The organism is Pseudomonas sp. NFIX49 (genome assembly GCF_900115915.1).
In the GTDB taxonomy this organism is placed as follows: Bacteria; Pseudomonadota; Gammaproteobacteria; order Pseudomonadales; family Pseudomonadaceae; genus Aquipseudomonas; species Aquipseudomonas pharyngis.
Genome location: NZ_FOYE01000005.1, coordinates 1 through 55,187, shown reverse-complemented (window position 1 = coordinate 55,187; position 55,187 = coordinate 1). Strand labels below are relative to the sequence as shown.

The 55,187-nt window shown below is 62.8% G+C and carries 57 protein-coding genes and 1 pseudogene (1 of these 58 running past the window's edge); 29 read left to right on the top strand and 29 right to left on the bottom strand.

Annotated elements, in window-relative coordinates:
- The 5 genes from BMZ46_RS15135 to BMZ46_RS29340 form a co-directional block, all read right to left on the bottom strand.
- Positions 1-1,334, bottom strand: the 5' portion of a protein-coding gene (locus BMZ46_RS15135) for a M16 family metallopeptidase (RefSeq protein ID WP_039767918.1). Its footprint begins 10 nt before the window's first position; the window shows 1,334 of its 1,344 coding nt (coding positions 1-1,334); the start codon lies at positions 1,332-1,334; the stop codon falls past the left edge of the window.
- 116 nt (positions 1,335-1,450) lie between these two features.
- Complete coding sequence (gene rsmD, locus BMZ46_RS15130) at positions 1,451-2,056, bottom strand: 16S rRNA (guanine(966)-N(2))-methyltransferase RsmD (RefSeq protein ID WP_039767919.1); 606 nt, start codon at positions 2,054-2,056, stop codon at positions 1,451-1,453.
- Positions 2,056-3,543 carry a M16 family metallopeptidase gene (locus BMZ46_RS15125; protein WP_039767920.1) on the bottom strand — a complete coding sequence of 496 codons (1,488 nt, stop codon included), beginning with the start codon at positions 3,541-3,543 and terminating at the stop codon, positions 2,056-2,058. The genes rsmD and BMZ46_RS15125 overlap by 1 nt, the downstream gene beginning before the upstream one ends.
- Positions 3,536-4,891 carry a M16 family metallopeptidase gene (locus BMZ46_RS15120; RefSeq protein WP_064600101.1) on the bottom strand — a complete coding sequence of 452 codons (1,356 nt, stop codon included), beginning with the start codon at positions 4,889-4,891 and terminating at the stop codon, positions 3,536-3,538. Before BMZ46_RS15120 ends, BMZ46_RS15125 begins: the two co-directional genes overlap by 8 nt.
- Positions 4,892-5,042: 151 nt before the next feature.
- Positions 5,043-5,237, bottom strand: coding sequence for a hypothetical protein (locus BMZ46_RS29340; protein WP_039767922.1), 195 nt, complete (start codon positions 5,235-5,237; stop codon positions 5,043-5,045).
- Between BMZ46_RS29340 and ftsY the strand changes: the two genes are divergently transcribed.
- From ftsY to rpoH, 4 genes are all read left to right on the top strand, one after another.
- A complete protein-coding gene (gene ftsY / locus BMZ46_RS15110; protein ID WP_074690148.1) occupies positions 5,236-6,744 on the top strand; it encodes a signal recognition particle-docking protein FtsY in 1,509 nt (502 codons plus the stop codon). The two genes, BMZ46_RS29340 and ftsY, sit on opposite strands and share 2 nt — an antisense overlap.
- Positions 6,741-7,412, top strand: coding sequence for a cell division ATP-binding protein FtsE (ftsE, locus tag BMZ46_RS15105; protein WP_007953396.1), 672 nt, complete (start codon positions 6,741-6,743; stop codon positions 7,410-7,412). Before ftsY ends, ftsE begins: the two co-directional genes overlap by 4 nt.
- Positions 7,409-8,434 carry a permease-like cell division protein FtsX gene (gene ftsX / locus BMZ46_RS15100; protein ID WP_007953395.1) on the top strand — a complete coding sequence of 342 codons (1,026 nt, stop codon included), beginning with the start codon at positions 7,409-7,411 and terminating at the stop codon, positions 8,432-8,434. Before ftsE ends, ftsX begins: the two co-directional genes overlap by 4 nt.
- A gap of 115 nt (positions 8,435-8,549) precedes the next feature.
- A complete protein-coding gene (gene rpoH, locus BMZ46_RS15095) occupies positions 8,550-9,404 on the top strand; it encodes an RNA polymerase sigma factor RpoH (protein ID WP_007953393.1) in 855 nt (284 codons plus the stop codon).
- A 71-nt stretch (positions 9,405-9,475) separates the two neighbouring features.
- On the opposite strand, the gene mtgA is transcribed toward rpoH, so the two are convergent.
- Positions 9,476-10,198, bottom strand: a complete 723-nt coding sequence (mtgA, locus tag BMZ46_RS15090) for a monofunctional biosynthetic peptidoglycan transglycosylase (protein ID WP_074690150.1) — start codon at positions 10,196-10,198, stop codon at positions 9,476-9,478.
- Between the two features lie 74 nt (positions 10,199-10,272).
- Here mtgA and BMZ46_RS15085 point away from each other — a divergent pair, with 74 nt between their 5' ends.
- The 4 genes from BMZ46_RS15085 to trmB all read left to right on the top strand — a co-directional run bounded on the left by BMZ46_RS15085 (position 10,273) and on the right by trmB (position 12,516).
- On the top strand, positions 10,273-10,653 hold the full coding sequence (locus BMZ46_RS15085) for a DUF423 domain-containing protein (RefSeq protein ID WP_039767925.1): 381 nt from the start codon (positions 10,273-10,275) through the stop codon (positions 10,651-10,653).
- Between the two features lie 72 nt (positions 10,654-10,725).
- On the top strand, positions 10,726-10,926 hold the full coding sequence (thiS, locus tag BMZ46_RS15080) for a sulfur carrier protein ThiS (RefSeq protein ID WP_007953386.1): 201 nt from the start codon (positions 10,726-10,728) through the stop codon (positions 10,924-10,926).
- A 60-nt stretch (positions 10,927-10,986) separates the two neighbouring features.
- Positions 10,987-11,781: a thiazole synthase gene (locus BMZ46_RS15075; RefSeq protein WP_007953385.1), complete on the top strand. Its 795-nt coding sequence runs from the start codon at positions 10,987-10,989 to the stop codon at positions 11,779-11,781.
- A gap of 9 nt (positions 11,782-11,790) precedes the next feature.
- A complete protein-coding gene (trmB, locus tag BMZ46_RS15070; protein ID WP_039767926.1) occupies positions 11,791-12,516 on the top strand; it encodes a tRNA (guanosine(46)-N7)-methyltransferase TrmB in 726 nt (241 codons plus the stop codon).
- Positions 12,517-12,660: 144 nt separating this feature from the next.
- Here trmB and BMZ46_RS15060 read toward each other — a convergent pair whose 3' ends face one another.
- The 10 genes from BMZ46_RS15060 to BMZ46_RS15015 all read right to left on the bottom strand — a co-directional run bounded on the left by BMZ46_RS15060 (position 12,661) and on the right by BMZ46_RS15015 (position 19,666).
- Positions 12,661-12,984: a DUF3392 domain-containing protein gene (locus tag BMZ46_RS15060; protein ID WP_074690154.1), complete on the bottom strand. Its 324-nt coding sequence runs from the start codon at positions 12,982-12,984 to the stop codon at positions 12,661-12,663.
- Between the two features lie 41 nt (positions 12,985-13,025).
- Positions 13,026-14,231, bottom strand: a complete 1,206-nt coding sequence (gene hemW, locus BMZ46_RS15055) for a radical SAM family heme chaperone HemW (protein ID WP_074690156.1) — start codon at positions 14,229-14,231, stop codon at positions 13,026-13,028.
- Positions 14,228-14,824, bottom strand: coding sequence for an RdgB/HAM1 family non-canonical purine NTP pyrophosphatase (gene rdgB / locus BMZ46_RS15050; protein WP_011336379.1), 597 nt, complete (start codon positions 14,822-14,824; stop codon positions 14,228-14,230). The genes hemW and rdgB overlap by 4 nt, the downstream gene beginning before the upstream one ends.
- Positions 14,821-15,255: a DUF4426 domain-containing protein gene (locus BMZ46_RS15045; protein WP_011336378.1), complete on the bottom strand. Its 435-nt coding sequence runs from the start codon at positions 15,253-15,255 to the stop codon at positions 14,821-14,823. Before BMZ46_RS15045 ends, rdgB begins: the two co-directional genes overlap by 4 nt.
- Before the next feature lie 26 nt (positions 15,256-15,281).
- Entirely contained in the window at positions 15,282-15,902 is a 621-nt protein-coding gene (gene metW / locus BMZ46_RS15040; protein WP_011336377.1) for a methionine biosynthesis protein MetW, read from the bottom strand.
- A gap of 7 nt (positions 15,903-15,909) precedes the next feature.
- Positions 15,910-17,049: a homoserine O-succinyltransferase MetX gene (locus tag BMZ46_RS15035; protein ID WP_074690158.1), complete on the bottom strand. Its 1,140-nt coding sequence runs from the start codon at positions 17,047-17,049 to the stop codon at positions 15,910-15,912.
- A 203-nt stretch (positions 17,050-17,252) separates the two neighbouring features.
- Positions 17,253-17,540, bottom strand: coding sequence for a DUF167 domain-containing protein (locus BMZ46_RS15030; protein WP_039767931.1), 288 nt, complete (start codon positions 17,538-17,540; stop codon positions 17,253-17,255).
- Positions 17,537-18,127 (bottom strand): YggT family protein, encoded by a 591-nt coding sequence (locus BMZ46_RS15025; protein ID WP_011336374.1) that lies wholly within the window; start codon positions 18,125-18,127, stop codon positions 17,537-17,539. The genes BMZ46_RS15030 and BMZ46_RS15025 overlap by 4 nt, the downstream gene beginning before the upstream one ends.
- Positions 18,128-18,137: 10 nt before the next feature.
- Complete coding sequence (gene proC / locus BMZ46_RS15020) at positions 18,138-18,956, bottom strand: pyrroline-5-carboxylate reductase (protein WP_074690160.1); 819 nt, start codon at positions 18,954-18,956, stop codon at positions 18,138-18,140.
- Positions 18,957-18,979: 23 nt separating this feature from the next.
- Entirely contained in the window at positions 18,980-19,666 is a 687-nt protein-coding gene (locus BMZ46_RS15015; protein ID WP_074690162.1) for a YggS family pyridoxal phosphate-dependent enzyme, read from the bottom strand.
- A 56-nt stretch (positions 19,667-19,722) separates the two neighbouring features.
- Between BMZ46_RS15015 and BMZ46_RS15010 the strand changes: the two genes are divergently transcribed.
- Entirely contained in the window at positions 19,723-20,757 is a 1,035-nt protein-coding gene (locus BMZ46_RS15010; protein ID WP_039767934.1) for a type IV pilus twitching motility protein PilT, read from the top strand.
- Positions 20,758-20,847: 90 nt separating this feature from the next.
- On the opposite strand, the gene BMZ46_RS15005 is transcribed toward BMZ46_RS15010, so the two are convergent.
- A complete protein-coding gene (locus BMZ46_RS15005) occupies positions 20,848-21,465 on the bottom strand; it encodes a C40 family peptidase (RefSeq protein WP_039767935.1) in 618 nt (205 codons plus the stop codon).
- Positions 21,466-21,714: 249 nt separating this feature from the next.
- Between BMZ46_RS15005 and BMZ46_RS15000 the strand changes: the two genes are divergently transcribed.
- Positions 21,715-22,149: an NINE protein gene (locus tag BMZ46_RS15000; protein WP_074690164.1), complete on the top strand. Its 435-nt coding sequence runs from the start codon at positions 21,715-21,717 to the stop codon at positions 22,147-22,149.
- 36 nt (positions 22,150-22,185) lie between these two features.
- On the opposite strand, the gene BMZ46_RS14995 is transcribed toward BMZ46_RS15000, so the two are convergent.
- The 7 genes from BMZ46_RS14995 to gshB all read right to left on the bottom strand — a co-directional run bounded on the left by BMZ46_RS14995 (position 22,186) and on the right by gshB (position 28,117).
- Positions 22,186-23,457 (bottom strand): dihydroorotase, encoded by a 1,272-nt coding sequence (locus BMZ46_RS14995; RefSeq protein ID WP_039767936.1) that lies wholly within the window; start codon positions 23,455-23,457, stop codon positions 22,186-22,188.
- Entirely contained in the window at positions 23,454-24,458 is a 1,005-nt protein-coding gene (locus BMZ46_RS14990) for an aspartate carbamoyltransferase catalytic subunit (RefSeq protein ID WP_007913665.1), read from the bottom strand. Before BMZ46_RS14990 ends, BMZ46_RS14995 begins: the two co-directional genes overlap by 4 nt.
- 27 nt (positions 24,459-24,485) lie before the next feature.
- Positions 24,486-24,989 (bottom strand): bifunctional pyr operon transcriptional regulator/uracil phosphoribosyltransferase PyrR, encoded by a 504-nt coding sequence (pyrR, locus tag BMZ46_RS14985; protein ID WP_039767937.1) that lies wholly within the window; start codon positions 24,987-24,989, stop codon positions 24,486-24,488.
- An 81-nt stretch (positions 24,990-25,070) separates the two neighbouring features.
- Positions 25,071-25,508 carry a Holliday junction resolvase RuvX gene (gene ruvX / locus BMZ46_RS14980; protein WP_007953334.1) on the bottom strand — a complete coding sequence of 146 codons (438 nt, stop codon included), beginning with the start codon at positions 25,506-25,508 and terminating at the stop codon, positions 25,071-25,073.
- Positions 25,508-26,080: a YqgE/AlgH family protein gene (locus BMZ46_RS14975; RefSeq protein ID WP_039767938.1), complete on the bottom strand. Its 573-nt coding sequence runs from the start codon at positions 26,078-26,080 to the stop codon at positions 25,508-25,510. Before BMZ46_RS14975 ends, ruvX begins: the two co-directional genes overlap by 1 nt.
- Before the next feature lie 59 nt (positions 26,081-26,139).
- Positions 26,140-27,039 (bottom strand): energy transducer TonB, encoded by a 900-nt coding sequence (locus tag BMZ46_RS14970; RefSeq protein ID WP_074690166.1) that lies wholly within the window; start codon positions 27,037-27,039, stop codon positions 26,140-26,142.
- 106 nt (positions 27,040-27,145) lie between these two features.
- Positions 27,146-28,117, bottom strand: a complete 972-nt coding sequence (gene gshB / locus BMZ46_RS14965) for a glutathione synthase (protein ID WP_039767940.1) — start codon at positions 28,115-28,117, stop codon at positions 27,146-27,148.
- Positions 28,118-28,342: 225 nt separating this feature from the next.
- On the opposite strand from gshB, the gene pilG reads away from it, so the two are divergent.
- The 15 genes from pilG (at position 28,343) to madM (ending at position 45,556) form a co-directional block, all read left to right on the top strand.
- Positions 28,343-28,747, top strand: a complete 405-nt coding sequence (gene pilG, locus BMZ46_RS14960) for a twitching motility response regulator PilG (RefSeq protein ID WP_007953330.1) — start codon at positions 28,343-28,345, stop codon at positions 28,745-28,747.
- Between the two features lie 60 nt (positions 28,748-28,807).
- A complete protein-coding gene (gene pilH, locus BMZ46_RS14955) occupies positions 28,808-29,173 on the top strand; it encodes a twitching motility response regulator PilH (RefSeq protein WP_011336365.1) in 366 nt (121 codons plus the stop codon).
- A 10-nt stretch (positions 29,174-29,183) separates the two neighbouring features.
- Complete coding sequence (locus BMZ46_RS14950) at positions 29,184-29,723, top strand: chemotaxis protein CheW (protein WP_074690168.1); 540 nt, start codon at positions 29,184-29,186, stop codon at positions 29,721-29,723.
- A 13-nt stretch (positions 29,724-29,736) separates the two neighbouring features.
- Complete coding sequence (locus tag BMZ46_RS14945) at positions 29,737-31,797, top strand: methyl-accepting chemotaxis protein (protein WP_039767943.1); 2,061 nt, start codon at positions 29,737-29,739, stop codon at positions 31,795-31,797.
- Between the two features lie 35 nt (positions 31,798-31,832).
- Positions 31,833-37,748 carry an Hpt domain-containing protein gene (locus tag BMZ46_RS14940; RefSeq protein WP_074690170.1) on the top strand — a complete coding sequence of 1,972 codons (5,916 nt, stop codon included), beginning with the start codon at positions 31,833-31,835 and terminating at the stop codon, positions 37,746-37,748.
- Positions 37,741-38,211 carry a chemotaxis protein CheW gene (locus tag BMZ46_RS14935; protein WP_039767945.1) on the top strand — a complete coding sequence of 157 codons (471 nt, stop codon included), beginning with the start codon at positions 37,741-37,743 and terminating at the stop codon, positions 38,209-38,211. The genes BMZ46_RS14940 and BMZ46_RS14935 overlap by 8 nt, the downstream gene beginning before the upstream one ends.
- A 99-nt stretch (positions 38,212-38,310) precedes the next feature.
- Positions 38,311-39,981, top strand: coding sequence for a malonate decarboxylase subunit alpha (gene mdcA, locus BMZ46_RS14930; protein WP_074690172.1), 1,671 nt, complete (start codon positions 38,311-38,313; stop codon positions 39,979-39,981).
- Positions 39,981-40,853, top strand: a complete 873-nt coding sequence (locus BMZ46_RS14925) for a triphosphoribosyl-dephospho-CoA synthase (protein ID WP_074690174.1) — start codon at positions 39,981-39,983, stop codon at positions 40,851-40,853. Before mdcA ends, BMZ46_RS14925 begins: the two co-directional genes overlap by 1 nt.
- Positions 40,853-41,152 carry a malonate decarboxylase subunit delta gene (locus tag BMZ46_RS14920; RefSeq protein ID WP_039767948.1) on the top strand — a complete coding sequence of 100 codons (300 nt, stop codon included), beginning with the start codon at positions 40,853-40,855 and terminating at the stop codon, positions 41,150-41,152. Before BMZ46_RS14925 ends, BMZ46_RS14920 begins: the two co-directional genes overlap by 1 nt.
- Positions 41,145-41,996 (top strand): biotin-independent malonate decarboxylase subunit beta, encoded by an 852-nt coding sequence (locus BMZ46_RS14915; protein ID WP_074690176.1) that lies wholly within the window; start codon positions 41,145-41,147, stop codon positions 41,994-41,996. The genes BMZ46_RS14920 and BMZ46_RS14915 overlap by 8 nt, the downstream gene beginning before the upstream one ends.
- Positions 41,993-42,778: a biotin-independent malonate decarboxylase subunit gamma gene (gene mdcE / locus BMZ46_RS14910; protein WP_074690178.1), complete on the top strand. Its 786-nt coding sequence runs from the start codon at positions 41,993-41,995 to the stop codon at positions 42,776-42,778. Before BMZ46_RS14915 ends, mdcE begins: the two co-directional genes overlap by 4 nt.
- Entirely contained in the window at positions 42,772-43,392 is a 621-nt protein-coding gene (locus BMZ46_RS14905) for a malonate decarboxylase holo-ACP synthase (RefSeq protein WP_074690180.1), read from the top strand. Before mdcE ends, BMZ46_RS14905 begins: the two co-directional genes overlap by 7 nt.
- Complete coding sequence (gene mdcH, locus BMZ46_RS14900; protein ID WP_074690182.1) at positions 43,389-44,309, top strand: malonate decarboxylase subunit epsilon; 921 nt, start codon at positions 43,389-43,391, stop codon at positions 44,307-44,309. The genes BMZ46_RS14905 and mdcH overlap by 4 nt, the downstream gene beginning before the upstream one ends.
- Before the next feature lie 64 nt (positions 44,310-44,373).
- Positions 44,374-44,790 carry a malonate transporter subunit MadL gene (madL, locus tag BMZ46_RS14895; protein ID WP_008063455.1) on the top strand — a complete coding sequence of 139 codons (417 nt, stop codon included), beginning with the start codon at positions 44,374-44,376 and terminating at the stop codon, positions 44,788-44,790.
- A gap of 1 nt (position 44,791) precedes the next feature.
- Positions 44,792-45,556: a malonate transporter subunit MadM gene (madM, locus tag BMZ46_RS14890; protein ID WP_007953314.1), complete on the top strand. Its 765-nt coding sequence runs from the start codon at positions 44,792-44,794 to the stop codon at positions 45,554-45,556.
- A 140-nt stretch (positions 45,557-45,696) separates the two neighbouring features.
- Here madM and BMZ46_RS14885 read toward each other — a convergent pair whose 3' ends face one another.
- Entirely contained in the window at positions 45,697-46,614 is a 918-nt protein-coding gene (locus BMZ46_RS14885; protein ID WP_074690186.1) for a LysR family transcriptional regulator, read from the bottom strand.
- Between the two features lie 141 nt (positions 46,615-46,755).
- On the opposite strand from BMZ46_RS14885, the gene BMZ46_RS14880 reads away from it, so the two are divergent.
- The gene (locus BMZ46_RS14880; protein WP_011336351.1) at positions 46,756-47,373 is read left to right on the top strand and encodes a PAQR family membrane homeostasis protein TrhA; all 618 of its coding nucleotides are present in this window, start codon (positions 46,756-46,758) and stop codon (positions 47,371-47,373) included.
- Here BMZ46_RS14880 and BMZ46_RS14875 read toward each other — a convergent pair.
- Positions 47,370-48,281, bottom strand: coding sequence for a LysR family transcriptional regulator (locus BMZ46_RS14875; RefSeq protein WP_074690222.1), 912 nt, complete (start codon positions 48,279-48,281; stop codon positions 47,370-47,372). The genes BMZ46_RS14880 and BMZ46_RS14875 overlap by 4 nt on opposite strands.
- A 108-nt stretch (positions 48,282-48,389) precedes the next feature.
- On the opposite strand from BMZ46_RS14875, the gene BMZ46_RS14870 reads away from it, so the two are divergent.
- Entirely contained in the window at positions 48,390-49,631 is a 1,242-nt protein-coding gene (locus BMZ46_RS14870) for a D-amino acid dehydrogenase (RefSeq protein WP_039767955.1), read from the top strand.
- A 41-nt stretch (positions 49,632-49,672) separates the two neighbouring features.
- Positions 49,673-50,575 (top strand): transporter substrate-binding domain-containing protein, encoded by a 903-nt coding sequence (locus BMZ46_RS14865; RefSeq protein ID WP_039767956.1) that lies wholly within the window; start codon positions 49,673-49,675, stop codon positions 50,573-50,575.
- Positions 50,576-50,579: 4 nt separating this feature from the next.
- On the opposite strand, the gene BMZ46_RS14860 is transcribed toward BMZ46_RS14865, so the two are convergent.
- The gene (locus BMZ46_RS14860) at positions 50,580-51,299 is read right to left on the bottom strand and encodes a 16S rRNA (uracil(1498)-N(3))-methyltransferase (protein WP_074690188.1); all 720 of its coding nucleotides are present in this window, start codon (positions 51,297-51,299) and stop codon (positions 50,580-50,582) included.
- 145 nt (positions 51,300-51,444) lie between these two features.
- Positions 51,445-52,851: an adenosylmethionine--8-amino-7-oxononanoate transaminase gene (locus BMZ46_RS14855; RefSeq protein ID WP_074690190.1), complete on the bottom strand. Its 1,407-nt coding sequence runs from the start codon at positions 52,849-52,851 to the stop codon at positions 51,445-51,447.
- 223 nt (positions 52,852-53,074) lie between these two features.
- On the opposite strand from BMZ46_RS14855, the gene BMZ46_RS14850 reads away from it, so the two are divergent.
- Complete coding sequence (locus BMZ46_RS14850) at positions 53,075-54,853, top strand: flavin monoamine oxidase family protein (protein WP_039767959.1); 1,779 nt, start codon at positions 53,075-53,077, stop codon at positions 54,851-54,853.
- Between the two features lie 13 nt (positions 54,854-54,866).
- Here the strand turns inward: BMZ46_RS14850 and BMZ46_RS14845 are convergent.
- Positions 54,867-55,187: pseudogene (locus tag BMZ46_RS14845) on the bottom strand (integrase core domain-containing protein); the annotation flags it as partial.

Genomic DNA, 55,187 nt, shown 5'->3' with positions numbered 1-55,187 from the left:
TTTTTCTCCGCAAGCACGTGGGCTGTGCTGAGGCGTTCGCGGATCAGGTACTTTTCAGCGACCTGGCGGAGGTCCTCGGGGGTCACTTTCTTGAGCTCGGCGATCTCCTGATCGAGCAATTGCCACGACAGGCCAGCGCTCTCGAGGGCGGCCAGATGTATGGCAGTGTTCATGATCGAATCCCGGGCAAAAACTCTCTGGGCGATCAGTTGGGTCCGTGCGCGTTCCAGTTCTTCGGGAGAGGGGGGCGTGGTGCGCAGTTCTTCGAGCAGATCCCAGACGCGTATTTGTGCGGTTTCCGGGCTTGTGGGTTGTGAGCTGTCGAGGCGGGTGCTCAATGTCAGAAGAGTATCGCCGCGACTGTAAAGGTCGTAGCTGGCGCTGACATGGCTGAATACATGTTCCTTGTGTTGCAGGTGTTTTTGCAGGCGAGCGCTCTGGGAGCCTGCCAGCAACATTTCCATCAGGCGCAGCGCATGCGCAGTCCGGTATGTATCTGCCGTAGCCAGGCTGGGAACGTTGAACGCCATGATCAACTGCGAGGCGGGCACCGGTTGGTTGAGGATGAGGCGGCGTTCGCCTGGCTGCGGCAATTCGCGCGGTTTTACGGTTTGGGTGGGGGGGCGACTGGCGAGGCCGCCGAAGTAGCGTTGAGCCAGAGGTTGAACGTAATCGAGGGTGACGTCGCCGACGACGACCAGCGTGGCATTGCCAGGGGCATAGCGTGACTCATACCAGTCGCGCAACTGAGCGGTGTTCAAGGTGCGCAGGTCGTTCATCCAGCCGATGACGGGGGTCCGATAGCTGCTGGAGGGATAGGCCAGGCTTTCCAGACGCTCCATTGCAGTGTCCAGGGGACTGTCTTCCACACTCAAGCGGCGCTCTTCTTGAATGACATTTATCTCGGAAGCGAAATCTTCAGGTTTGAGGTGAGCAGTCGACATCAGGTCGGCCATCAGTTCGAATGCGACCCCAAGATAAGGCTTGGGCAAAGTCTGGTGGTAGGCAGTGACGTCTTTGCCGGTAAAGGCATTTTCCGATGCCCCCAGGGATTCCAGTATGGCGGATGCCTCGCCCGGACAGGTCTTGCTGCTGCCCTTGTAAAGCATGTGTTCCAGCGCGTGTGACAGTCCGGTCTGGCCCGGTGCTTCGTCAGCCGATCCGACCTTGAACCACAGTTGGGAAGTGACCAGCGGGGCCCGGTGATCCTCGCGGACGATGACCTTCAGGCCGTTGTCCAGCAGAAACTCATGGGTGGTCGGTGGTGGGGCGGCCAGCGCCAACAGCGGGGCCAGGGCCAGGCAAGGCAGCATCCTGCTGCACAAAGTGTCCATAAATGATGGGTCCTCAATGGATTACTGAAATGGCGTAATCCACTGTGGAGATTTTGCGCGGGCGGCGTGCGGTAGTTATCTACCGCGCGCCAGATTCGGCGTTCGCCAGACGATTGTCAGAGAGAGGGCAGGCCCCGTTGCCATAACGCGTAGTACACCCGCCCGGATTTTTGCTCGCGGTGCAGGCGCCAGTTGCCCGGCAGGCCGAGGGTCGATGGCGCGGTTTCGCTTTCAGTGTAGATCCACGAATCGTCGGCCAGCCATTGGCGCTCTTCCAGCAGCGTGCACACGGCGGGCAGCAGGTTCTGATTGAACGGCGGGTCGAGGAACACCAGGTCGAACGCAGTGGCGGTCTGGGTTTCCAGATATCGCAGCGCATCGGCGGTCTGTACGTGACCGTTGGTGCAGCGCAGCGTGCCGAGGTGTTCTTTCAGGCTGGACACCGCGACATGGCTGGCATCCAGCGCCTGACCCATGGCCGCGCCACGGGACAGCGCTTCCAGAAACAGCGCGCCGCTGCCGGCGAACGGGTCGAGCACCTTGGCCCCGGCAACGTACGGCGCGAGCCAGTTGAACAGGGTTTCGCGCACCCGGTCCGGCGTCGGACGCAGGCCCGGCGCATCAGGAAAGCTCAGCTTTCGGCTGCGCCATTCGCCGCCGATGATGCGCAACTGGTTCACACCGTTGTGCAGTTTTTGTACAGGTTTCTTTGGACTGGCCATTAATGCTCCGGAACCCCGAGCGGCTGCTCGGCAGGTTTATCAGATGGGGCCGGTAACGGCTTTTGCGGCACGGTCGGGCCAGCGCTGACGATGACCAGTTTATCCGTGCTCAAGTGTTTGTTGAGGACGTCGCGAACCTGCTCGACCGTCAGGCTCTGGGACTGACGCATGAAGTCGTCCAGATAACTCAGCGGCAGGTTGTAGAAGCCCATGGCGCCGAGCTGGCCAACGATATCGGCATTGCTCGCGGTGGACAGCGGGAAGCTGCCGGCCAGTTCGCGCTTGGCGTCGTCGAGTTCTTTCTGGGTCGGGCCGGTCTTGAGGTAGTCGGCGAGCACGTCCTGCACCAGTTTCAGGGTGCCTTCGCTCATTTCCGCTCGGGTCTGCAGGTTGATCATGAACGGGCCGCGCGCCTGCATCGGGCTGAATGCCGAATACACGCCGTAGGTCAGGCCGCGCTTCTCGCGCACTTCGCTCATCAGCCGGGTGCCGAAACCGCCACCGCCGAGGATCTGGTTGCCCATCGACAGCGCGGCGTAATCCGGGTCGTCACGGTCGATGCCCAGTTGCGCGATCATCAGGTTGGTCTGCTTCGACGGAAATTCGATGTGGCCGATGCCGGGTTTCGGCTCGGTCGGTTGCTCGACCTTCGCCAGCGCCGGGCCTTTTGGCAGTGCGGCGGACACCTGATTGGCGATCGCCTCGGCTTCGCTACGGGACAGATCGCCCACCAGCGCGATCACCACGTTGCCGGCTGCATAGGCCTTGGCGTGGAACTCACGCAGTTGCGCCAGCGTGATCTTCGGCACGCTTTGCGCATTGCCGTCGCTGGCGTGGGCGTACGGGTGATCGCCGTAGAGGCGCTTCATCAGCTCCAGGCTGGCGAGTTTGCCGGGGTTCTGTTTCTGGTATTCGAAACCGGCGAGCATCTGGTTCTTGATGCGCGCGAAGGAGTCAGCCGGGAAGGTAGGTTTGCCCACTACTTCCGAGAACAGCTTCAGCGCTGGCTCGCGCTTGTCGGCGGCACTCAGACTGCGCAGCGACGCGATGGCCATGTCTTTATAGGCGCCGTTGCCGAAATCCGCGCCCAGGCCTTCAAAGCCCTGAGCGATGGCACCAACATCCTTGCCCGCCACGCCTTCGTTGAGCATGGCGTTGGTCAGCAGGGCCAGGCCCGGCGCGTTGCCGTCCTGGCTGCTGCCGGCGGAAAAGATCAGGCGCATGTCGAACATCGGCAGTTCGCGAGCCTCGACGAACAGCACCTTGGCGCCTTCGGCGGTGTTCCAGGTCTGCACGTCGAGCTTGCGGCTGGCCGGGGCCTTGCCGTCTAGCTCGGCCAGCGATTGCAGTTTCTGGCTGGACTTGGCGTTATCCAGCGCTTCGCTGGCCTTGGTGTTGTCGCTTGGCACCAGGTAGAACGCAGCGGAGCCGATGATGGCCACGGCGATCAGGCCGAGCAGCAGGCGTGGGGTTTTGCGCTCACTCATGAGTCGTCTCCAGTGGCAGGACGTGGGCGACGCTGAGACGTTCGCGGGTGAAATACAGCTTGGCGGCGTTCTGGATGTCTTGCGGGGTGACGCTTTCCAGATCGGCCAGTTCGGTGTCCATCAGCTTCCACGACAGACCGACGGTCTCCAGCTGGCCGATGGCGGTGGCCTGGCTGGTGATCGAATCACGCTCGAAAACCAGGCCGGCGATGACCTGCGCGCGTACGCGCTCCAGTTCTTCGGCGGACGGCGCGGTGGTTTTCAGCTGTTCCAGCAGTTTCCACAGGCCGGCTTCAGCCTGGGCCATGGTTTTTTTCTTCTGGGTGTTCGGCGTGGCCGACAGGGTGAACAGGCTGTCACCGCGAGTGTAGGCGTCGTAGCTCGACGAACCGCCGGACACCAGCTCTTCACCGCGCTCCAGTTGGGTCGGGATGCGGCCGCTGTAGCCGCCGTCCAGCAACGCCGAGATCAGGCGCAAGGCGTTGACCGAACGTTTGTCTTCGGCGGTGGCGATGCTCGGGACGTTGAAACCGAGCATCAGGCTCGGCAGTTGGGTCTGCACGTGCAGGGTGATCTGGCGTTCACCGGGCTCGGCCAGTTCCAGCGGTTTTTTCGCCGGCGGCACGTCACGCTTCGGGATCGGCCCGAAGTAGCGCTGGGCGAGGGTCTTCACCTCGTCCGGGGTCACGTCGCCGACCACCACCAGCGTGGCGTTGTTCGGCACGTACCAGGACTGATACCAGTGACGCAGCTCTTCGACCTTCATCCGCTCAAGGTCAGCCATCCAGCCGATGGTCGGCGTGTGATAACCGCTGGCCGGGTAGGCCATGGCCTTGTAGCGCTCGAAGGCCTTGGCCATCGGCTTGTCGTCGGTGCGCAGGCGGCGCTCTTCCTTGATGACTTCGATTTCCTTGGCGAATTCGTCGGCCGGCAGGCGCAGGTTGGCCATGCGGTCGGCTTCCAGTTCGAAGGCCACGCCCAGACGGTCGCGGGCCAGCACCTGGTAATAAGCGGTGAAGTCGTCGCTGGTGAAGGCGTTCTCTTCGGCGCCGAGGTCGCGCAGGATCAGCGAGGCTTCGCCGGGACCGACTTTCTCGCTGCCCTTGAACATCATGTGCTCGAGGGCGTGGGAGAGACCGGTCTGGCCCGGGGTTTCGTAGCTGGAACCGACCTTGTACCAGACCTGCGACACCACCACTGGCGCGCGATGGTCTTCGCGCACGACGACCTTCAAACCGTTGTCGAGAGTGAATTCATGGGTCGGTTGCGGATCGGCCGCCAGGGCCGAAAGGGGCAGGCAGACTGTGCTGAGCAGCAGGCCTGCGGCGCGGCGGGCTAGAGCATTCATTCGTTTTTAAACCTGTTGGGCTGCCCGCTTGGTCTTAGCGTCGGCGGGCGAGAGGGTGCTAGGATACTGATCCGTTTTACCGGCGACCACGCCTATCCGGTTTTGAAACCTGATCAGGTTGTATGGGTTTGCGGCAGAAGGCTTTGGTTTATCAGCTAAACTTCGCTTTTTCGCCGATTTTGCCGGCCAGTCCTTTATTAAAACGATTCTTTTGAGGTGCCGTTGGTGCCTCGACAAAATGTTGCGCGTGAACAAGCTGGGTGAAACACAGTCTGTTCTGCATCGAATATTTATTTGCCGGGGCGCCCCTGTGGCGCGTCGCTACCGTGAGATAGCCGTCCTCCATGTTTGGTTCCAACGACGACAAGAAGACCCCAGCTGCGGCTGGCGAGAAGAAAAGCCTGTTCGGATGGCTGCGCAAGAAACCGCAGGAACCCGTCGTCGAACAGCCGACTGCCATTCCTGAGCCAGCCCCTGCGCCCGCTCCCGTAATAGAAGAAGCGCCGGCGCCGGTTGTGCTGCCGATCGCCGAGCCGGTGCTGCAACCGGTGGTCGAGGCCGAGCCTGAAGCGCCGGCTGCCGCCGAATTGCCGCTGTCCCCGGCCAGCGAGCCGTGGCTGAGCTTACCGGTGGCGGAAGAGCCGGTGGCGCTGGTTGAAGAGGCTGCACCGCACGTTACGCCGCCGATTCCTGCACCGGTCGCGTTCGCCCCCGAACCTGTTCAGGCGCCGGTGGTGGAAGCTGCTCCGGTCATTCCAGAACCTGTGGTTGCTGCCCCGGTTGCTCCGATTGTTGAAGCGCCCGAGCCTGCACCTGCACCTGCACCTGCACCTGCACCTGCACCGGTCGCCGTAGCGCCAGTCGCTCCTGTGGAAATCCAGGCTGAAACCCCGGTAGAAGCCCCGCGCACCGAAGAAACCAAGGCCGGCTTCTTCGCCCGTCTCAAGCAGGGCCTGTCCAAGACCAGTGCCAGCATCGGCGAGGGCATGGCCAGCCTGTTCCTCGGCAAGAAAGCCATCGATGACGATCTGCTCGACGATCTCGAAACCCGCCTGTTGACAGCCGACGTCGGCGTCGAGGCGACTTCGGTGATCATCCAGCGCCTGACCCAGAAGGTCGCGCGTAAAGAGCTGGCCGATTCCGACGCCCTGTACAAATCCCTGCAGGCCGAGTTGGCCGCAATGCTCAAACCGGTCGAGCAGCCGCTGAAGATCGCTTCCCAGAACAAGCCATTCGTGATTCTGGTGGTTGGCGTCAACGGCGCCGGCAAGACCACCACCATCGGCAAACTGGCGAAGAAACTGCAACTGGAAGGCAAGAAAGTCATGCTCGCTGCCGGTGACACCTTCCGTGCCGCGGCTGTCGAGCAGTTGCAGGTCTGGGGCGAGCGCAACAAGATTCCGGTGATCGCCCAGCACACGGGCGCGGACTCGGCTTCGGTGATCTTCGACGCCGTGCAGGCCGCCAAGGCCCGTGGCATTGATGTGCTGATCGCCGACACCGCCGGTCGTCTGCACACCAAAGACAACCTGATGGAAGAACTGAAAAAGGTTCGCCGGGTGATCGGCAAGCTCGACGCCGACGCGCCGCACGAAGTGCTGCTGGTGCTCGACGCCGGCACCGGCCAGAACGCCATCAACCAGGCCAAGCAATTCAACCAGACCGTCGAATTGACCGGCCTGGCGCTGACCAAGCTCGACGGCACCGCCAAGGGCGGGGTGATTTTCGCCCTGGCCAAGCAGTTCGGCCTGCCGATCCGCTACATCGGCGTCGGTGAAGGCATCGACGATCTGCGTACCTTTGAAGCCGAACCCTTTGTCCAGGCATTGTTTGCCGAGCGGGAGCGTTCATGATTCGTTTCGAACAGGTCGGTAAGCGCTACCCGAACGGTCACGTCGGCTTGCATGAGCTGAGCTTTCGAGTCCGTCGCGGCGAGTTCCTGTTTGTCACCGGCCACTCCGGTGCCGGTAAATCCACGTTGTTGCGCCTGCTGCTGGCGATGGAACGTCCGACCAGTGGCAAGCTGCTGTTGGCCGGGCAAGACCTGAGCACCATCAGCAATGCACAGATTCCGTTCCTGCGTCGGCAGATCGGCGTGGTGTTCCAGAACCATCAACTGCTGTTCGATCGCACGGTGTTCAACAACGTCGCGCTGCCGTTGCAGATTCTCGGGCTGTCCAAGGTCGAAATCGCCAAACGTGTCGATTCGGCGCTGGAGCGCGTGGCGCTGTCGGACAAGGCCGAGCTGTATCCGGGCGACCTGTCGACCGGTCAGCAACAGCGCGTCGGCATTGCCCGCGCCATCGTTCACCGTCCGGCCCTGCTGCTGGCGGACGAACCGACCGGTAACCTCGACCCGCGTCTGGCGGCCGAGATCATGGGAGTGTTCGAAGACATCAACCGTCTGGGCACCAGCGTGCTGATCGCCAGTCACGACCTGGCGCTGATCGCGCGCATGCGCCATCGCATGCTGACCCTGCAACGCGGCCGATTGATCGGCGACGGGGAGGCCGGCGTATGAGTGCGACACGTAGTCCGAAGGTTTCCGAGCGTGTGGCCCCGAAGGCCGCCGATCCGCAACCGCCAAAGAAGAAAAAGCACGACGATGACGACGGCCCGGACTTCGCCACGCTGTTCCGTGCCTGGATCGAAAGCCATCGCGCCAGCTGGATCGACAGCCTGCGCCGTCTCGGCAAGCAGCCGATCGGCAGCTTCTTCACCTGCATGGTGATGGCGGTTGCGCTGAGTCTGCCGATGGGTCTTTCGCTGTTACTGAGCAATGTCGAGCGCCTGGGCGGTTCGTGGCAGCGTGCGGCGCAGATTTCGCTGTACCTGGAGCTTGAGGCGAGCCCGGCTCAGGGCGAAGCATTGCGCGACCAGATCAAAGGTATGCCGGGCGTAGCTGATGCTGAATATGTCGGCCGCGACCAGGCGCTGGAAGAGTTCCAGCAGCAGTCGGGACTGGGCGAAGCCCTGCGCGAACTGCCGGAAAACCCGCTGCCGGGTGTGGTGCTGGTGACGCCGAACGAGGTCGACAAGTCGACCCTGGAAGCATTAAGACAAAAACTTTCCGAGCTGCCCAAGGTACAACAGGCGCAACTTGATCTAGTCTGGGTCGAGCGTCTGGCCGCCATCCTCAAGCTCGGCGACCGTTTCGTGTTCGGTCTGACGGTGTTGCTGGTTTCCGCATTACTTTTGGTGATAGGCAATACCATTCGTCTTCATATTGAAAACCGCCGCACCGAGATAGAAGTGATTAAACTCGTCGGCGGCACCGACAGCTATGTGCGTCGTCCTTTCCTTTATATGGGCGCGTTGTATGGCTTCGGTGCGGGGCTGCTGTCCTGGGGTGTATTGGCGTTCGGCCTGAACTGGCTGAACGATGCGGTGGTCGGGCTGGCCGGCTTGTACGGCAGCGATTTCGCACTGGCCGGCGTGCCAGTTGCCGACGGTCTGTCGCTCTTGCTTGGCGCGGTGCTGTTGGGTTATATCGGTGCATGGATTGCAGTCGCACGTCATCTCAGGGAGCTGGCGCCGAAGTAGAATCTTTTTTGCGCGTGATTGACCTTTCAGTGGTTAAGGAAACTTTCATTTGAGTTTCCGGTCAATTTTTCGCAATGCTGAAAAGCATGAGTATGTAAGTCGGAGGTTTTTCCGTATGTCCAATTCTTTGCAACCTGCGTATGCATTGGTTCCAGGCGCAAACCTGGAAGCCTACGTGCACACCGTCAACAGCATTCCATTGCTGACGCCGGAGCAGGAGCGTGAACTGGCCGAGAGTCTCTACTATGAGCAGGATCTGGGGGCGGCTCGGCAGATGGTGCTCGCCCACCTGCGGTTTGTCGTACACATCGCCCGTAGCTATTCCGGCTACGGTCTGGCTCAGGCTGACCTGATCCAGGAAGGTAACGTCGGCCTGATGAAGGCGGTGAAGCGTTTCAACCCGGAAATGGGCGTGCGTCTGGTGTCCTTCGCGGTGCACTGGATCAAGGCCGAGATTCACGAGTTCATCCTGCGCAACTGGCGGATCGTGAAGGTCGCGACCACCAAGGCCCAGCGCAAGCTGTTCTTCAACCTGCGCAGCCAGAAGAAGCGTCTGGCCTGGTTGAACAACGAGGAAGTCCACCGTGTGGCGGAAAGCCTCGGCGTCGAGCCGCGTGAAGTGCGTGAGATGGAAAGTCGCCTGACCGGCCATGACATGGCCTTCGACCCGGCTGCGGAAGCAGACGACGACAGCGCTTTCCAGTCGCCGGCCAATTATCTGGAAGACCACCGGTACGACCCGGCGCGTCAACTGGAAGATGCCGACTGGAGCGACAACTCCAATCACAACCTGCACGAAGCGCTGGAAGTGCTGGACGAACGCAGCCGCGACATCCTCTACCAGCGCTGGCTGGCAGAAGAGAAAGCCACGCTGCACGACCTGGCGCAGAAGTACAACGTGTCGGCCGAGCGGATCCGTCAGCTCGAGAAGAGCGCGATGAACAAGCTCAAGTTGTCGATTGCCGCATAACCGGTAGTCCGGCAATAAAAAAACGCCCCGATCAGTGATGATCGGGGCGTTTTTGTTTGCCTGTCAGAACGTCATTGGGCCCAGGGCGCGCGGCGCGAATCATTCAGTGTCAGCAGGTAGCTGTCGCCACCCAACTGGCTCATTTGCTGGCGAATCCAGCCGGCTCGGCGCGACACATAAGCGGTCGGATGACTGGCGCTCCAGACCCGGGGATTCGGCAGCACAGCCGCCAGATAACTCGCCTGCTGCCGGGACAGCGACCTGGCGCCTACGCCAAAGTGATGCCTTGCCGCCGCTTCGGCGCCAAACACGCCGTCATCCCACTCGACGCTGTTCAGGTACACCTCAAGAATCCGTTGCTTGGGCCAGAACACTTCGATCAGCGCGGTAAACCACGCCTCCAGGCCCTTGCGCAGATAACTGCGGCCGGACCACAAAAACAGGTTCTTCGACACTTGCTGGCTCAAGGTGCTGGCACCACGGATCGAACCGCCGAGTTCGTTGTGGGCCAGTGCTGCCTTGATCGCACTCAGGTCAAAACCCCAATGCTCGGGGAATTTCTGGTCTTCGCCGGCAATCACCGCGACCTTCAGGTCATCGGAGATCTCGTCCCATGGCTTCCAGGTGCGTTGCAGATCGATCGGCTCGCCGTCGGCCCAGGACTCTATCTTGCGCTCGACCATCAGCGCCGTGAACGGTGGCGGCACAAAGCGAAACACCAACACCAGCAATACGCTGCCGCCCGCGAACCAGAGCAGGGCCTTCATGAAACGACGGAGAAATAAACGCAGCATAGAGATGGCTTGGCCGAACCGGTTGAGCGGGCCATTATACAGACCCTGCCGATCGAGTCTGACTGGAGTTCTACATGCTGCGTAGCTTTCTGATGCTGGCTGCCTTCTTTGGTTTCACCGGTGTCGGCCTCGGCGCATTCGCCGCCCATGGCTTGAAAAACCGCCTGACACCCGAATACCTGGCGATCTTCCACACGGGCGTTACCTATCAACTGGTGCATGCGCTGGCGCTGTTCGGCGTGGCGCTGCTGGCCACGCAGCTTCAGGGGCGGCTGGTCGCCTGGGCCGGCATCTCGTTCAGCGTCGGCATCCTGCTGTTTTCCGGCAGCCTGTACCTGCTGACCACCCTCGGCATCGGCAAGCTCGGCATCATCACCCCGTTCGGCGGTCTGGCATTCCTGATCGGCTGGCTGTGCCTCGGACTCGCCGCCTGGCGCCTGCACCCAACCGCTTGACGCTTGGTGCTGACCTTTAGGTCATGATCGGGCTAGAATGCCACCCCCTAAAAAGTGATGGCGGCGTTGCGCATGCGCATTCAGTTGAACGGTGAATCCTTTGAACTGCCCGACGGTGAAACCGTTGCGGCCCTGCTGACCCGTCTGGATCTGACCGGACGCCGCGTCGCGGTCGAACTCAATCTGGATATCGTCCCGCGCAGCCAGCATGCCGACACCACTTTGAACGACGGCGACAACGTCGAAGTCGTGCACGCGATCGGCGGCGGCTAGTCGCCAGGCCTGCATGGGCCGAGAATTCTGCAAGACCCTCACCCCAACAGAGGATTCCCCATGAGCATCGTTCGTAGCGACAAGCCTTTCGTTCTGGCCGGTCGTACTTACCAGTCGCGTTTGCTGGTCGGTACCGGCAAGTACCGTGACATGGAAGAAACCCGCCTGGCCATCGAAGCCTCGGGTGCCGAGATCGTCACCTTCGCCGTGCGCCGCACCAACCTGGGCCAGATCGAAGGCGAGCCGAACCTGCTCGAAGTGCTGTCGCCGGATCGCTACACCTTCCTGCCGAACACCGCCGGTTGCTACGACGCGGTCGAGGCCGTGCGCACCTGCCGCCTGGCCCGTGAACTGCTCGATGGCCACAACCTGGTGAAGCTGGAAGTGCTGGCCGACCAGAAAACCCTGTTTCCCAACGTGATCGAAACCCTCAAGGCCGCCGAAGTGCTGGTCAAGGAAGGCTTCGACGTGATGGTTTACACCAGCGACGACCCGATCATCGCCCGGCAACTGGCGGAAATCGGCTGCATCGCGGTGATGCCGCTGGCCGGTCTGATCGGTTCGGGCCTGGGGATCTGCAACCCGTACAACCTGCAGATCATCCTCGAAGAAGCCAAGATCCCGGTGCTGGTGGATGCCGGTGTCGGCACCGCTTCCGACGCCACCATCTCCATGGAGCTGGGCTGTGACGCGGTGCTGATGAACTCGGCCATCGCCCACGCCCAGCAGCCGATCATGATGGCCGAAGCCATGAAACACGCGATCGTCGCGGGCCGTCTGGCCTATCTCGCCGGCCGCATGCCGAAAAAACTCTATGCCAGCGCCTCTTCGCCGCTGGATGGTCTGATCAAGTAAGAGCTATTGATGACTGAATCGAACGACACGCCAATCCAGACGGAAGAAGGCGACGAGCGCCAACACCGCCGCATCAAGAGTTTTGTGATGCGCGCCGGGCGCATGACCGAAGGCCAGCAGCGCGGCCTGGATCAGGGCGCGCCGAAGTTCGTCCTGCCGCTGGCCGATGCGCCGGTGGATTACGACCAGGTGTTCGGCCGTTCCGCGCCGCGTTCGCTGGAGATCGGTTTCGGCATGGGCCACTCGCTGCTGGAAATGGCCGCCGCTGCGCCGGAACAGGATTTCATCGGTGTCGAGGTTCACCGTCCGGGTGTCGGCGCGCTGCTCAACGGCGTGCTGACTCAGGGCCTGACCAACCTGCGGGTCTACGATTGCGACGCGATCGAAGTGCTCAACCGCTGCATCGCCGACAACAGCCTCGATCGCCTGATGTTGTTCTTCCCGGATCCGTGGCACAAGAGCCGCCACCACAAGCGCCGCATCGTTCAGGCGTCCTTCGCTGAACTGGTGCGCAGCAAGCTGAAAGTCGGCGGCATTCTGCACATGGCCACCGACTGGGAGCCGTACGCCGAATACATGCTGGAAGTGATGAACGTCGCCCCGGGCTATCGCAACCTCGCCGAAGACGGCAAGTGCGTGCCACGCCCGGCCGAACGCCCGATCACCAAGTTCGAACGCCGCGGCGAACGTCTTGGGCATGGTGTGTGGGATCTGAAGTTCGAAAAGCAGTCGTAAGTACTGCGCAGTGATCGTTCCCACGTCGAGGCGTCGAACCGTCTGCGTGGGAATGCCTCGATGGACGCTCCGCGTCCGCTTCAGGGACGCAGAGCGTCCCGGGCTGCATTCCCACGCGGAGCGTGGGAACGAGCACGTTGGAGATCAGCGGCGGTCAGCGACCACGCCAATCAACACCAGTACCACCAACAACACCGGCGCCAGGCTGTAGTTGTTGAACTGGCTCAAGCCCTTCACCACCCAGGGTGTGGCGTAGATCAGCGCCGCGCCGCTGCCGATCAGACACAGCAGGGCCATCAGCGGCACGCGCAGGGCGCCGGCGATGCTGCCGAGGCGTTGTTCGACCCAGCCCTTGAAGTCGGCGCCGAAAAGCACCAGCAGACAGCCCACCAGGGCCAGAGCGATTTCCGAGAGGTTGCTGCGGCTCCAGCGGGACACGGTGGCGAGCAGGTCGAGAATCAAATCCATGTTTTTTCCTTAGGGCTGCCGTTGGGCGTTGGGCGTTGGGCTCAGCTCAGAAATTTCTGCAGCAAGTCGTTGAGGAACAGTTGTCCGCGCTCGGTGGCCGCCAGACGTGACGGTTCGACCTGCAACAGACCGCTTTGTTCGGCCTCGCGCCGGTGTTCGTCGAGGCTCTCCAGCGGCAGACCGGTGCGCTCCGGGTACAGGCGTGATTCGACGCCGGCGGTCAGGCGCAGGGCGTTCATCAGGAATTCGAACGGCATCTCGTCGTTGGTCAGGGCTTTCTCGCCGGCCTGGAAGCTTTTGGCCGGATTGAGGTAGTCCTTCGGCAAACGGGTCTTCCAGGTGCGCACGATGCGCCCGTCCGGATGGCTGAGCTTGCCGTGAGCGCCGGCGCCGATGCCGATGAAGTCGCCGAAGCTCCAGTAATTCAGGTTATGCCGCGCCGGGCGACCCGGTTGGGCATAGGCCGAAACTTCGTACTGCGCGTAACCGTGCTCGGCCAGTAGCGCCTGTCCGGCTTCTTGAATGTCCCACAGCGTGTCGTCTTCCGGCAGCACTGGCGGCTGGTTCCAGAACACGGTGTTCGGCTCCAGTGTCAGCTGATACCAGGAAATGTGCGTCGGCTTCAGGGCGATGGCCTGGCGCAGGTCGCTCAGAGCATCGTCCAGCGACTGGTCCGGCAAACCGTGCATCAAGTCGAGGTTGAAGTTATCGAACCCGGCCTGGCGCGCCATGCCGGCGGCGCGTACCGCTTCGTCGCCGTTGTGGATACGGCCGAGGGCCTTGAGCTTTTCCTGCTGGAAGCTCTGGATGCCGATCGACAGGCGATTGATCCCCAGTTTGCGGTAGGCGACGAACTTCTCTTGCTCGAAGGTCCCGGGGTTGGCTTCCAGGGTGATTTCGATGTCGTCGGCAAATGGAATGCGCTGTTTCACACCTTCCAGCAAGCGGCCAAGCGCTTCGGCGCTGAACAGGCTCGGCGTGCCGCCGCCAAAGAAGATCGAACCCAACTCGCGGCCATACACCGCGTGCAGATCCTGATCGAGGTCGGCGAGCATCGCGTCGACGTATTCCTGCTCCGGCAGCACCGGGCTGGCGGTGTGGGAGTTGAAGTCGCAATAGGGGCATTTGCGCACACACCACGGGATGTGGATGTACAGCGCCAGGGGCGGCAGCGTCGGCAACGGCGCCCGAGGCGAGGAGGCGGCGCCGCCGATAATGAGCGACGACGCGGAGGAACTATCGGTCATTTCAAGCCCAGACGCTGGCGCAGCAGATCCATTGCACGGGCGCGGTGGCTGATCTGGTTCTTGTCGCTCGGGCTCAGCTCGGCGCTGGACACGTTACGCTCCGGCACCCAGAACAGCGGGTCGTAGCCGAAACCGTGCTCGCCACTGGCGGCGGTCAGAATGCGCCCGTGCCACAGACCTTCGCAGAGGATCGGCAGTGGATCGTCGGCGTGACGCACCAGCGCCAGCACGCAGACGAACTGCGCGCCGCGCTCGGCTTCAGGCACGTCCTTCAAGGCGTCGAGCAGTTTGGCGTTGTTCGCCGCATCGCCCTTGCCGTCGGCGTAGCGCGCCGAGTAGATGCCCGGCGCACCGCCGAGGAAATCCACCGCCAGGCCCGAATCGTCGGCCAGCGCCGGCAGCCCGGAAATGCGCGCAGCATTGCGGGCCTTGAGGATCGCGTTCTCGACGAACGACAGACCGGTTTCTTCCGGCTCCACGCTGCTGAATTCGCCGATCGAGCGCAGTTGCACCGAGTCGCCGAGCATGGCCTGGAGTTCCTTGAGTTTGCCGGCGTTATGGCTGGCCAGTACGAGTTGCTTGAGATTGATCATTGGCCAGGGAAAAGCTCTTGGTTGAAATTGAGGGTGTTGATCTTGTCGCCGGTCTGCACCTTGATTTCAAAGGTGCGGGTTTCCTGCTGCTCCACCGGGTACTGGGCGATGTAGTAGATCGCGCCCTGTTCGGTGATCTGGCGGAAAGTCAGCGGCACGCTCTGGCTGGTCAGGTCCTTGACGGTGCCGGTGACCTGGGCGATCAGCGGCTTGCCGTCCTTGATCACCGAGACATTGATCACACCCTGGTTCTTGCTGCGGATCAGCTCGGCAGCCTTGGCGATGTCCGGCGTCAGGAAGGTCGAGTTGAAGGTGTTGTAATGCACGGTGACATCACCGAACACTTCCTTGCGTTCGCCCTTGATGGCATCGGCGGCCACGGCCGACAGGCTCAGGCAGGCGGCCAATAGCGCGGTAATCAAGCGTCCCATGTTCGTTCTCCTCGCAATGTCGTGGTTCAGACCGCGATTCTGTGATCCGCAAGCCCCGGGCTGCTGACGCGGTAGATACCGATCTCACCTAACAGATTAGGCCATAGCTTACTGGCCCACCCGTGGCGGTGCTGTTGATCCACGGCAAGCCGATCAATGACCTTCGCCTCACGTTCGCGACAAAGTTCTTCAAAGTCTTCGAAGGTGCAGAAGTGGATGTTCGGCGTGTTGTACCAGGTGTACGGCAGGAATTCCGACACCGGCATCCGGCCCTTGCTCGCCAGGTACCAGCGGCAGCGCCAGTGACCGAAGTTGGGGAAGGTGATGATGCACTGGCGACCGACCCGCAGCATTTCGTCGAGGATCTTGTCCGGGTAATGCACGGCTTGCAGGGCCTGGGTCATCACCACGATGTCGAAGCTGTTGCTGGCGAAGTTGCCCAGGCCCTTGTCCAGGTCCTGCTCGATGACGTTGATGCCCTTGGCCACGCACTCGGCGATGTTGTCCGGGTCGTTTTCCAGGCCATAGCCGGTGACCTGCTTGTGGTCGCGCAGCCAGGTCAGCAACTCGCCGTCACCGCAACCGAGGTCGAGCACGCGGCTGCCGGCGGGGATCCATTCCTGGATGATTTCCAGATCAGCTCTCATGGCTTTCTCACAACGTAATGCGGTTCATGTAATTGCCGAACGCCTGCAAATAACGCGGGATCGGAATCAGGAAGGCGTCGTGGCCTTGCGGCGCGTCGATTTCCAGGTAGCTGACGTCCTTGCGCGCGGCCATTAGCGCATCCACCAGTTCCCGCGAGCGGGCCGGGGAGAAGCGCCAGTCGGTGGTGAACGACATCACGCAGAACCTGGCTTTTGCACCTTCGAAGGTTTTCGCCAGGTTATCGTTGAAGTTCGCTGCCGGATCGAAGTAGTCCAGCGCCTTGGTCATCAACAGATAGGTGTTGGCATCGAAGCGCCCGGAGAACTCTTCGCCCTGATAGCGCAGGTAGCTTTCGACCTGGAACTCGACGCTGTGGAAGTCGTAGTTGAGCTTTTCGCTCTTCAGGCCACGGCCGAATTTCTCGCCCATGGAGTCGTCGGACAGGTAGGTGATGTGCCCGACCATCCGCGCCAGCATCAGGCCGCGCTTGGGGATCACGCCGTGTTCCTGGAACGAGCCGCCGTGGAATTCCGGGTCGGTGAGGATCGCCTGGCGCGCCACTTCGTTGAAGGCGATGTTCTGCGCCGATAGCTTGGGGGCCGAGGCGATGGCCAGGCAGTGGCGAACGCGATCCGGGTAAGTGATGGTCCATTGCAGCGCCTGCATGCCGCCGAGGCTGCCACCGATCACCGCGGCCCACTGGCTTATGCCGAGCAGGTCGGCCAGACGTGCCTGGCTGTGCACCCAGTCTTCCACGGTCAGCACCGGGAAGTCGGCGCCGAACGGCTTGCCGGTTTCCGGGTTGAGGCTGCTCGGGCCGGTGGAACCGTTGCAACCGCCGAGGTTGTTCAGGCTGACCACGAAGAACTTGTTGGTGTCGATCGGTTTGCCGGGGCCGATGCAGCTGTCCCACCAGCCGGGCTTGCGGTCGTCGACGCTGTGGTAACCCGCAGCGTGGTGGTGGCCGGACAGGGCGTGGCAGATCAGCACGGCGTTGCTCGCTTGCGCGTTCAGCGTGCCGTAGGTTTCGTAGATCAGGTCATAATCGGCCAGCGAACGGCCGCAGGCCAGGGCCAGCGGTTCGCTGAAGTGCGCCGTTTGCGGCGTCACCAGACCAACAGAATCGGGGGGAAAGGCAGCTGGCATCGACCCTGCTCTCGTTGAAATGAGGCGTAAGTCTAAAGACCGGTGGGGTTAGCGGCAAGCAACGATCAGGCTTGATTTGCGCTCGTTCCCACGCTCCGCGTGGGAACGCCTCATTGGACGCTCCGCGTCCGCTTCGGCGGGGACGCGGAGCGTCCCGGGATGCATTCCCACGCGGACGGTTCGACGCCTCGACGTGGGAACGATCAGCTGACTAGTCCGGGCAGATCCGGCAACTTCTTCGGCGAGCAGATCTTCACCCGCTTCTGCCGGTTCAGCTCACCACTGAGCAAACTGACCTGGCTTTTGGAGACCCCAAAAGCCTTGGCCAGAAATCCCATCAGATAGGCATTGGCCTTGCCCTCGACCGGCGGCGCGGTCAGGCGGATCTTCAGGCGATCACCGTGCAGCCCGCAGAAGTCGTCGCTGCGGGCGGCCGGTTGCAGGTGACACTCCAGAATCAGGTCGTCACCGTCCCAGCGAAACCAGCTCACATCAGCAGGCGCAGGATTTCCGGCATCATCGTCATCGCCGCGAGGTTGTTGATCACCAGCATGTCGATCAGCTTCAGCACGAGGAAGGCGAAGATCGGCGACAGGTCCAGACCGCCGAGGTTCGGCAGGATGCGGCGGAACGGCGCAAGGGCCGGCTCACAGATCTGGTTCACCAGCTCGGCGCCCGGATTGTGGCTGCCCGGTGCGACCCAGGACAGGATGATGCTGATGATCATGGCCCAGAAGAAAATCTTCAGGAACAGCGCCGTCACGCCGATCAGCGACCAGATCAGCAGTTGCAGCGGGTTGCCGGTGGTGCCGTAGGTCAGCAGCAGGGTCAGCGCCATCAGCGCCAGTTGCACGAGGATCGCCAGTACCAGCGACGACATGTCGAGGCCGAACAGGCTCGGGATGATCCGGCGCAGTGGCTTGAGCAGCGGCTGAGTGGCCTTGACCACGAACTGGCACAGCGGGTTGTAGAAGTTCGCCCGCACCAGTTGCAGGACGAAGCGCAGCAGCACGATCAGCAGGTACAGGCTGCCGAGGGTTTGCAGCACGTAGACCGCTGCGGTATTCAATCCAATCATGTAAGGCTCCTTATTTGCCCAGTTGTTCGGCCATTTCGGCCGAGCGGTGCGCGGCGGCGCCGAGTGCTTTTTCCACCAGGGCTTCGAAGCCGCCGGCCTGGAACGATTTGATTGCAGCTTCCGTGGTGCCGGCCGGCGAGGTCACGCGGCGGCGCAGTTCGGCGGCGTCGACGTCGCTGGACACCGCCATGTGCGCGGCGCCCAGAGCGGTCTGCAAAGTCAGCTGCTCGGCGGTTTCCTTCGGCAGGCCGAGTTTGACGCCGGCGGCGGTCATGGCTTCGATCAGCAGGAAGAAGTACGCCGGGCCGGAACCGGAGACGGCGGTGACCGCGTCCAGTTGCTGCTCTTCGTTCAGCCACAGGGCGATGCCCACGGCGGACAGCAGTTCTTCAGCCTGTTGGCGTTGTTCGGTGCTCACTGCGCCGGTGGCGTACAAGCCGCTCACGCCCTGACGCAGCAGTGCCGGGGTGTTCGGCATGCAGCGCACGATCGGCTGCTCACCCAGCCAGGCCGTCATGCTGGCGCAGGTGATGCCGGCGGCGATCGAGACCACCAGTTGATTCGGTTTCAGGCTCGGGCGAATCGCTTCGCACACAAGCTTCATGGCTTGTGGCTTGACCGCCAGCACGACAACGTCAGCGCCGTCGATGGCCTGGGCGTTGTCGGCGAAGGTTTCGATGCCGTGTTCGGCGCTGACTTTGGCGCGGGTTTCTTCGCCCGGATCGCTGGCGCGAATCCGTGCAGCTTCCAGACCCTTGGCCCGCAGGCCGCCGATCAGGCTGGCGGCCATGTTGCCGGCACCGATAAAGGCAATACGTGTGTTGCTCATGTCAGGTCCTTATCTGGAAATGCTCAAGATTGGGAATAGTCGCGGGCGCCGAACAGGGCCGTACCGATACGGACCCAGGTCGCGCCCTGGGCAATGGCCGACTCGAGGTCGTGGCTCATGCCCATGGAAAGTGTGTCGAGCGGCAGATCGAGGCCGGCCTGCAATCTCTGAACGGCAGCGAATGCAGCGTCTTGCTCGGCGCGATCTTCGGTCGGCTCGGGAATTGCCATCAACCCGCGCAGCTTCAGGCGCGGCAGGGCGCTGATGGCCTGGGCCAGGGCCGGCAGGTCTTGCGGCGTGCAGCCGGACTTGCTGGCTTCACCGCTGACGTTGACCTGAATGCAGATGTTCAGTGGCGGCAGATCCGCCGGGCGTTGCTCGGACAGGCGTTGGGCGATTTTCAAGCGATCCACGGAGTGCACCCAGGCGAAATGCTCGGCAATCGAGCGGGTCTTGTTCGACTGAATGGGGCCGATGAAGTGCCAGATCAAGGGCAGGTCGGCCAGTTCGAGCTGTTTGCCCAAGGCCTCTTGCAGGTAGTTCTCGCCGAAGTCGCGCAGGCCGGCGGCGTACGCTTCGCGCAGGGCTTGTGCCGGTTTGGTCTTGCTCACGGCCAGCAGCTGGACGCTGTTTTCATCGCGTCCGGCGGCAGCGGTGGCGGCATGAATACGCGAACTAACCTGGAGAATGTTGTCTGCTATCGTGGACATCAAGAGGCGCCAGCGGTCTGAAGGTTCGCGGCATTCTACTGGAATTGAGGGACGCTATGGATATCACTGAACTGCTGGCCTTCAGCGCCAAACAGGGCGCTTCCGACCTGCACCTGTCGGCCGGTCTGCCGCCGATGATCCGCGTGGATGGCGACGTTCGGCGGATCAATCTGCCGGCGCTGGACCACAAGCAGGTGCACGAGCTGATCTACGACATCATGAACGACACCCAGCGGGTGGACTTCGAGAAACATCTGGAAACCGACTTTTCCTTCGAAGTCCCCGGCGTGGCGCGCTTTCGGGTCAATGCCTTCAACCAGAACCGGGGCGCCGGGGCGGTGTTCCGGACCATCCCGTCAAAAGTGCTGACCATGGAAGACCTGGCCATGGGCGACGTCTTTCGCAAGATCACCGATGCGCCGCGCGGGCTGGTGCTGGTGACCGGACCGACCGGCTCCGGCAAGTCCACGACACTGGCGGCGATGATCGACTACCTCAACACCCATCGCCATCACCACATCCTGACCATTGAAGATCCGATCGAATTTGTCCACGAATCGCGTAAATGCCTGATCAATCAGCGCGAAGTCCATCGTGATACCCGCAGTTTCGCCACCGCATTGCGCTCAGCGCTGCGCGAAGACCCGGATGTGATCCTAGTGGGCGAGATGCGCGATCTGGAAACCATCCGCCTGGCGCTCACCGCGGCCGAGACCGGGCACCTGGTGTTCGGCACCTTGCACACCACGTCGGCAGCCAAGACCATCGACCGGGTGGTGGATGTGTTCCCCGGGGACGAAAAATCCATGGTGCGCTCGATGCTGTCGGAGTCGTTGCTGGCGGTAGTCTCGCAGACGCTGATCAAGAAGATCGGCGGCGGTCGGGTGGCGGCGCACGAGATCATGCTGGGCACGTCGGCGATCCGTAACCTGATCCGCGAGGACAAGGTGGCGCAGATGTATTCGGCGATACAGACCGGTGGCTCGCTGGGAATGCAGACACTCGACATGTGCCTGAAGGATCTAGTGACCAAGGGCTTGATCAGCCGCGAGCATGCGCGGGAGAAAGCGCGCACGCCAGATAATTTCTGAGGGAGTGATCGTTCCCACGCTCTGCGTGGGAATGCAGCCCGGGACGCTCCGCGTCCCAAAGCGGACGCAGAGCGTGCGGACAAGCTAGCTTCAGCGCTGAACGACGCGCATTTGCCCCTGTTCCTTCGGCAATACGCGCTTGGCCACCACGTAATGCTTTTCCCAGTACGGCTTGTTCAGTGTGTCGATGCTCACCGCTTTGCCGCGCCGTGGTGCATGGATGAAACGGTCGTTGCCCAGGTAGATGGCGACGTGATTGACCCGACGGCTCTTGATGTTGAAGAAAATCAGGTCGCCCGGCTTCAGGTCCTTGCGTTCGACTTTCTCGCCGTGACCGCTGGCCATGGCGTTCGAGGTGCGTGGCAGGTCGAACGTGGCGTCGTTGAACGCGTATTTCACCAGACCGCTGCAGTCGAAGCCTTTACTCGGGCTGCTGCCGCCCCAACGGTATGGCGTACCGAGGACGTTTACCGCGCGACTGAGGACATTGCTGCTTTCCTTGGTCGCCATCGGTGGCACCAGCTTGCTGCGGCCGGTGCTGCTCAGCGTGGTGTGTTTGACCTGTTTGCCTTTGTTCGAAGGAGCAGAGGCATGGGATTTAGGGGTGAAACCGTTAACGTTGGGAAGACGTTGCTCACGATTGGTGGCGTGGGCGGCCAGTGGCATTAATAGGCAAATAGTTAGCCATGTCTTGAAAAATGGACGCATTAGGCAGGGCTCTTGATGTGTTAGCGCGCAACTTTATAACAGCTTTTTTGTCACTTCCGAGGCCGTTGGTCGATTCAATCCGATGCCAACGGAACCAAATAAGCGGCAAAAAGACGCAATTGTCGGACAGAAGTCCGGTGCTATAAGGCTTTGACGGGACACACGGTAGCATTTGCCATACGTCGGCTACCTGTAAAAAAGTCACAAAGAATTAAAGAATATTTATCTATCGCGTGTATCGAGGTCTTAATGAACGGCTATCAACTGCCCCGTGTGAAGGAAAAAGACACCCACAGCAAGGTGATCGGTTACCTGTTGTGGATTTTCGGTTTCACAGGCTCCCACCGCTTCTATTACGGCAAGCCGGTGACCGGCACGATCTGGTTTTTCACTTTCGGGTTGCTGGGGATCGGCTGGCTGATCGACGTGTTCCTGATCCCGGCGATGGATCGCGAAGCCGACCTGCGTTTCGCCGCGGGTCCTGTCGAGTACAACGTGGCGTGGATTCTGCTGACCTTCCTCGGCGCGCTCGGCGTGCACCGGATGTATCAGGGCAAGTGGATCAGCGGGGTGGTGTACCTGCTGACCGGCGGGTTGTTCTTTCTTGGGGTGCTGTATGACTTCTGGACGCTGAACGATCAGGTGTCGGTGCGTAATGCCGAAGGGCGGGGCGCCTTTCAGTAAGTGATGGCGAGGGAGCTGGCTCCCTCGCCATTTTTTTTACGCCTGGTGACTGATCCGGCCATCCACCAAGGTGTAACGCACCACACCCGGCAGGCTATGGCCGAGGAACGGGCAGTTCTCGCCTTTCGACAGCCAGGTTTCGCCGGCAACGGTCGAGGCCTTCGGATCGAACAGCACGATATCCGCCGCACCCCCCACCGCCAGTTTGCCCGCCGGCAGGCGCAGGGCCTCGGCCGGGCCGGCGCTCAGGCGGGCCAGCAGGGTCGGCAGGTCCAGCAGACCATCCTCGACCAGGGTCATCGCCAGCGGCAGCAACAGCTCGACGCTGCTGATGCCCGGTTCGGTCGCGCCGAACGGTGCCAGTTTGGCATCGCGTTCATGGGGCTGGTGATGGCTGGAAATCGCCGAAACCACGCCGGACTTCACCGCTTCACGCAGACCATCGCGGTCGGCGCGGGTGCGCAGCGGCGGTTGCACGTGATACAGGCTGCTGAAGTCGATCAGCGCTTCGTCCGTCAGGATCAGCTGATACAGGGCGACATCCGCCGTGACTTTCAAACCACGGGCCTGGGCCTGAGCGATCAGGGCCACGCCGCGAGCGCTGGTCAGCTGGCTGAAGTGCGCACGCACGCCGGTTTGCTCGACCAGCAACAGATCACGGGCCAGGGCCACGGTTTCAGCGGTTTCCGGAATGCCCGGCAAACCGAGGAAACTGGCGGTAGCGCCTTCGTGGGCCAGGCCGCCGTCGGCGAGGTCGTGATCCTGCGAGTTGAAGATCACCGTCAGGTCGAAGGTCGCCGCGTAATCCAGCGCCCGGCACAGGGTGCGAGTGTTGCGGAAACTCTCCAGACCGTTGCCGAACGCCACACACCCGGCGTCACGCAGGGCAACCAGTTCTGCGAGCTGTTCGCCATCCAGACCTTTGCTCAGCGCGCCGATCGGGAACACCTTGGTGTTGCCGGCCTCGCGGGCGCGGTCGAGGATCAGCTCGGCCACGGCGGAGGTGTCGAGCACCGGTTTGGTCTTCGGCGGGCAGCACAGGCTGGTTACGCCACCGGCCGCCGCAGCGCGGGTTTCACTGGCGATGGTGCCTTTGCGACTGTAGCCCGGCTCGCGCAGGGCGACGTTGAGGTCGACCAGCCCCGGAGCGGCCACCAGGCCTTGGGCGTCGATGGTTTCGACGGCAGTGAAACCGGCCGGTGCAGCGCCGAGGGCGACGATCTTGCAGGCTTCAACATGAATATCGGTGATTTGATCCAGGCCGCTGCTTGGATCGATGACGCGGGCGCCGAGAATGCTGAGCTTCACTGGGCGTTCTCCTGCTCGAATTGACGTTGCGCCGTTTGCCCGCTCATGGCCATGGACAGCACGGCCATACGGATTGCGATGCCGTAGGTGACTTGATTGAGGATCACCGAATGCGGGCCGTCGGCCACCGCCGACTCGATCTCCACGCCGCGGTTGATCGGCCCCGGGTGCATGACGATGCAATCGGGCTTGGCGCCGGCCAGGCGCGCGGTGGTCAGGCCGAAGAGGCGGTAGAACTCGCCTTCGCTCGGCAGCAGGCCACCGGTCATGCGCTCACGCTGCAGACGCAGCATGATCACCACGTCGACGTCTTTCAGACCTTCGGTCATGTCGGTGTAGACCTTCACGCCGTACTGCTCGATGCCGATCGGCAGCAGGGTTTTCGGCGCGATCACGCGGATGTCCGGGCAGCCGAGAGTCTTCAGGGCGAGCATGTTCGAGCGCGCCACCCGCGAGTGCAGGATGTCGCCGACGATGGCCACCGAGAGGTTCTCGAAGCCGCCCTTGTGGCGGCGGATGGTCAGCATGTCGAGCATGCCCTGGGTCGGGTGGGCGTGCCGGCCGTCGCCGCCGTTGATGATCGCCACTTGCGGGCAGACATGTTCGGCGATGAAGTGCGCAGCGCCGGAGTCACCGTGGCGCACGACGAACATGTCGGCGGCCATGGCCTCAAGGTTGCGCAGGGTATCGAGCAGGGTTTCGCCCTTGCTGGCCGACGAGGTCGACACGTTCAGGGTGATCACGTCCGCCGACAGCCGCTGGGCCGCGAGTTCGAAGGTGGTGCGGGTGCGGGTCGAGTTTTCGAAGAACACGTTGCACACGGTCTTGCCGCGCAGCAACGGGACCTTCTTCACGGCCCGGGCACCGACTTCGAGGAACGAGTCGGCGGTGTCGAGGATTTCCGTCAGCAACTCGCGGCGCAGGCCGTCGAGCGAGAGGAAGTGGCGCAGCTGGCCCTGATCATTGAGCTGCAGCGGGCGCTTGGTATCTAGAGGCGTCATCGCGAGGGGGACTCTCAATAGGGCGGATTAAAGGGCAAGGTCTTGCAGTTCGAGGGCCAGCTCCGGCCCGGACAGCTTGACCCGCTCGTGGGCGGCCAGCGACAGCGTCGCGCCGACCACGTTGGGGCGGATCGGCAATTCGCCGGCGTCCAGGTCCAGCAGGCAGACCAGCGTCACGCTGGCCGGGCGGCCGTAGTCGAACAGTTCGTTCATGGCGGCGCGGATGGTCCGGCCGCTCATCAGTACGTCGTCGATCAGCACCAGATGCTGGCCTTCGATTTCGAAGGGCAGGGCGGACGGACGCACTTGCGGGTGCAGGCCGTTCTGGCTGAAGTCGTCGCGGTAGAAGGAAACATCCAGCGTGCCCAATGGCGCATCGCTGCCCAGCTCTTTGAGCAGGGCCTGGGCGACCCAGACGCCGCCGGTGCGGATGCCGATGTAACGCGGTTCGCTGATATCACGCTGGGCAAGGTGCGCCTTGAGGCGGGTCGCCATCTGGCTGATCAGATCGGCGGGATTGGGCAGGCTCATGGTTGCTCCTTCTCGGGGTCGAGCCGGTTCTCGCGAACCGGGGCTCGGGTTGTAACCAAAAGAAAAGCGCCGTAGCGCTTGTCAGGATTCAAATAGTGCGGTGTTTTCGTCGAGCCAGCCTTGCAGCAGCAGGGCGGCGGCGATGGCGTCCACCGGGTTGTCGCGGTAGCTGCCTTTCTGTCCGCCGCGCACCAGTCGCTCGCCCTTGGCTTCGAAGGTCGTCAGGCGTTCATCGTGGGTATAGAAAGGCAGGTTGAAGCGGCCGTTGAGGCGGCGGGCGAATTTCTCGGCGCGGGCGCACATCTCGCTTGGGGTGCCGTCCATGTTCAGCGGCAGGCCGACCACCACGGCGTCGGGTTTCCATTCCTTTATCAGGGCTTCGACCTGATTCCAGTCCGGCACACCGTTTTGCGCCTTCAAGGTGCACAGTTCGCGGGCCTGGCCGGTAATCACCTGGCCGACCGCTACGCCGATCTGTTTGGTGCCGTAGTCGAAGCCGAGGATCAGGCGCAGGGCCATCAGGCGTGTCCTGCCTGGCTGGTCAGCAGGCTGAGGTTGATCCCCAAGTGCTTGGCCGCTGCTTCCAGGCGCAGTTCACTGCTGGTGTTGAACAGGATGTCGGCGTCGTACGGACAGGTCAGCCAGGCATTGTCGGCCAACTCGGCCTCCAGCTGACCGGCTTCCCAACCGGCATAACCGAGGGTGATCACGCTTTTGGCCGGGCCCACGCCGTCGGCGATGGCGAACAGCACGTCCTGCGAGGTGGACAGGGCCAGATCGCCTTCCAGCTCGACAGTCGCCTGGAACGTCTTGCCCGCCGGGTGCAGGACAAAACCGCGATCGGTCTGCACCGGGCCGCCGATGAAGATCGGCACATGCTGGCACAGCGCTGGCGGGTCGATGTCAGGGCGCAGTTGTTCGAGGATGTCGGCCAGATTCAGCTCTTGCGGTCGGTTGACCACCAGCCCCATGGCGCCATTGGCCGTGTGCTCGACGATGTAGGTCAAGGTGTGGGCAAAGTTCGGGTCGGCCATGTGTGGCATGGCGATCAGGAAGTGATGCTTGAGGTAGCTGGGGCTGACGTTTTTCATGTGCGCTAGTGTGGCGTTCGGGGGGCGAACTGACAAGCTGGAGCGGGCAAAAGATCGACTCAGTTACTGGACAGCCGGTCACCCCGGGCGAATTTCCAGGTGCGGATGATTTCCAGCCGGTCGATGTCCGACAGGTCCCCCGTAAACGGTGCAAACGGTGCCGCCAGGCGCACGATGCGCTGTGCTGCCTGATCCAGCAGCGGCTGGCCGGAAGACTCCAGCACCAGCACTTCGTACAGCGAGCCATCGCGGTTGATCGACACCATCAGGCGCAGATTGCCGTAGATCTGCTTGCGCCGGGCTTCGTCGGGGTAATTGAGGTTGCCGATGCGCTCGACCTTCTTGCGCCATTCATCCTTGTACCAGGCGCCCTTGTCGCGCATGGTCGACGCGGCGCTGAGGCGGTGGATACGCGGGCGCTTGGCGTACAGCTGTTGTTCGTTGGCCAGTTCGGCTTCAAGGCTGGCGATGTCGCTGGAGAGCTGCGAGCTGTCGAAGGTCGGGGCGTCGACCTTCGGTTTGGTCTCGGTCCTGGCTTCTTCTTTCTTGGTCGGCGCCTTTTTCGGTTTCGGCGCGACGGTGGTCACCGCCGCTTTCGGTGCGGCTTCCTGCACCTCCGGCTTGGCGGCCGGTGGCGGGGTGACTTTCTTGACTTCGTTTGCCTGGAACGGCGCGACCTCGGTGGTCTTGGGGATCGCCTTCTTGTCGAGGGTGCCGCTGCCTTCCTGGTTTTCCTGGGCGAGGAAATCAGCCTTCGCCGGCTTCTTTTCGCTCTTGAAGGTAGCGAGGGTGATTTCCAGGGTTTTGCTGATCTGCTTGGGCTCGACCATGGTGAAACCCACGCCGAGCAACAGCGCCAGATGGATCAGCGCCGCGAGAAACAGGGTAAATCCGAGGCGATCGACCGGGCGCACGCCTTTATGGGCGAGTTCAGCGGGCAGATCGGACGGAAGTGTCATTCGAGAAAAACCAACATCGCGTTTTTACGGGCTCGGCATGATAACGCAATGTTGGTTTTTAGCTGCAAGCTTGAAGTCTCAAGCGACAAGCTGCACACCACTGGCTTTAAGCTTGCGGCTTGCGGCTCGACGCTTGCAGCTTGCCTTCGATCGCATCCATCAGCATCCCGCCGATGTCGGTGCCGAAGGCATTGTCGATTTCGCGGATGCAGGTCGGGCTGGTGACGTTGATTTCGGTCAGGTGCTCGCCGATCACGTCCAGGCCGACGAACAGCAGGCCTTTTTCGCGCAAGGTCGGGCCGACCTGGGCCGCGATCCAGCGATCCTTGTCGGTCAGCGGACGGGCTTCGCCACGACCGCCGGCCGCGAGGTTGCCACGGGTTTCGCCTTGGGCCGGAATCCGCGCCAGGCAGTAATCCACCGGCTCGCCGTCGATCATCAGGATGCGCTTGTCGCCGTCCTTGATCGCCGGCAGGTAGGCCTGGCCCATGATCTGCTGGGCGCCGAGGGCGGTCAGGGTTTCCAGAATTACCGACAGGTTCGGGTCGCCGGCGCGGTGACGGAAGATCGAAGTACCGCCCATGCCGTCCAGCGGCTTGAGGATCACGTCGCCATGTTTGGCGGCAAATTCACGCAGCACGTCGGCGCGGCGGCTGACCACGGTCGGCGGCGTGCACTGCGGGAACAGCGTGGCGAACAGTTTTTCATTGCAGTCGCGCAGGCTCTGCGGCTTGTTGACCACCAGCACCCCGGCAGACTCGGCCTGTTCGAGCAGGTAGGTGGAGTAGACGAACTCCATGTCGAACGGCGGATCCTTGCGCATCAGGATCACGTTCAGGTCGCTGAGCAGCGAATCCTGTTCGGCGCCCAGTTCGAACCATTTTTCCGGGTTGGCGAAGACTTTCAGCGGCTTCATCCGCGCCCGTGCCTGGCCTTCACCCTGATAAAGGTCTTTCTGTTCCATATAGAACAGTTCCCAGCCGCGCTTCTGCGCCGCCAGCAGCATGGCCAGCGAGCTATCCTTCTTATAGGAAATGCTGGCGATAGGGTCCATGACAATCCCGACGCGAACGCTCATTGGGTTTTCCTCGAAAATTGGCTACCGGATCGGTATGAAAAAAGTGCCGCCAGAGTGGCGCCGGGCGGGTTTTCGGTCAAGGAAAAACCCGTCGATAGATTGGATCAGGAGACTGTGCTAAAAAGGCTGCCATGTCGTGCTGGCCCTTGAACATCAAGGGTTTCCAGCCATCAGTCATCGCAAAACGGACAAATTGATTCGCAAAGGCGACGGTAGAGCCCCCTTATGGAACAGCAGTCCAGCGCCTTGAAGGTCATGGTGATCGACGACTCGAAAACGATTCGTCGCACCGCCGAGACCCTGTTGAAAAATGCAGGGTGCGAAGTCATCACCGCGATCGACGGTTTTGACGCCCTGGCGAAGATCGCCGACCACCATCCCGGGATCATCTTTGTCGACATCATGATGCCGCGTCTGGATGGTTATCAGACCTGCGCTTTAATCAAGAACAACAACGCGTTCAAGGGCACGCCGGTGATCATGCTGTCGTCCCGGGACGGGCTGTTCGACAAGGCCAAGGGGCGGATTGTCGGTTCCGATCAATTTTTGACCAAGCCTTTCAGCAAGGAAGAACTGCTCGACGCGATTTCGGCCCATGTTCCGGGCTTCGCTGCCGCTTTGCCGCAGTAAGACACGCACAGAGACGCTCGGCCAGCGGGCCCGGTGTCGACAAGAAAAATGGGGAAGACCATGGCACGTATCCTGATCGTCGACGATTCGCCGACCGAAATGTACAAACTCACCGGCATGCTGGAAAAGCACGGGCACGAAGTGCTGAAAGCCGAAAACGGCGCCGACGGCGTGGCCCTGGCCCGTCAGGAAAAACCCGACGCGGTGTTGATGGATATCGTCATGCCCGGCCTCAACGGCTTCCAGGCCACCCGTCAGTTGACCAAGGATGCGGAAACCAGCCACATCCCGGTGATCATCATCACCACCAAGGATCAGGAGACCGACAAGGTCTGGGGCACCCGCCAGGGCGCCAGGGACTACCTGACCAAACCGGTCGATGAAGACACGCTGATCAAGACCCTGAACAACGTGCTGGCCGGTTGATCGCGCCGTCATGAGCGAATCGCTGACCGCGTTCGAACTGTTGTGGCAGATCGACCAGTGCTGTCGCCTGCTGGCGGCGGACCTGCCATCCCAACCGGCGCGCCAGGATCGCTGGAGCGGCATCGGCTTTCGTCTGGGCGAGCACTGGTACGTCACGCCGATGGGCGAAGTCAGCGAAGTGCTGCCCGAACTGCGTGTCACGCAGTTGCCGGGCGTCAAACCGTGGGTCAAGGGCGTGGCCAACCTGCGCGGACGGCTGCTGCCGGTCATGGACCTGTGCGGCTTTTTCGGCCATGAACTGTCACCGATGCGCAAGCAGCGGCGGGTATTGGTGGTAGAGCATCAGGACGTGTTTGCCGGGTTGCTGGTCGATGAAGTCTTCGGCCTGCAGCACTTCGAGCAGGACAGTTTCGAATCCGTCTCGATCAGTAAACGGCAGGGCTCCAAAGGCGAGTTCATCAAGGGCTATTTCCGGCGCGAGCAGAACTGGCGGGTGTTCAGCCTGTTTGCGCTGGCGCAGTCACCGAGTTTCATGCACGTCGCGGTTTAACAGGCGAGGACCGATGATCAAAGCAAAAACAGGCAAGCCCGCAGAAGGCTCGCGCAGCCGCTCGCAGATCATCGTGCTGTTCATCGCACTGATCGTGTTCATCATGCTGCTGTTCGCCAACTTCGCTTACCTCAACACCCAGGCCAACTACGACAAGCAGTACATCGGCCACGCCGGCGAGCTGCGGGTGCTGTCGCAGCGGATCGCCAAAAACGCCACCGAGGCTGCCGCCGGCAAAGCCGCCGCGTTCAAGCTGCTCAGCGATGCGCGCAATGATTTTGCTCAGCGCTGGGGTTACCTCAAGAAGGGCGACCCGAGCACCGGCCTGCCGCCGGCGCCATCCGTCGTGCGCCCGGAAATGCGCGCCGTGCAGCTGGACTGGGAACGCCTGCTGAAAAACACCGACGCGATTCTCTCCAGCGAACAGACCGTGCTGTCCCTGCATCAAGTGGCCGCGACTCTGGCCGAAACCGTGCCGCAGTTGCAGATCGAATACGAGAAGGTCGTGGAAATCCTCCTGCAACGGGGTGCGCCGGCGGCGCAGGTGGCGATGGCCCAGCGTCAGTCGCTGCTGGCCGAACGGATTCTCGGTGCGGTGAACACCGTACTCTCGGGCGATGAAAACTCCCAGCAGGCTGCCGACGCGTTCGGTCGCGATGCCGCACGCTTCGGCCAGGTGCTCAACGGCATGTTGCAAGGCAACCCGGCGCTGAAAGTCAGCCAGGTCGAAGACCGCGATGCCCGCGCTCGCTTGAGCGAGATTTCCGAGCTGTTCCAGTTCGTCTCGGGTTCCGTGGATGAAATCCTCGAAACCTCGCCGGAGCTGTTCAAGGTCCGTGAGTCGGCCACCAATATCTTCAGCCTGTCGCAGACCCTGCTCGACGAAGCCTCGCACCTGGCCAGCCGTTTCGAAAACCTTGCCGGCGGGCGCAACACCGACACCATCGGCGGCTACGTACTGGGCCTGCTGGCGCTGGCCTCGATCATCCTGATCGGCCTGGTCATGGTCCGGGAAACCAACCGCCAGTTGCGCGAGACCGCAGAAAAGAACGAACGCAACCAGAACGCGATCATGCGCCTGCTCGACGAGATCGAAGACCTCGCCGACGGCGACCTGACCGTGACCGCCTCGGTGACCGAAGACTTCACCGGGACCATCGCCGATTCGATCAACTATTCCGTCGACCAGTTGCGCGATCTGGTCGCCACCATCAACCTCACCGCCGGCCAGGTCGCCGCTGCGGTGCAGGAAACCCAGGCCACCGCCATGCATCTGGCTCAGGCCTCGGAGCATCAGGCCCAGCAGATTTCCGAAGCCTCGACCGCGATCAGCGACATGGCCCAGTCCATCGATCAGGTATCGGCCAACGCCGCCGAATCCTCGGCGGTGGCCGAGCGTTCGGTGGAGATCGCCAACAAGGGCAACGAGGTGGTGCACAACACCATCCACGGTATGGACAACATTCGCGAACAGATCCAGGACACCGCCAAGCGCATCAAGCGCCTGGGCGAGTCGTCCCAGGAAATCGGCGACATCGTCAGCCTGATCGATGACATTGCCGACCAGACCAACATCCTCGCCCTCAACGCGGCAATTCAGGCGTCGATGGCCGGTGATGCCGGGCGCGGTTTTGCCGTGGTGGCCGACGAAGTGCAGCGGCTGGCCGAGCGCTCCTCCGCCGCGACCCGACAGATCGAAACGCTGGTGCGGGCGATCCAGACCGACACCAACGAAGCCGTGATTTCCATGGAGCAGACCACCACCGAAGTGGTGCGCGGCGCGCGGCTGGCGCAGGATGCCGGTGTGGCCCTGGAAGAAATCGAAGGCGTGTCCAAGACCCTCGCGGCGCTGATCCAGAGCATTTCCAACGCGGCGCAGCAGCAAACGTCTTCGGCCGGGCAGATTTCCCTGACGATGAACGTGATCCAGCAGATCACCTCGCAGACCTCGTCCGGTTCCACGGCCACCGCCGAGAGCATCGGCAACCTGGCGAAAATGGCCAGCCAGTTGCGCCGCTCGGTTTCCGGGTTCACCTTGCCGGCGGCGCCAGCGCCCGTCTCGGACAAGGCGTGAGGCCTGCGGGCGAGGCAATGTCGAGCGGAGTGGTTATGGGTGACCGGCACGATTACGTGGCCCTCGAATGGGTCAAGGGTGAAATCGCCGAGACGCTGAGGCAGGCGCATCAGGCCATCGAAGCCGTGCTCGACGATCCGCAGTCCGTGCCCGGGCTGGACGAATGCCTGGCCTGCATCCATCAGGTACACGGCAGCCTGCAGATGGTCGAGTTCTACGGTGCGGCGCTGCTGGCCGAAGAGATGGAACATCTGGTCGAAGCGTTGCAGAACGACCGCGTCAGCCACCGCGACGAAGCGCTGCACTTGCTGTTGCAGGCGCTGGGCCAATTGCCGACCTACCTCGACCGGGTGCAGGGCGCCCGCCGTGACCTGCCGCTGGTGGTGCTGCCGCTGATTAACGACTTGCGCAGCGCCCGGGGCGAAAGCCTGCTGTCGGAAACCAGCCTGTTCAGCCCGCAGTTGCCCGAGCTGGCGCCGCTGGGGGAGGAAACTCTGGCGCTGCTGGAGCCGGCAGAGCTGCCGAATGTGTTGCGCAAATTGCGTCAGATGCTGCAAATGGCGCTGGTCGGATTGCTCCGCGAACAGGATGACCAGACGCACCTCGGTTATCTGGCCAAGGTCTTCACCCGCCTCGAAGCGTTGAGCGGTAACTCGCCGCTGAGCCCGTTGTGGCAGGTCGCGTCGGCGCTGGTCGAGGGCATGCGTGAAGGGCGGATCGCCAACAGTCCGGCCCTGCGCAGCCTGTTCAAGGACGCCGACAAGGAACTCAAGCGCCTGCTCGAACAGGGCATGCCCGGCCTCAACCAGCCGCCACCGCCTGAACTGCTGAAAAGCCTGCTGTTTTATATCGCCAAAGCCGAACATCCCACCGGGCAGATGCTGACCATGAAAGATCGCTACTCCCTGGACGACGCGCTGCCCGACAGCGCGATGGTCGACGAAGAACGCGCGCGTCTGGCCGGCCCCGACCGCGATGCCATGCGCTCGGTGCTCGCGGCGCTGTGCGAAGAGCTGGTGCGGGTCAAGGAACGCCTCGACCTGTTCGTGCGCAGCGACCGCCAGCACGCCTCGGACCTGGACAGCCTGCTGGCGCCGCTGCGGCAGATCGCCGACACCCTGGCGGTGCTCGGTTTCGGCCAGCCGCGCAAGGTGATCATCGATCAACTGGCGGTGGTGCTCAGTCTCGCCCAGGGTCAGCGCGAACCGAACGACGCCACGCTGATGGACGTCGCCGGCGCCTTGCTCTACGTCGAGGCGACGCTGGCCGGGATGGTCGGTACGGTGGAGCCGGAGAGCCCGGATGACTCGCGGCTGCCGACCACCGACCTGACGCAGATTCATCAGATCGTGATCAAGGAAGCGCGCATCTGTCTGCAACAGGCCAAGGACATGATCGTCGACTACATCGACGCCGACTGGGACCGCCAGCAACTGCAAAGCCTGCCGGCGCTGCTGACCCAGGTGCGCGGCGCGCTGGCGATGATTCCGCTGGCGCGGGCGGCCAGCCTGCTCGAAGCCTGCAACGGATTTATCCGCGAGCACCTGTTGCTCGACCCGCACGAGCCGGGGTGGCAGCAACTCGACAGCCTCGCCGACGCCATCACCAGCCTCGAGTATTACCTCGAGCGCCTGACCGACGACCCGCAGGCACCGAGCGAACACTTGCTGGATATCGCGCAGAAAAGCCTCGCCAGTCTCGGCTTCTTTCCTGACGAACAGCCCGGCGAGCCGCATGTGCCGGTGCTCGACGACGTGCTCAGCCCCAGCGAAGCGCTGGTGATGCAGGATTTGCAGGAGCTGGACGACCCGCAGATCGTGCAGTCGTTGGCCGAAGTGCTGGCCAGCCCGGTGTCGGCGGTCAACCCGCCGGCGCTGACCACGCCGGGCAGCCTGCTGCCGCCACCGGCCGATGAAGAACCGGTGGACGACGAGCTGCGCGAAGTGTTCCTCGAAGAGACCGGGGAAGTGCTCGAGGTGCTGAGCGAATACCTGCCGCGCTGGTCTGCCGCGCCCGATGACCGCGCCGCCCTGAGTGAACTGCGCCGCGCCTTCCACACCCTCAAGGGCAGCGGCCGGATGGTGCGCGCGCTGGTCCTCGGCGAGCTGGCCTGGGCGGTGGAAAACCTGCTCAACCGCGTGCTGGAACACAGTGTCGAACCCGGCCCGGCGGTGCGCCAGTTACTCGCCGACACGCTGCTGCTGTTGCCGGACCTGATCGGCGAATTCGCCACCAATGGCCAGCGTCAGCGCCACGATGTCGATCAACTGGCGGCCCGCGCCCATGCGCTGGCCAAGGGCGACACACCGCTGCCTGCCGAAGACGTGGAAGACGTCGCGGCCCTCGATCCGCTGTTGTTGGAGATCTTCCGCAACGAAGCCGAAACCCACCTCGCCAGCCTCAACCGTTTTCTCGATCAGGCTGCCGAGCATGTGCCGTTGCAGGCCAGCGACGAGTTGCAGCGAGCCCTGCACACCCTCAAGGGCAGCGCCTCGATGGCGGGGGTGTCACCGATTGCCGAACTGGCGGCGCCGCTGGATAAACTGGCCCGGGAATTCAAGGCCCATCAACTGGCGCTGGACCTCGACGAAGTGGAACTGCTGCTCGAAGCCGAGGGCCTGTTTCGCGTCGGTCTGCGTCAGCTCAAACACGATCCGCTGGCGCCGATTGTCGGCGCGCAGTCGCTGATCAAACGCACTGAAACCTTGCTCGGCGAGCGCCTGGAATCGATCCTCAGCGCCCCCAGCAGCGCCTTGCGGGTCAAACGCGATCCGCAACTGATCAACAACTTTCTGGCCCAGGGCATGGACATCCTGCTCGATGCCGAAAGCCTCTTGCAGCGCTGGCAGCAGCACCCCGGCGAACGTCAGGAACTCAGCGCGCTGCTGGATGAGCTGACCACCCTGGGCGAGGGCGCGCATCTGGCGGATCTGCTGCCGGTGGATGTGCTGTGTGAAGCCTTGCTCGATCTATACGGCGCTGTCGAAGAAAGCAGCCTGGCGGTCAGCGAGCGGTTTTTCCATGAGGCGCAGCAGGCTCATGAAGCGCTGATCAACATGCTCGACGAACTGGCCGCCGGCCAGGAAATTACCCCGCAACCGCAGCGCATCCGCGCCTTGCACGAGTTGCTCGACGAGAGCCTCGATCCGTCGGCCATGGGCCTGATCCGCAGCGACGGCAGCCGCACCCTGAGCATCCGTGAACTGGGCAGCGCCACCGCCGAACTGCAGCAACACAGCATCGACAGCGGGGCGGACGACGAGATCGTCGAGATCTTCCTCGAAGAGGCGGTGGACATTCTCGACAGCGCCGGCCAAGCCTTGCAGCGCTGGCTGAAAGATCCGGAAAACGGCGCGCCGCTGTCGTCGTTGCAACGGGATTTGCACACGCTCAAGGGCGGCGCGCGGATGGCCGAGGTGGCGGCCGTCGGTGATCTGGCCCATGAGCTGGAAGGCCTTTACCAAGGGCTGGTGGATCGTCGGTACAGCCACAGCGAAGCTCTGGATCGATTGCTGCGCCAGAGCCACGAGCGCCTGGCGCTGTTCCTCGAACAGTTGCACCGGCACCAGCCGCTGGATCCGGCGCAGGACCTGATCGAGGCGATCCGCCGCTTTCGCCAGGGCCCGAGCGCCAGTCCTGAGACGCCGACCGCTTCCGCCACACAGGATGGCCCCGGACACGATCCGGAGCTGCTGGAGATCTTCCTCGAGGAAGGTTTCGACATCATCGAAAACTCCGGCGCCGCGTTGCTGCGCTGGCAGGCCGAACCCGGCAATCGCCAGGAAGTGGAAACCCTGCTGCGCGATCTGCACACCCTCAAGGGCGGCGCGCGGATGGTGGAAATCGGCCCGATCGGCGACCTCGCTCATGAGCTGGAAAACCTCTACGAAAGCCTGTCTGCCGGCACCCTGCAGGGCAGCGCCGAACTGTTCGCGCTGTTGCAGCGCGGCCATGACCGCTTGGCGCAGATGCTCGACGCGGTGCGCGCCGGTCAGCCGTGTCCGCCGGCGGACCGGCTGATCAGCGCGATCCAGAATTTCAGCCATCCCGTGTTGGTGCAAACCCCGGCGCCCGTGCCGCCGGTTGCGGTCAAGGCCGAGCCTGCGGCCCCGGCGCCCGAGACCGGGGCGGACATGGTCAAGGTCTCCGCCGAACTGCTCGACGAGCTGGTCAACCTCGCTGGCGAAACCTCGATTTTCCGTGGGCGCATCGAGCAGCAAGTCAACGATGCGCAGACCGCCCTGCACGAGATGGAAACCACCATCGAGCGTATGCGCGACCAGTTGCGCCGGCTCGACACCGAAACCCAGGGGCGGATCCTCAGTCGTCAGCAAGTGGATGCCGAACGCCTCGGCTACGAAGATTTCGACCCGCTGGAAATGGACCGCCATTCGCAGTTGCAGCAGCTGTCACGGGCGCTGTTCGAATCCGCTTCCGACTTGCTGGACTTGAAGGAAACCCTCGACCGGCGCACCCACGACGCGGAGAACCTGTTGCAGCAGCAGGGCCGGATCAACACCGAGTTGCAGGAAGGCCTGATGCGCACGCGCATGGTGCCGTTCGAGCGCATGTTGCCGCGTCTGAAACGCATCGTCCGACAGGTCGCCGAAGAGCTGGGCAAGGACGTGGCGTTCAGCGTCGGCAACGCCGAAGGCGAGATGGACCGCAATGTCCTCGAACGCATGGCGGCGCCGCTGGAACACATGCTGCGCAATGCCGTCGACCATGGCCTGGAGTCCGCCGACGTCCGACTGGCGGCGGGCAAACCGGCGCAAGGGCAGATCAGCCTCGACCTGTCCCGCGAGGGCGGCGACATCGTGTTCGACATCCGCGACGATGGCGCCGGTGTGCCGCTGGATGCCGTGCGGCGCAAGGCGATCAAGCGCGGTCTGCTGGCGCCGGACGCCGACATCAGCGACCGCGAAGTGTTGCAGTTCATCCTCCAGCCAGGCTTTTCCACGGCCGAGAAAATCACCCAGATTTCCGGGCGCGGCGTGGGCATGGACGTGGTGCACGAAGAAGTCCGGCAACTTGGCGGCACCATGAGCATCGATTCGGTGCCGGGGCAGGGCGTGCATTTTCGCATTCGCCTGCCGTTCACCGTATCGGTCAACCGTGCGCTGATGGTGCAGTGTGGCGAGGATCAATACGCGATTCCGCTGAACACCATCGACGGCATCGTCCGCGTGCTGCCGAATGAACTGGACGGGCATTTCCGCCTCGATCCGCCGACTTATCAGTACGGCGGCCAGCGTTATGAGCTGTGCTACCTGGGCGAGCTACTGAAAACCGCGCCACGGCCGAAGCTGTCCGGCCAGAGCCTGCCGGTGCCGGTGTTGCTGGTACAGTGCGGCGACCGGCACATCGCCGTGCAGGTCGACACGATGGCCGGCACCCGCGAGATCGTGGTCAAGAGCCTCGGCCCGCAGTTCGCATCGGTGCAGAGCGTGTCCGGGGCGACGATTCTCGGCGATGGCCGGGTGGTGCTGATTCTCGACCTGCTGGCACCGATCCGCGCGATGCAGGCGCGATTGCCGCAGCGTCCGGCCGGCCATGAAATGGAGAGCGAACCGCACAAGCCGTTGCTGGTGATGGTGGTCGACGATTCGGTCACGGTGCGCAAGGTCACCAGCCGCCTGCTCGAACGTCATGGCATGAACGTGCTGACCGCCAAGGACGGGGTCGATGCCATGCTGCTGCTGGAAGAACACATGCCGGACCTGATGCTGCTCGACATCGAAATGCCGCGCATGGATGGCTTCGAAGTGGCGACCCAGGTGCGCCAAGACGAGCGCCTGCAACATCTGCCGATCATCATGATCACCTCGCGCACCGGGCAGAAACACCGCGACCGCGCGATGGCCATCGGCGTCAACGACTACCTCGGCAAGCCGTACCAGGAATCGGTGCTGCTCGAAAGCATCGCCCTGTGGAGCAAAAAACATGCATGAACGCCAGCACAATCAACGCGCCAGCCAGCTCACCGGGCTGCTGCTGCCGCTGGCGGATCGCAACTTGATCCTGCCCAACGTCGCCGTCGCCGAGCTGATCGACTACCAGTCCAGCGCCTTCGATCTCGACACACCGCCGTGGTATCTCGGTCGGGTGACCTGGCGTGAGCGGCAGATTCCGCTGCTGAGTTTCGAGTCGGCGTGCGGCAACAAGATCGTCATCGGCGAACGGGCACGGATCGTCATCCTCAATGCCCTCGGCGGGCGGCCGGAGTTGAAGTTCATCGCGCTGCTGGTGCAGGGGATTCCGCGCTCGTACAAGCTCGACAGCCAGTTGAGTTATGTCGACGTGCCGCTGTGTGCGCTGGAGCAGGCGGCGGTGCAGGTCGGGGAGCAGGTGGCGAAGGTGCCGGATTTGTTGGCATTGGAGAAATTGTTGGTGGATGCGGGGCTCGTTCACTGATCATTACGCTCACCGTAACGGTTCGCCGCCGCGCTTGATTGATGCCCCTCGATCACACTCCTAAGGTAGCTCCACGACAGCGAACCCCGTGGAGTGAGCATGACAACAACCAATTCCCCCGACTCGCGCTGGACGCGGCGGCGTGACGAGAAGCAGCGGCGCCTCGACAAGGTGCGCGGGCTGGCCGACGGTGCGGTGTTGCCCACCGACAGGATCGTCGCGGCACTCGAAGCGCTGATCCTGCCCGGCGACCGTGTGGTGCTGGAGGGCAACAACCAGAAGCAGGCGGATTTCCTCTCGCGCTCTCTGGCCAAGGCCGATCCTGAAAAGCTCCACGACCTGCACATGATCATGCCCAGTGTCGGTCGCTCCGAGCATCTGGACCTGTTCGAGCGCGGTATCGCCCGCAAGCTGGATTTCTCCTTCGCCGGCACCCAGAGCCTGCGCATCAGCCAGTTGCTTGAAGACGGTCTGCTGGAAATCGGCGCGATCCACACCTACATCGAACTCTACGCCCGGCTGGTGGTGGACCTGATTCCCAATGTCGTGCTCTCGGCCGGGTTCATGGCCGACCGTGCCGGCAACATCTACACCGGCCCAAGCACCGAAGACACTCCGGCGCTGATCGAACCGGCAGCGTTCAGCGACGGCATCGTCATCGTCCAGGTCAATCAACTGGTGGACGACGTCAGCGAACTGCCTCGTGTGGACATCCCCGCATCGTGGGTCGATTTCGTGGTGGTGGCGGACAAGCCGTTCTACATCGAACCGCTGTTCACCCGCGACCCTCGGCACATCAAGCCTGTGCACGTGCTGATGGCGATGATGGCGATCCGCGGGATCTACGAAAAACACAACGTGCAGTCGCTGAACCACGGCATCGGTTTCAACACCGCGGCCATTGAACTGATCCTGCCGACCTACGGCGAATCCCTCGGCCTCAAGGGCAAGATCTGCCGCAACTGGACCCTCAACCCGCACCCAACCCTGATCCCGGCCATCGAAAGCGGTTGGGTCGAAAGCGTGCATTGCTTCGGCACCGAACTGGGCATGGAAAACTACATCGCCGCCCGGCCTGATGTGTTCTTCACCGGCCGTGACGGCTCGCTGCGTTCCAACCGGATGTTCTGCCAACTGGCCGGGCAATACGCGGTGGACCTGTTCATCGGCGCGACCCTGCAAGTCGATGGCGACGGCCATTCCTCCACCGTGACCCGTGGTCGTCTCGCCGGGTTCGGCGGCGCGCCGAACATGGGCCACGATCCGCGCGGCCGTCGTCACGGCACTCCGGCCTGGCTCGACATGCGTCATGACGATTCGCAGCAACCGATGCTCGAACGCGGCAAGAAACTCGTGGTGCAGATGGTCGAGACCTTCCAGGAGGGCGGCAAACCGACCTTCGTCGAAACCCTCGACGCGGTGGAGGTCGCGAAAAAAAGCGGCATGCCGCTGGCGCCGATCATGATCTACGGCGACGACGTCACCCACCTGCTGACCGAAGAGGGCATCGCCTACCTGTACAAGGCGCGCTCGCTGGAAGAGCGTCAGGCGATGATCGCTGCGGTCGCCGGCGTCACCGCCATCGGCCTGCGGCACAACCCGAAAGACACCGAACGCATGCGCCGCGAAGGCCTGATTGCCTTGCCCGAAGACCTCGGCATCCGTCGCATCGACGCCACCCGCGAATTGCTGGCGGCGAAAAGCGTGGCCGATCTGGTCGAGTGGTCCGGCGGCCTCTACAACCCGCCCGCCAAGTTCAGGAGTTGGTAATGCACGCACTCAACCTGCAACCCAAAACCATCACCCTCGCGGAACGGCTGGCGGACCTGGCCGTGGACGCGCTGATCGACGAAGCCGACCTGTCGCCGAAACCGGCGCTGGTCGACCGTCGCGGCAACGGTGCCCACACCGATCTGCACCTGGGATTGATGCATGCCTCGGCATTGGCGCTGTGGCCGGCGTTCAAGGAAATGGCCGAAGCGGCACTTGAGTTCGGCGAGATCGGCTTTCCCCTGCGCGAAGCCATTGGCCGCATCGGCCGGGAAGGCGAGCAAGCGATGCTCGCCACCACCAATGGCGTGAACACCCATCGCGGGGCGATCTGGGCGCTGGGCCTGCTGGTCACGGCTGCTGCGCTGGACACGAAATCCACCAGCGCCAGCGCCGTGACTCTGCGCGCTGCGCGTCTGGCATTGCTCGATGACCGTTATGCGCCGCGTCCGCTGAGTCATGGCGCGCAAGTCGCCCAGCGCTACGGCGCTCGCGGTGCCCGGGAAGAAGCGCAACTCGGCTTCCCGTCCGTAGTGCAGCGTGGCCTGCCGCAGCTCAAACGCAGCCGCGCCGCCGGCCATGGCGAACAGAACGCCCGGCTCGACGCCTTGCTCGCAATCATGACCGACCTCGTCGACACCTGCGTCCTCTATCGCGCTGGCGAACCGGGCCTGCACGCCATGCAACACGGCGCCCAGACAGTGCTCGACGCCGGTGGCAGCGCCAGCCTCACCGGTCGCCGCCGCCTGCACGAACTGGATCAACAACTCATCGCATTGAATGCCTCGCCCGGTGGCGCCGCCGACTTGCTCGCCGCCAGCCTGCTGCTCGATCGAATCGAGCGCGACGGCATCCTTCAGGGAGCGTTTTGATGGAAACCTTATCCTTTGAATTCCCCGCCGGGCAGCCGCCACGCGGTCGGGCGCTGGTCGGTTGTGTCGGTTCGGGCGATCTGGAAGTGCTGATCGAACCGGGCCTGGCCGGCAAGCTGACGATCAACGTGCAGACTTCGGTCAACGGTGCCGAGCAGCGCTGGCAGCATCTGTTCGCACGGATGTTCGACGGCACCACACCACCGGCGATGGCCATTGATATCCACGACTTCGGTGCGACCCCGGGCGTGGTGCGCCTGCGGCTGGAACAAGGCTTCGAGGAGATCGGCCATGACTGACACCTCAGCGCTTCTACACAAACATTCGTTCGTCGAACTCGGCGCCCGACAGCGGGCGAAAGCCTTGCTCGACAACGGCACTTTCCGCGAATTGCTCGACCCGTTTCAGCGCGTCATGTCGCCATGGCTGGAACGCCAGGGCGTGGTGCCGCAGGCCGATGACGGCGTGGTGATCGCCAAGGGCAGCCTCGACGGTTTGCCGGTGGTGATCGCGGCGATTGAAGGCGCGTTTCAGGGCGGCAGCCTCGGTGAAGTCGGCGGCGCAAAAATCGCCGGCGCGCTGGAGCTGGCCGCCGAAGACAACCGCAAAGGCATTCCGACCCGCGCCATCCTGCTGCTGGAAACCGGCGGCGTGCGCCTGCAGGAAGCCAACCTTGGCTTGGCGGCGATTGCCGACATCCACGCGGCGATTGTCGATCTGCAGCAATACCAACCGGTGGTTGGCGTGGTGGCCGGCAGCGTCGGTTGCTTTGGCGGGATGTCGATTGCCGCTGCGCTGTGCAGCTATTTGCTGGTGACCCAGGAAGCACGCCTAGGCCTGAACGGCCCGCAGGTGATCGAGCAGGAAGCCGGAATCGAGGAATACGACTCCCGCGACCGGCCCTTCATCTGGAGCCTGACCGGTGGCGAGCAACGTTTCGCCAGTGGCTTGGTGGACCGCTATGTCGCCGATGACGTGGCGCAGATTCGCGGGCAGGTCGGCGAGTTGCTGCAACAGGGCCTGCCAGCGCAACCGCGCAGTCAACGGGCCGAGTGGTTCCTGCAACGCCTGACGAGCCTGGACACTGACAAGCAAATCGAGCCTTCGGTGGTTCGCGATCTGTATCAAGGAGAGCGCTCATGAGTGGTTATTCCGTGCGCGGTTTGAACTGGTTCAACGCCTTGAGCGCTGGCGCGAATGCCGTTGAAGGTTTGCCGCCCTCGCTGAAGGTCGCTGACGGGCCACTCGGGCGCTTTATCGCGGTGGTCGCCGATCCGCAAAACCGTTTCCCTCGCGCCCGCAACGGCGAAGTCGGATTGCTCGAAGGCTGGGGCCTGGCCAAGGCGGTGGATGACGCGATCACCGCCGACCAGGACAAATCGCAAAAACGGCCCTTGATCGCCATCGTCGATGTGCCGAGCCAGGCCTACGGTCGCCGCGAAGAAGCCCTCGGCATTCATCAGGCCCTGGCCGGCGCGGCAGACGCTTATGCCCGCGCGCGTCTGGCCGGGCATCCGGTGATTGCGCTGCTGGTGGGCAAGGCCATGTCCGGGGCGTTTCTCGCTCACGGATATCAGGCCAATCGCTTGATCGCCCTGCGTGATCCGGGGGTGATGGTGCATGCGATGGGCAAGGCTTCGGCGGCGCGGGTGACGTTGCGCAGCGTTGAAGAACTGGAAGCTCTGGCGTCCAGCGTGCCGCCGATGGCCTATGACATCGACAGCTATGCCAGCCTCGGATTGCTCTGGGAAACCTTGTCGGTGCAGCAGATCGAACAGCCGACGGCGGAGGATCTGGCGCGGGTCGGCGAATGCCTGAAGCAAGCCATCGAAGATATTGGCGCGACTGATTTGAGCAATCGTCTCGGCGCGAAAAACCGCGAAGCCTCCAGCCGCGTACGTGAACTGCTGAGGGCGCAGTGGTGAACAGCGTTCTCGCCCACGACTTGCTGTGGGGCATGACGCCGGCGCAGTTGCCGGCGGATGCGCCGCAGTGGGCGATTGATTCGCTGGCTGCCGGGCAACCGGTGGTGGTGCGGCGGGCGTTGAGTGAAGACGGATGCGTGGCGGTGGGCGTGCGCGGTCGGTTTCGCGAGCAGCGGCTGGCGGCGTTTATGTCTGTCGATTCGATTGCTTGCCGGGTCAGCCCGGAAGCGCTTTGTCAGGTCGAGAGCGCGCGTGATCTGCCGGTCATGCAGGCGCTGCGGCAACTGCGGCCGGTGCTCGATGATTGCGGTTGGATCTGGGGTGTCAGTGGCAGTGTCGGGTTTGAGCTGGCCAGTGGATTTACGGCAATGCACGAGCGCAGCGATCTCGACTTGATTCTGCGTACACCGCAACTCATCACCCGTAACCAGGCGCGCAAACTGGTGGCGCATCTCGATCAGGCGATCTGCCGGGTCGACCTGCAATTGCAGACGCCGTTCGGTGCCGTCGCCCTGCGTGAATGGGCCGGGAATGCTTCGCGGGTGCTGTTGAAAAACGCCCATGAAGCCTGTCTGGTGTCTGATCCGTGGAACCCGCAGGAGCAGGCAGCGTGAGCAGCCTGCTGGTGTTTCCCGGCCAGGGCGCGCAGCAGCCCGGCATGCTCCAGCGTTTGCCTCGGGAAACGCTGATCGAGGCCAGCGACGAGCTCGGTGAGGATGTCTTGCGGCTGGATTCCAGCGAAGCGCTGCGCAACACCCGAGCGGTTCAGCTTTGCCTGCTGATCGCCGGGGTCGCAGCCTCGCGGCAGTTATTGCAGGGCGGACTCACCGCAGATTACGTCGCCGGCCTGTCCATTGGTGCCTACCCGGCAGCGGTGGTCGCCGGAGCATTGAGCTTCAGCGATGCGCTGCATCTGGTCAGCCTGCGCGGCGAGTTGATGCAGCAGGCTTATCCACAGGGCTTCGGCATGACCGCGATCATCGGCCTGCAATTATCCATAGTCGAAATGCTGCTGGCGCAGGTGCACGGCGCAGAAACACCGGTGTACCTGGCCAATATCAACGCCGATAACCAGGTGGTGATTGCCGGCAGCGACAAGGCGATGCAAGCGGTCGCCGAGCTGGCGCGCAGTCGTGGCGCCGGGCTGGCAAAACGGCTGGCGGTCAGCGTGCCGTCGCACTGCCCGTTGCTGGATGAGCCTGCGCAAACCCTCGCCGAGGCGTTCAAAAAGGTTGAACTGAAAACACCGAAAATCGCTTACCTGAGCGGCAGTCGCGCAAGGCCTGTGACCCAGGTAGAAGCGCTGCGCGACGACCTCGCCTTCAACATGTGCCGCGTAGTGGACTGGCGCGGCACCGTGCAAAGCGCCTACGAGCGCGGCGTACGTCTACAGATCGAACTGCCGCCTGGAGCGGTGCTGACCGGGCTGGCGCGCCGGGGGTTCGAACAGGGGACTGTCGCTGCCTTCGACAGTGCCCGCCTCGACACCTTGCAGGCGCTGTTGCGTGAGGAGGGTAGCCGCCGACTCTAGACCGCCGCGACTCAGGCTTCGAACAACAAAAACAATTCGACGATGCACTTTGAGGACTACAACAATGATTATTTACGGTGTGGCGCTGCTGGCGATCTGTACGCTGGCAGGGGTGATCATGGGTGACATGCTCGGTGTTCTTCTGGGCGTCAAATCCAACGTCGGCGGGGTCGGCATCGCCATGATCCTGTTGATCTGCGCGCGGTTGTGGATGCAGAAACGCGGCGGCATGACCAAGGATTGCGAGATGGGCGTCGGCTTCTGGGGCGCCATGTACATTCCGGTGGTGGTGGCGATGGCCGCGCAACAGAACGTCGTCACCGCCCTGCACGGCGGCCCGGTGGCGGTGCTGGCGGCGATCGGTTCGGTGGTGGTCTGTGGCTGCACGATTGCTTTGATCAGCCGCACCCATAAAGGCGAGCCTTTGCCCGACGAGCCGGCGGAAATCTCCCCGGTCGGCACACCGGTAGGAGGTCGCTGACATGTGGGATCTCATTGAAAAGGGTCTGGAACACAACGGTCTGATCACCGCGTTCGCCTTCGTCGGCGTGATCATGTGGGTCTCGGTGATCCTCTCCAAACGCCTGACGTTCGGACGGATTCACGGCTCGGCGATTGCCATCGTCATCGGCCTGGTGCTGGCCTGGGTCGGCGGCACCATGACCGGCGGGCAGAAGGGCCTGGCGGACCTGACGCTGTTCTCCGGCATCGGCCTGATGGGCGGCGCGATGCTGCGGGATTTCGCCATCGTTGCCACGGCGTTTGAAGTGCAGGCGACCGAAGCGAAGAAGGCCGGGATGATCGGGGTGATTGCGCTGCTGCTGGGCACGATCCTGCCGTTCATTGTCGGCGCGTGCATGGCTTACGCGTTCGGTTATCGCGATGCGGTGAGCATGACCACCATCGGCGCGGGTGCGGTGACTTACATTGTTGGCCCGGTGACCGGTGCGGCGATTGGCGCGACGTCGGATGTGATGGCGCTGTCGATTGCCACCGGGTTGATCAAGGCGATTCTGGTGATGGTCGGCACGCCGGTGGCGGCGCGCTGGATGGGCCTGGATAACCCGCGCTCGGCGATGGTGTTCGGCGGGCTGGCCGGGACGGTGAGTGGCGTGACGGCGGGGCTGGCGGCGACGGATCGGCGGTTGGTGCCTTATGGGGCGTTGACGGCTACGTTTCACACCGGACTTGGGTGTTTGCTTGGGCCTTCGCTGCTGTTCTTCATTGTTCGCGGGATTGTTGGCTGAACGTCAAAAGCGCCCTCATGATCGTTCCCACGCTCCGCGTGGGAATGCCTCATTGGACGCTCTGCGTCCGCTTTTGGGACGCGGAGCGTCCCGGGCTGCATTCCCACGCGGAGCGTGGGAACGATCATCAGCCGCGATCATTAGGTGGTCTGGCGATTCGCATACATCCGACACTCCGCCAACAACGCCAGCAAATTCGGATCGCGCTCTTTAGCCTTCAAAAACACCACCCCAATGTGCTGCTGCAACCGGTACTTCTCCTGCAGCGGAATCAGCTTCACCCGGTTCTCGTACACCGCCGCAATCCTCCCCGGCAGCAACGCATAACCGACCCCGGAGCTGACCATGCTCAGCAGGGTGAAGATGTCGTTGACCTGCATCGCCACCTTCGGCTCGAACCCCGCCTGCCTGAACACCCGAATACCGTCCTGATGAGTGGCGAAGCCTTGGGTCAGGGTGATGAAGGTTTCGTCGCGCACCTCCGCCAGATCCACTTCGCTGCGTTGGGCGAAGCGCGAATCGGCCGGAGTGGCGAGGAAAATGTCGTCGGAAAACAGTGGAATCTGCTCGCAGTCCGGGTCGTTGACGGTGTCGTCCAGCGACACCAGGATCGCGTCGACTTCCATGTTTTTCAGCTTGTAGAGCAGGTCGATGTTCGAGCCGAGAATCAGGTCGATGTTGAGTTCGCTGCGGCGGATCTTCAAACCCATGATCAGCTGCGGCACGGTTTTCACCGTCAGCGAATACAGCGAACCGAGCTTGAAGCGCTCGGCCGAGAACCCGGCGGCTTCGCGGGTCAGGCGCACGCTTTCGACCACGTCCTGAATCAGCTTCTGCGCCCGCTCCTCGAGCACGTAGGCGCTTTCCAGTGGCGTCAGGTTGCGCCCTTCGTGCTTGAACAGCGGACAGCGCAGGGCGCTTTCCAGCGAATGGATCGCGCGGTGCACGCTGACGTTGCTGGTCTGCAACTCGGCGGCGGCGCGGGCGAGGTTGCCGGTGCGCATGAAGGCGAGGAACACCTCGAGTTTCTTCAGGGTCAATTCTTCGTCGATCAGCATGGCGCGGACTCTTCTTGGTATCGCTCGATTGTGCCCAAATATCAGGACAGGTGCCTGCCTGCGTTGAACGGAAACATTGCGCTTTTACGCTCAAGGCCCGAGCCTTGCGCGTTGCGGTAACGAAATCGAGGTGTGCGACACATGTATCACGGAGAAAAACTGAACGCCTGGACGCATCTGGTCGGTGCGGTAGCGGCGTTTGTCGGGGGCGTCTGGATGCTGGTGATTGCCAGCCTCGACGGCAGCCCTTGGAAGATCGTCAGCGTGGCGATTTATGCCTTTACGTTGCTGGTGCTTTACAGCGCGTCCACCGTGTACCACAGCGTGCGCGGGCGCAAGAAAGCGATCATGAAGAAGGTCGATCACTTTTCGATCTACCTGCTGATCGCCGGCAGTTACACGCCGTTCTGCCTGGTGACCCTGCGCGGGCCGTGGGGCTGGACGCTGTTCGGGATTGTCTGGGGGCTGGCGCTGATCGGCATCCTGCAGGAGATCAAGCCACGCTCGGAGGCGCGGATCCTGTCGATCGTGATCTACGCGGTGATGGGCTGGATCGTGCTGGTGGCGGTCAAGCCGCTGATCGCCGCGCTCGGGACGGCGGGGTTTGCCTGGCTGGCGTCGGGTGGCGTGCTGTACACCGTGGGGATCATCTTCTTTGCCCTTGATCACCGGTTGCGGCATGCCCACGGGATCTGGCATCTGTTCGTGATCGCCGGGAGTTTGCTGCACTTTGTGGCGATTCTGTTTTACGTCCTTTAAGCGCCTATCAGTCGGCCGAGTTGTTCGCTGGCGCGCTGACTGAAGATCTGCAGCAAATCATTCAGCGTATGTGGCGGTGGTTCGGTGGCGCGAGTCACCGCGTACAGCGTGATCGGCAGCGGCGGGGCGAGAGGGCGGATAGTGGTGGTGGCCGATGAGGCACCCAGCGCGGTGAACGGATCGATCACCGTGACACCAGCGCCAGACTCCACCATCGCCCGCGCCAGTGAGTACGTCTGCACGGCAATCCGCACCCGAGGCGGTGGCTCGACCGCTTCGAGATAACTATCGAGGCGGGCGGCCAATGGATCGGCGCTGGACAGGCCGATCAGCGGCGCCCCGGCCAACGCCATCAGTGGCAACGGCTGACCGGCATCTTCCTCCGGCCAATATCCCTTCGGCGCCAGCGCCACCAGAACCCCCGAGGCCAAAGCCTGGGCCTTCAGCCCTGGATGGTCCGGCAACTGCAACGTCAGCGCCACGTCCACTTCGCGCATCAGCAGGTTCTGCATCAGCTCGCGGCTGTGGGCGCTCGACAGTTCGCAGGCGATGTCCGGGAATTGCGCGGTCCACTGCTGGATCGCCGGCGGCAGCAACGACAGCGCCAGCGCCGGGGTCGCGCCGATCCGCAGGCTGTGACCGGGTGCTCGGCGCAGGCTCTGGGCCAGACGCCGTACGCCTTGCAGGCTTTCGGTGACCTTGTCGACTTCGCGTTCCAGTTCCAGCGCTTCAGGGGTCGCCTGCAACTTGCCGCGCACCCGCAGAAACAACGGAAAGCCCAATTGCTGCTCGGCGTGCTGCAGCACCTTGGTCACCGCCGGTTGCGAGACGTGCAGTAACTGCGCAGCAGCGCTGACCGAGCCGGTCTGGCGAATGGCCTGGAAAATCTCGATATGACGAAGGCGCATGACGATCCCATAACCTTTTTTTATAGGTTTGGCATCTTTATTCATTGTTCGGCGCCTGTCACCTCACCCTAACCTCGGCCTCGTCTTCAAGAACGATTAAGGACGGACATGGCTCAGCGTGTGTGCATCATCGGCGGCGGCGTGATCGGGCTGGCAACGGCCTGGGCGCTGGTGCGCGACGGTTTCGAAGTGACAGTGGTCGAGGCGCGGCAGTCGCTGGGCAGTGAAACCAGTTTCGCCAACGGCGGCCAGTTGTCCTACCGCTACGTCGCGCCACTGGCCGATGCCGGCGTGCCGTTGCAGGCAATCGGCTGGATGCTGCGTGGCGACTCACCGCTGAAACTTCGCCCGCGCCTGGACCCGGCGCAGTGGCGCTGGATGGCCTCGTTTCTCGCCGCGTGCCGCACCTCGGTCAACCGCGAAAACGCCGCGCATCTGTTGCGTCTGGCGCTGTTCAGCCAGAGCACGCTGAAACGCTGGCGTGAGGACGACGGACTCGTCGGCTTCAACTGGCGACGCAACGGCAAACTGGTGACTTTCCGCAACGCCGCCAGCTTCGACCATGCACGCAAGGGCCTGGCCGATCCGCAACAACAGCAGGTGTTGTCCGCCGCCGAATGTGCGCGGCTGGAGCCGGCACTGACCGATGCGCCGTTTGTGGGCGCGATCTACACGCCGGATGAAGAAGTAGGCGACTGTCACGGCTTCTGCCAACAGTTGGCGGCGCGATTGAAGGCGTCGGGCCGTTGCGAATTTCGTCTCGGTCAGGCAGTCACCGGCATTCGCCATAGTCACGGCGCCGTCACGGCCATTGAACTTGGCGAAGAGACTTTACCGGTCGAACAACTGGTGATCGCCGCCGGCCATCGCAGCCCGTTGCTCGCGCTGCCCGGCCTGCGCCTGCCGCTGTATCCGCTGAAGGGCTACAGCCTGACCGTGCCGATTGGCAACGAGCACCGGGCGCCGGACGTGAGTATCACCGACTACGACCGCAAGATCGTCTACGCGCGTATCGGCGAACAACTGCGCGTGGCGGCTATGGTCGACATCGTCGGTTTCGACCCGGCGGTGGACCCCGAGCGACTGGCGCTGATCAAGCGCCAGGCCCGCGACACCTTTCCCGACGCCGGCCACTATGACGCCGCCGTCGAATGGGCCGGCATGCGTCCGGCCACGCCAACCGGCGTTCCGCTGCTGGGCGCCACGGCCTATCGCAATCTGTGGCTCAACCTCGGCCACGGCGCGCTCGGTTTCACCCTGGCCTGCGGCAGCGGGCAGTTGCTCAGCGAACTGATCGGCGAGCAGCGCACATCCATTGATCTGCACGGGTTCAATCCCCGTGCGGCGTGACGGTTTCTGCTAAAACACCCCACCCACAACGGAGAATAACAATGCAAAAAATCACGTTGCTCGGCTGCACTCTGGCGCTGGTTTTCGGTGCTCAGGCTCAGGCCAATGAAGTGCCGCTGACCGGTACGCTCGGCAAGATTGCCAGCGCCAACAGCATTACCCTGGGGTATCGCGATGCGTCGGTGCCGTTCTCGTATGTGGGCGATCACACCGGGCAGCCGATGGGGTATTCGGTGGAGCTTGCGGGCAAGATCGTCGAGCGCATCCAGCAGCAACTGGCGTTGCCGGAGCTGAAGGTGAAGTACAACCTGGTGACGTCGCAGACGCGGATTCCGCTGGTTCAGAACGGCACGGTCGACCTTGAATGCGGCTCCACCGGGGTAACCGCCGAACGGCAGAAGCAGGTCGCGTTCTCCTACGGTTTTATCTACGTCAAAGGTCAGCTCCTGACTGCCAGGGACAGCGGCATCAAAAGCTTCGATGACCTGCGCGGCAAGAACGTGGTGACCACCGCCGGCACCACCAACGAGCGCTATCTGAAGAGCTACAACCTCGACCACGAACTGAACATGTTCGTCATCAGCGCCAAGGATCACGGCGAGGCATTCCAGATGCTGCAATCGGGGCGCGCGGCGGCGTTCTACATGGACGATGCGTTGCTCTACGGCGAGCGGGCCAAGGCACGCGATCCGCACAACTGGGTCGTGGTGGGGGAGGAACAATCGCGGGAAATCTACAGCTGCATGGTGCGCAAGGATGATCCGCAGTTTCTTGCGCTGGTGAACGGCGTGTTGGCCGACCTGTACAGTTCGGGGGAGATCAACGGGATCTACCGCAAGTGGTTCGAACAGCCGATCCCGCCGAAGGGCCTGAACCTTGAGTTCCCGATGACCAGCGAACTCAAGGCAATCATCGCCAGACCAACCAGTGATCCGGTGCAGTGACGGGTTAGAAATCACCCCACAGTTGCTGCGCCACCGCCAGTGCCACAACCGGCGCGGTCTCGGTGCGCAGCACGCGCGGGCCGAGGCGGGCGGCGTGGAAGCCGTTGGCCTTGGCCTGCTCGACTTCGGCGTCGGACAGGCCGCCTTCAGGGCCGATCAGGAACGCCAGCGTTGATGGCTTGGCATGGCTGATCAGCGGTTCGGCCACCGGGTGCAGCACCAGTTTCAGTTCGGCTTCGGTCTGCTTTAGCCAGTCGGCCAGCAACAGCGGTGGATGAATCACCGGCACCCGCGAACGACCACATTGCTCGCAAGCGCTGATCGCCACCTGACGCCAGTGCAGCAGGCGTTTGTCGGCGCGTTCGTCCTTGAGGCGGACTTCGCAGCGCTCGCTGAAGATCGGGGTGATTTCAGTCACGCCCAGTTCGGTGGCTTTCTGGATCGCCCAGTCCATCCGCTCGCCCCGGGACAGGCCCTGGCCGAGGTGGATGTGCAGCGGCGATTCGACCTGACCGGCGAACTGCTCGTCGATCTGCACCACCACGCGCTTCTTGCCGACTTCCACCAGCGATCCGCGAAACTCATGGCCGGAGCCGTCGAACAACTGCACCGAATCGCCTTCGGCCATGCGCAGCACGCGGCTGATGTAATGCGCCTGGGCTTCCGGCAGTTCGTGTTCGCCAGTGCTCAGCGGGGCGTCGATAAAAAAGCGGGACAGTCTCATTTCGGGTCTCTCTGATTAGATCGTTCCCACGCTCCGCGTGGGAATGCAGCCCGGGACGCTCTGCGTCCCAAGAGCGGACGCAGAGCGTCCTGTGAGGCGTTCCCACGCAGAGCATGGGAACGAGCCGTCAACTTAAGTGTTTGGATCAGCCCGGATCGCGAAAACCCGGATGAAAATCCTTCGGCACCGCCACACTGACGTTGTCACGGGTGGCAATGTCGATGCCTTCGCTGGCGACTTCGGCGAGCAAGTCGATCTGCTCCGGGGTGATCACGTACGGCGGCAGGAAATACACCACGCTGCCCAGCGGACGCAGCAGCGCACCACGCTCCAGCGCATGCTGGAACACCTTCAGGCCGCGACGTTCCTGCCACGGATAAGCCTCTTTCGTGGCTTTGTCCTTGACCATCTCGATCGCCAGGACCATGCCGGTCTGCCGGACTTCCGAAACATTCGGATGATCCGCCAGATGCGCCGTCGCCGATGCCATGCGTCGAGCCAGCGCCCGGTTGTTTTCGATCACGTTGTCCTGTTCGAAGATATCCAGGGTCGCCAACGCCGCCGCACACGCCAGCGGGTTGCCGGTGTAGCTGTGCGAATGCAGGAAGGCGCGCAGGGTCGGGTAATCGTCGTAGAACGCGCTGTACACCTCGTCGGTGGTCAGGCACGCCGCCAACGGCAGATAACCGCCGGTCAGGGCTTTCGACAGGCACAGGAAGTCCGGGCGGATGCCGGCCTGTTCGCAGGCGAACATCGTTCCGGTGCGACCGAAACCAACGGCGATTTCGTCATGGATCAGGTGCACGCCGTAACGGTCGCAGGCCTCGCGCAGCAGCTTGAGGTACACCGGGTGATACATGCGCATGCCGCCGGCGCCCTGGATCAGCGGCTCGACGATCACCGCAGCGACGCTGTCATGATTTTCCGCCAGCGTCTGTTCCATGGCCGCGAACATGTTGCGCGAATGCTCTTCCCAGCTCATGCCCTGCGGGCGCAGGTAGCAATCCGGGCTCGGCACCTTGATGGTGTCCATCAGCAGGGCTTTGTAGGTTTCGGTGAACAACGGCACGTCACCAACCGCCATCGCCGCCATGGTTTCGCCGTGGTAGCTGTTGGTCAGGGTGACGAAGCGTTTCTTGTTCGGCTGACCGCGGTTGAGCCAGTAGTGAAAGCTCATTTTCAGCGCGACTTCGATGCAGGACGAACCGTTATCGGCGTAGAACACCCGGTTCAGGCCTTCCGGCGTCATCTTCACCAGACGCTCGGACAGCTCGATCACTGGCTGATGGCTGAAACCGGCCAGAATCACGTGCTCCAGTTGATCGATCTGATCCTTGATGCGCTGGTTGATGCGCGGGTTGGCGTGGCCGAACACGTTGACCCACCAGGAGCTGACCGCATCCAGATAACGCTTGCCTTCGAAGTCTTCGAGCCAGACGCCTTCACCGCGCTTGATCGGGATCAGCGGCAGCTGTTCGTGGTCTTTCATCTGGGTGCAGGGATGCCACAGCACCGCGAGATCGCGTTGCATCCACTGGTTGTTCAGGCCCATGTTCAGTCTCCTCGAGGCGGCTCGCGTCAGGCGCGGGCAAACAATCGCGCAAGCCTATGCAATGCATCGCGCCGGAACAACCCATTGTGTCGATTGAGCTACTTTGTATGGGCCGATAGACGTCGCTGGCGGCGTTTTGATGGCTGACGTATTCTTCGCGGTTCTTTGGGTCGTCTGACCCGCAAAACTGCTTTTTCCTACGTGTATTTCCGGAGTTCGCTGAATGTCTGTCGGTTGGCTGCGCGCCTGTGCGCTGGTGGTGTTGGGGCTGTTCAGCGTTACGGCGCTGGCCAAGGATAAAACCGCAATCGTGATCGGCGGCGGCCTGTCGGGCCTGACGGCGGCTTACGAACTGCAAAACAAGGGCTGGCAGGTCACGCTGCTCGAAGCCAAGCCGAGTCTGGGCGGTCGCTCGGGCATGGCCACCAGCGAGTGGATCGGCAACGACAAGACTCAACCGGTGCTGAACAAGTACGTTTCGACGTTCAAGCTGAGCACCACGCCGGCGCCTGAATTCGTACGGACTCCGGGTTACCTGATCGACGGCGAGTATTTCTCCGCCGCCGACCTGACCACCAAACAGCCCGCCACGGCCGAAGCGCTCAAGCGTTACGAGAAAACCCGTGACGATCTGGCGCGCTCGATCGACGATCCGCAGAACCCGGCGGCGACCAACACCCTGCACGCCCTGGACCAGATCAACGTCTCGAGCTGGCTCGACAAGCAGAACCTGCCGGCCACCGCGCGTCAGCTGATCAACCAGGATATCCGCACCCACTACGACGAACCTTCGCGCCTGTCGCTGCTGTACTTCGCACAGCAGAGCCGGGTGTATCGCGGCGTGTCCGACCGTGACCTGCGCGCTTCGCGTCTGGTCGGTGGCAGCCCGGTGCTGGCCCAGGCCTTCGTCAAACAGTTGAAAACCATCAAGACCAACTCGCCAGTATCTGCCATCACCCAGGACAAGGACGGCGTGACCGTCAAGGTCGGCAGCGTCGGCTACCAGGCCGATTACGTTGTGCTGGCGGTGCCGTTGCGCGCCCTCAACAAGATCCAGCTGACTCCGGCGCTGGACGCCCAGCACCTGGCCGCGATCAAGGGCACCAACTACGGCTGGCGCGACCAGATCATGCTGAAGTTCAAGACGCCGGTATGGGAAAGCAAGGCGCGGATGTCCGGCGAGATCTACAGCAACACTGGCCTTGGCATGTTGTGGATCGAGCCGGCTCTGAAGGGCGGCGCCAACGTGGTGATCAACCTGTCCGGCGATAACGCCCGCGTCATGCAGGCCTTCGGCGACAAGCAGATGGTCGATCAGGTGCTGATTCGCCTGCACACCTTTTATCCACAGGCCCGTGGCTCGTTCACCGGTTATGAAATCCGTCGCTACAGCACCGATCCATCGACCGGTGGTTCCTACCTGGCCTTCGGCCCTGGCCAGATCAGCAAATACTGGCGCCTGTGGGAGCGTCCGCTGCAGCGCGTAGCGTTTGCCGGCGAACACACCGACACCTTGTACCCGGGCACCCTGGAAGGCGCACTGCGCACCGGTCAGCGCGCAGCCAGTCAGGTTGAAGACCTGGCGGCGGGCAAATCCTTCGAACCGGCCAAGGTCGGCCCGGCAGCGGCCACCGCCGCAGCGGCGGGTGCGGGCGCGGCAGTAGCGGCGAAGAAAGGCAACTTCTTCACCAACCTGTTCGGCGGTTCGGACGACGACAAGAAGCCAGAGCCAGTGAAAGCGCCAGAGCCGGCACCTGCTCCAGCCGCCCCAGCGCCTGCACCGGCTCCGGCCCCTGCGCCAGCCCCGGTGGAAGCACCGAAGCCAGCGGCCCCGGTGAAAGCCGAGCCGGCGAAGAAAGCGGCAGCCAAACCAGCAGCGAAGAAACCGGCGGCCAAGACCGAAGCGAAAAAACCTGCAGCGAAACCTGCGGCGAAAAAAGCTGAACCGGCGAAGAAGCCAGCGGCCAAACCGGCGGCAAGCACCGAGACCAAAGCGCAGTAAGGCTTGGCGGTGTCTAGTCCTGAAATAGGTTTACACCTGTTTCACCCTAACGCCCGATGCACCGCATCGGGCGTTTTGTATTTTAAGGACAGGTGCGGGCGCTCCTGGTTGTAGATCAGGATCGCCTCCCGCACCATTTGTTCTGCTTGCGCCAAGTCTGTCGGCCGGTGGAGCAAGAGCTCTGTCTTCAAGATGCCGTTGACCCGCTCTGCCAGGGCGTTTTGGTAGCAGTCGTAGCCATCAGTCATTGAGCACGTGATGCCATGCTTGGCATGGAGCTTTTGATAAAGCGCCGAGCAGTACTGCACACCTCGATCTGAGTGATGAACCAGTT

Excerpts from the sequence above, each read along its gene's own strand:
- rsmD (WP_039767919.1), bottom strand. The coding sequence starts at position 2,056 with ATGGCCAGTCCAAAGAAACCTGTACAAAAACTGCACAACGGTGTGAAC.
- BMZ46_RS15125 (WP_039767920.1), bottom strand. The coding sequence starts at position 3,543 with ATGAGTGAGCGCAAAACCCCACGCCTGCTGCTCGGCCTGATCGCCGTG.
- BMZ46_RS15120 (WP_064600101.1), bottom strand. The coding sequence starts at position 4,891 with ATGAATGCTCTAGCCCGCCGCGCCGCAGGCCTGCTGCTCAGCACAGTC.
- ftsY (WP_074690148.1), top strand. The coding sequence starts at position 5,236 with ATGTTTGGTTCCAACGACGACAAGAAGACCCCAGCTGCGGCTGGCGAG.
- BMZ46_RS29340 (WP_039767922.1), bottom strand. The coding sequence starts at position 5,237 with ATGGAGGACGGCTATCTCACGGTAGCGACGCGCCACAGGGGCGCCCCG.
- ftsE (WP_007953396.1), top strand. The coding sequence starts at position 6,741 with ATGATTCGTTTCGAACAGGTCGGTAAGCGCTACCCGAACGGTCACGTC.
- ftsX (WP_007953395.1), top strand. The coding sequence starts at position 7,409 with ATGAGTGCGACACGTAGTCCGAAGGTTTCCGAGCGTGTGGCCCCGAAG.
- rpoH (WP_007953393.1), top strand. The coding sequence starts at position 8,550 with ATGTCCAATTCTTTGCAACCTGCGTATGCATTGGTTCCAGGCGCAAAC.
- mtgA (WP_074690150.1), bottom strand. The coding sequence starts at position 10,198 with ATGCTGCGTTTATTTCTCCGTCGTTTCATGAAGGCCCTGCTCTGGTTC.
- BMZ46_RS15085 (WP_039767925.1), top strand. The coding sequence starts at position 10,273 with ATGCTGCGTAGCTTTCTGATGCTGGCTGCCTTCTTTGGTTTCACCGGT.
- thiS (WP_007953386.1), top strand. The coding sequence starts at position 10,726 with ATGCGCATTCAGTTGAACGGTGAATCCTTTGAACTGCCCGACGGTGAA.
- BMZ46_RS15075 (WP_007953385.1), top strand. The coding sequence starts at position 10,987 with ATGAGCATCGTTCGTAGCGACAAGCCTTTCGTTCTGGCCGGTCGTACT.
- trmB (WP_039767926.1), top strand. The coding sequence starts at position 11,791 with ATGACTGAATCGAACGACACGCCAATCCAGACGGAAGAAGGCGACGAG.
- BMZ46_RS15060 (WP_074690154.1), bottom strand. The coding sequence starts at position 12,984 with ATGGATTTGATTCTCGACCTGCTCGCCACCGTGTCCCGCTGGAGCCGC.
- hemW (WP_074690156.1), bottom strand. The coding sequence starts at position 14,231 with ATGACCGATAGTTCCTCCGCGTCGTCGCTCATTATCGGCGGCGCCGCC.
- rdgB (WP_011336379.1), bottom strand. The coding sequence starts at position 14,824 with ATGATCAATCTCAAGCAACTCGTACTGGCCAGCCATAACGCCGGCAAA.
- BMZ46_RS15045 (WP_011336378.1), bottom strand. The coding sequence starts at position 15,255 with ATGGGACGCTTGATTACCGCGCTATTGGCCGCCTGCCTGAGCCTGTCG.
- metW (WP_011336377.1), bottom strand. The coding sequence starts at position 15,902 with ATGAGAGCTGATCTGGAAATCATCCAGGAATGGATCCCCGCCGGCAGC.
- BMZ46_RS15035 (WP_074690158.1), bottom strand. The coding sequence starts at position 17,049 with ATGCCAGCTGCCTTTCCCCCCGATTCTGTTGGTCTGGTGACGCCGCAA.
- BMZ46_RS15025 (WP_011336374.1), bottom strand. The coding sequence starts at position 18,127 with ATGATTGGATTGAATACCGCAGCGGTCTACGTGCTGCAAACCCTCGGC.
- proC (WP_074690160.1), bottom strand. The coding sequence starts at position 18,956 with ATGAGCAACACACGTATTGCCTTTATCGGTGCCGGCAACATGGCCGCC.
- BMZ46_RS15015 (WP_074690162.1), bottom strand. The coding sequence starts at position 19,666 with ATGTCCACGATAGCAGACAACATTCTCCAGGTTAGTTCGCGTATTCAT.
- BMZ46_RS15010 (WP_039767934.1), top strand. The coding sequence starts at position 19,723 with ATGGATATCACTGAACTGCTGGCCTTCAGCGCCAAACAGGGCGCTTCC.
- BMZ46_RS15005 (WP_039767935.1), bottom strand. The coding sequence starts at position 21,465 with ATGCGTCCATTTTTCAAGACATGGCTAACTATTTGCCTATTAATGCCA.
- BMZ46_RS15000 (WP_074690164.1), top strand. The coding sequence starts at position 21,715 with ATGAACGGCTATCAACTGCCCCGTGTGAAGGAAAAAGACACCCACAGC.
- BMZ46_RS14990 (WP_007913665.1), bottom strand. The coding sequence starts at position 24,458 with ATGACGCCTCTAGATACCAAGCGCCCGCTGCAGCTCAATGATCAGGGC.
- pyrR (WP_039767937.1), bottom strand. The coding sequence starts at position 24,989 with ATGAGCCTGCCCAATCCCGCCGATCTGATCAGCCAGATGGCGACCCGC.
- ruvX (WP_007953334.1), bottom strand. The coding sequence starts at position 25,508 with ATGGCCCTGCGCCTGATCCTCGGCTTCGACTACGGCACCAAACAGATC.
- BMZ46_RS14975 (WP_039767938.1), bottom strand. The coding sequence starts at position 26,080 with ATGAAAAACGTCAGCCCCAGCTACCTCAAGCATCACTTCCTGATCGCC.
- BMZ46_RS14970 (WP_074690166.1), bottom strand. The coding sequence starts at position 27,039 with ATGACACTTCCGTCCGATCTGCCCGCTGAACTCGCCCATAAAGGCGTG.
- gshB (WP_039767940.1), bottom strand. The coding sequence starts at position 28,117 with ATGAGCGTTCGCGTCGGGATTGTCATGGACCCTATCGCCAGCATTTCC.
- pilG (WP_007953330.1), top strand. The coding sequence starts at position 28,343 with ATGGAACAGCAGTCCAGCGCCTTGAAGGTCATGGTGATCGACGACTCG.
- pilH (WP_011336365.1), top strand. The coding sequence starts at position 28,808 with ATGGCACGTATCCTGATCGTCGACGATTCGCCGACCGAAATGTACAAA.
- BMZ46_RS14950 (WP_074690168.1), top strand. The coding sequence starts at position 29,184 with ATGAGCGAATCGCTGACCGCGTTCGAACTGTTGTGGCAGATCGACCAG.
- BMZ46_RS14945 (WP_039767943.1), top strand. The coding sequence starts at position 29,737 with ATGATCAAAGCAAAAACAGGCAAGCCCGCAGAAGGCTCGCGCAGCCGC.
- BMZ46_RS14940 (WP_074690170.1), top strand. The coding sequence starts at position 31,833 with ATGGGTGACCGGCACGATTACGTGGCCCTCGAATGGGTCAAGGGTGAA.
- BMZ46_RS14935 (WP_039767945.1), top strand. The coding sequence starts at position 37,741 with ATGCATGAACGCCAGCACAATCAACGCGCCAGCCAGCTCACCGGGCTG.
- mdcA (WP_074690172.1), top strand. The coding sequence starts at position 38,311 with ATGACAACAACCAATTCCCCCGACTCGCGCTGGACGCGGCGGCGTGAC.
- BMZ46_RS14925 (WP_074690174.1), top strand. The coding sequence starts at position 39,981 with ATGCACGCACTCAACCTGCAACCCAAAACCATCACCCTCGCGGAACGG.
- BMZ46_RS14920 (WP_039767948.1), top strand. The coding sequence starts at position 40,853 with ATGGAAACCTTATCCTTTGAATTCCCCGCCGGGCAGCCGCCACGCGGT.
- BMZ46_RS14915 (WP_074690176.1), top strand. The coding sequence starts at position 41,145 with ATGACTGACACCTCAGCGCTTCTACACAAACATTCGTTCGTCGAACTC.
- mdcE (WP_074690178.1), top strand. The coding sequence starts at position 41,993 with ATGAGTGGTTATTCCGTGCGCGGTTTGAACTGGTTCAACGCCTTGAGC.
- madL (WP_008063455.1), top strand. The coding sequence starts at position 44,374 with ATGATTATTTACGGTGTGGCGCTGCTGGCGATCTGTACGCTGGCAGGG.
- madM (WP_007953314.1), top strand. The coding sequence starts at position 44,792 with ATGTGGGATCTCATTGAAAAGGGTCTGGAACACAACGGTCTGATCACC.
- BMZ46_RS14885 (WP_074690186.1), bottom strand. The coding sequence starts at position 46,614 with ATGCTGATCGACGAAGAATTGACCCTGAAGAAACTCGAGGTGTTCCTC.
- BMZ46_RS14880 (WP_011336351.1), top strand. The coding sequence starts at position 46,756 with ATGTATCACGGAGAAAAACTGAACGCCTGGACGCATCTGGTCGGTGCG.
- BMZ46_RS14875 (WP_074690222.1), bottom strand. The coding sequence starts at position 48,281 with ATGCGCCTTCGTCATATCGAGATTTTCCAGGCCATTCGCCAGACCGGC.
- BMZ46_RS14870 (WP_039767955.1), top strand. The coding sequence starts at position 48,390 with ATGGCTCAGCGTGTGTGCATCATCGGCGGCGGCGTGATCGGGCTGGCA.
- BMZ46_RS14865 (WP_039767956.1), top strand. The coding sequence starts at position 49,673 with ATGCAAAAAATCACGTTGCTCGGCTGCACTCTGGCGCTGGTTTTCGGT.
- BMZ46_RS14860 (WP_074690188.1), bottom strand. The coding sequence starts at position 51,299 with ATGAGACTGTCCCGCTTTTTTATCGACGCCCCGCTGAGCACTGGCGAA.
- BMZ46_RS14855 (WP_074690190.1), bottom strand. The coding sequence starts at position 52,851 with ATGGGCCTGAACAACCAGTGGATGCAACGCGATCTCGCGGTGCTGTGG.
- BMZ46_RS14850 (WP_039767959.1), top strand. The coding sequence starts at position 53,075 with ATGTCTGTCGGTTGGCTGCGCGCCTGTGCGCTGGTGGTGTTGGGGCTG.